This is a genomic window from Parabacteroides sp. APC149_11_2_Y6, from assembly GCF_054506995.1.
Map to the genome: position 1 here is coordinate 4,150,067 of NZ_CP173709.1, position 57,671 is coordinate 4,207,737.

General features: G+C 41.2%; 45 protein-coding genes (2 of these 45 running past the window's edge). 24 read left to right on the forward strand and 21 right to left on the reverse strand.

Features of this window, described 5'->3' with window-relative positions; genetic code table 11:
* The 3 genes from ACGE0T_RS17320 to ACGE0T_RS17330 form a co-directional block, all read left to right on the forward strand.
* Positions 1 to 1,986: the 3' portion of a SusC/RagA family TonB-linked outer membrane protein gene (locus ACGE0T_RS17320; RefSeq protein ID WP_459187830.1), read on the forward strand. It extends 1,014 nt beyond the left edge of the window; the window shows 1,986 of its 3,000 coding nt (coding positions 1,015–3,000); its start codon lies beyond the left edge, outside the window; its stop codon occupies positions 1,984 to 1,986.
* Between the two features lie 15 nt (positions 1,987 to 2,001).
* Entirely contained in the window at positions 2,002 to 3,699 is a 1,698-nt protein-coding gene (locus ACGE0T_RS17325) for a SusD/RagB family nutrient-binding outer membrane lipoprotein (RefSeq protein ID WP_459187831.1), read from the forward strand.
* A gap of 184 nt (positions 3,700 to 3,883) precedes the next feature.
* On the forward strand, positions 3,884 to 6,538 hold the full coding sequence (locus ACGE0T_RS17330; RefSeq protein ID WP_459187832.1) for a glycoside hydrolase family 2 protein: 2,655 nt from the start codon (positions 3,884 to 3,886) through the stop codon (positions 6,536 to 6,538).
* Here the strand turns inward: ACGE0T_RS17330 and ACGE0T_RS17335 are convergent, their stop codons facing one another.
* The 6 genes from ACGE0T_RS17335 to ACGE0T_RS17360 form a co-directional block, all read right to left on the reverse strand.
* Complete coding sequence (locus ACGE0T_RS17335) at positions 6,539 to 7,147, reverse strand: L-threonylcarbamoyladenylate synthase (RefSeq protein ID WP_459187833.1); 609 nt, start codon at positions 7,145 to 7,147, stop codon at positions 6,539 to 6,541.
* A gap of 3 nt (positions 7,148 to 7,150) precedes the next feature.
* Positions 7,151 to 8,008 (reverse strand): enoyl-ACP reductase FabI, encoded by an 858-nt coding sequence (locus tag ACGE0T_RS17340; RefSeq protein ID WP_459187834.1) that lies wholly within the window; start codon positions 8,006 to 8,008, stop codon positions 7,151 to 7,153.
* A 55-nt stretch (positions 8,009 to 8,063) separates the two neighbouring features.
* On the reverse strand, positions 8,064 to 10,529 hold the full coding sequence (locus tag ACGE0T_RS17345) for a bifunctional UDP-N-acetylmuramoyl-tripeptide:D-alanyl-D-alanine ligase/alanine racemase (RefSeq protein ID WP_459187835.1): 2,466 nt from the start codon (positions 10,527 to 10,529) through the stop codon (positions 8,064 to 8,066).
* Between the two features lie 12 nt (positions 10,530 to 10,541).
* A complete protein-coding gene (locus tag ACGE0T_RS17350; RefSeq protein ID WP_459187836.1) occupies positions 10,542 to 11,525 on the reverse strand; it encodes a GSCFA domain-containing protein in 984 nt (327 codons plus the stop codon).
* Between the two features lie 523 nt (positions 11,526 to 12,048).
* Positions 12,049 to 12,663: a fumarylacetoacetate hydrolase family protein gene (locus ACGE0T_RS17355; RefSeq protein ID WP_459187837.1), complete on the reverse strand. Its 615-nt coding sequence runs from the start codon at positions 12,661 to 12,663 to the stop codon at positions 12,049 to 12,051.
* A 1-nt stretch (position 12,664) separates the two neighbouring features.
* The gene (locus tag ACGE0T_RS17360; protein ID WP_459190503.1) at positions 12,665 to 13,315 is read right to left on the reverse strand and encodes a redox-sensing transcriptional repressor Rex; all 651 of its coding nucleotides are present in this window, start codon (positions 13,313 to 13,315) and stop codon (positions 12,665 to 12,667) included.
* 1,099 nt (positions 13,316 to 14,414) lie between these two features.
* Between ACGE0T_RS17360 and rsmH the strand changes: the two genes are divergently transcribed.
* From rsmH to ACGE0T_RS17430, 14 genes are all read left to right on the forward strand, one after another.
* Positions 14,415 to 15,344 (forward strand): 16S rRNA (cytosine(1402)-N(4))-methyltransferase RsmH, encoded by a 930-nt coding sequence (gene rsmH, locus ACGE0T_RS17365; RefSeq protein ID WP_459187838.1) that lies wholly within the window; start codon positions 14,415 to 14,417, stop codon positions 15,342 to 15,344.
* 36 nt (positions 15,345 to 15,380) lie between these two features.
* Entirely contained in the window at positions 15,381 to 15,722 is a 342-nt protein-coding gene (locus ACGE0T_RS17370; RefSeq protein ID WP_459187839.1) for an FtsL-like putative cell division protein, read from the forward strand.
* 2 nt (positions 15,723 to 15,724) lie between these two features.
* Complete coding sequence (locus tag ACGE0T_RS17375; RefSeq protein WP_459187840.1) at positions 15,725 to 17,902, forward strand: penicillin-binding protein; 2,178 nt, start codon at positions 15,725 to 15,727, stop codon at positions 17,900 to 17,902.
* Between the two features lie 3 nt (positions 17,903 to 17,905).
* On the forward strand, positions 17,906 to 19,378 hold the full coding sequence (locus ACGE0T_RS17380) for a UDP-N-acetylmuramoyl-L-alanyl-D-glutamate--2,6-diaminopimelate ligase (RefSeq protein WP_459187841.1): 1,473 nt from the start codon (positions 17,906 to 17,908) through the stop codon (positions 19,376 to 19,378).
* Positions 19,379 to 19,417: 39 nt separating this feature from the next.
* Positions 19,418 to 20,686 (forward strand): phospho-N-acetylmuramoyl-pentapeptide-transferase, encoded by a 1,269-nt coding sequence (mraY, locus tag ACGE0T_RS17385; protein WP_459187842.1) that lies wholly within the window; start codon positions 19,418 to 19,420, stop codon positions 20,684 to 20,686.
* Between the two features lie 4 nt (positions 20,687 to 20,690).
* A complete protein-coding gene (gene murD / locus ACGE0T_RS17390; RefSeq protein ID WP_459187843.1) occupies positions 20,691 to 22,025 on the forward strand; it encodes a UDP-N-acetylmuramoyl-L-alanine--D-glutamate ligase in 1,335 nt (444 codons plus the stop codon).
* Positions 22,026 to 22,034: 9 nt separating this feature from the next.
* Positions 22,035 to 23,345 (forward strand): FtsW/RodA/SpoVE family cell cycle protein, encoded by a 1,311-nt coding sequence (locus ACGE0T_RS17395; RefSeq protein WP_459187844.1) that lies wholly within the window; start codon positions 22,035 to 22,037, stop codon positions 23,343 to 23,345.
* A gap of 52 nt (positions 23,346 to 23,397) precedes the next feature.
* Complete coding sequence (gene murG, locus ACGE0T_RS17400; RefSeq protein WP_459187845.1) at positions 23,398 to 24,504, forward strand: undecaprenyldiphospho-muramoylpentapeptide beta-N-acetylglucosaminyltransferase; 1,107 nt, start codon at positions 23,398 to 23,400, stop codon at positions 24,502 to 24,504.
* 68 nt (positions 24,505 to 24,572) lie between these two features.
* Positions 24,573 to 25,958 carry a UDP-N-acetylmuramate--L-alanine ligase gene (murC, locus tag ACGE0T_RS17405; protein ID WP_459187846.1) on the forward strand — a complete coding sequence of 462 codons (1,386 nt, stop codon included), beginning with the start codon at positions 24,573 to 24,575 and terminating at the stop codon, positions 25,956 to 25,958.
* A gap of 3 nt (positions 25,959 to 25,961) precedes the next feature.
* A complete protein-coding gene (locus ACGE0T_RS17410) occupies positions 25,962 to 26,690 on the forward strand; it encodes a cell division protein FtsQ/DivIB (RefSeq protein WP_459187847.1) in 729 nt (242 codons plus the stop codon).
* 8 nt (positions 26,691 to 26,698) lie between these two features.
* Positions 26,699 to 28,051, forward strand: a complete 1,353-nt coding sequence (ftsA, locus tag ACGE0T_RS17415; RefSeq protein WP_459187848.1) for a cell division protein FtsA — start codon at positions 26,699 to 26,701, stop codon at positions 28,049 to 28,051.
* 25 nt (positions 28,052 to 28,076) lie between these two features.
* Positions 28,077 to 29,444, forward strand: coding sequence for a cell division protein FtsZ (ftsZ, locus tag ACGE0T_RS17420; protein ID WP_459187849.1), 1,368 nt, complete (start codon positions 28,077 to 28,079; stop codon positions 29,442 to 29,444).
* Positions 29,445 to 29,462: 18 nt separating this feature from the next.
* The gene (locus ACGE0T_RS17425; protein ID WP_459187850.1) at positions 29,463 to 29,912 is read left to right on the forward strand and encodes a GatB/YqeY domain-containing protein; all 450 of its coding nucleotides are present in this window, start codon (positions 29,463 to 29,465) and stop codon (positions 29,910 to 29,912) included.
* A gap of 103 nt (positions 29,913 to 30,015) precedes the next feature.
* The gene (locus ACGE0T_RS17430) at positions 30,016 to 31,446 is read left to right on the forward strand and encodes a carbon starvation CstA family protein (RefSeq protein ID WP_459187851.1); all 1,431 of its coding nucleotides are present in this window, start codon (positions 30,016 to 30,018) and stop codon (positions 31,444 to 31,446) included.
* Between the two features lie 62 nt (positions 31,447 to 31,508).
* Here the strand turns inward: ACGE0T_RS17430 and rprY are convergent, their stop codons facing one another.
* Complete coding sequence (gene rprY, locus ACGE0T_RS17435; RefSeq protein ID WP_304379361.1) at positions 31,509 to 32,240, reverse strand: response regulator transcription factor RprY; 732 nt, start codon at positions 32,238 to 32,240, stop codon at positions 31,509 to 31,511.
* Positions 32,241 to 32,242: 2 nt separating this feature from the next.
* Positions 32,243 to 33,787: a sensor histidine kinase gene (locus ACGE0T_RS17440; RefSeq protein WP_459187852.1), complete on the reverse strand. Its 1,545-nt coding sequence runs from the start codon at positions 33,785 to 33,787 to the stop codon at positions 32,243 to 32,245.
* A gap of 311 nt (positions 33,788 to 34,098) precedes the next feature.
* On the opposite strand from ACGE0T_RS17440, the gene ACGE0T_RS17445 reads away from it, so the two are divergent.
* Positions 34,099 to 34,923 carry a 1-acyl-sn-glycerol-3-phosphate acyltransferase gene (locus ACGE0T_RS17445; RefSeq protein WP_459187853.1) on the forward strand — a complete coding sequence of 275 codons (825 nt, stop codon included), beginning with the start codon at positions 34,099 to 34,101 and terminating at the stop codon, positions 34,921 to 34,923.
* 17 nt (positions 34,924 to 34,940) lie between these two features.
* Complete coding sequence (locus tag ACGE0T_RS17450) at positions 34,941 to 35,906, forward strand: GNAT family N-acetyltransferase (protein ID WP_459187854.1); 966 nt, start codon at positions 34,941 to 34,943, stop codon at positions 35,904 to 35,906.
* Between the two features lie 5 nt (positions 35,907 to 35,911).
* Here ACGE0T_RS17450 and ACGE0T_RS17455 read toward each other — a convergent pair whose 3' ends face one another.
* Together ACGE0T_RS17455 and gpmI are read right to left on the reverse strand one after the other, a co-directional pair.
* Positions 35,912 to 36,493 carry a DUF3109 family protein gene (locus ACGE0T_RS17455; protein ID WP_459187855.1) on the reverse strand — a complete coding sequence of 194 codons (582 nt, stop codon included), beginning with the start codon at positions 36,491 to 36,493 and terminating at the stop codon, positions 35,912 to 35,914.
* Between the two features lie 95 nt (positions 36,494 to 36,588).
* The gene (gene gpmI / locus ACGE0T_RS17460; RefSeq protein ID WP_459187856.1) at positions 36,589 to 38,112 is read right to left on the reverse strand and encodes a 2,3-bisphosphoglycerate-independent phosphoglycerate mutase; all 1,524 of its coding nucleotides are present in this window, start codon (positions 38,110 to 38,112) and stop codon (positions 36,589 to 36,591) included.
* A 98-nt stretch (positions 38,113 to 38,210) separates the two neighbouring features.
* On the opposite strand from gpmI, the gene ACGE0T_RS17465 reads away from it, so the two are divergent.
* Positions 38,211 to 38,909 (forward strand): M48 family metallopeptidase, encoded by a 699-nt coding sequence (locus ACGE0T_RS17465; RefSeq protein WP_459187857.1) that lies wholly within the window; start codon positions 38,211 to 38,213, stop codon positions 38,907 to 38,909.
* A 23-nt stretch (positions 38,910 to 38,932) separates the two neighbouring features.
* Here ACGE0T_RS17465 and ACGE0T_RS17470 read toward each other — a convergent pair whose 3' ends face one another.
* From ACGE0T_RS17470 to ACGE0T_RS17495, 6 genes are all read right to left on the reverse strand, one after another.
* The gene (locus tag ACGE0T_RS17470; protein WP_459187858.1) at positions 38,933 to 39,817 is read right to left on the reverse strand and encodes an SMP-30/gluconolactonase/LRE family protein; all 885 of its coding nucleotides are present in this window, start codon (positions 39,815 to 39,817) and stop codon (positions 38,933 to 38,935) included.
* Between the two features lie 13 nt (positions 39,818 to 39,830).
* The gene (locus tag ACGE0T_RS17475; protein ID WP_459187859.1) at positions 39,831 to 41,285 is read right to left on the reverse strand and encodes a TrkH family potassium uptake protein; all 1,455 of its coding nucleotides are present in this window, start codon (positions 41,283 to 41,285) and stop codon (positions 39,831 to 39,833) included.
* Positions 41,286 to 41,289: 4 nt separating this feature from the next.
* Positions 41,290 to 42,627: a Trk system potassium transporter TrkA gene (gene trkA / locus ACGE0T_RS17480; protein WP_459187860.1), complete on the reverse strand. Its 1,338-nt coding sequence runs from the start codon at positions 42,625 to 42,627 to the stop codon at positions 41,290 to 41,292.
* A 32-nt stretch (positions 42,628 to 42,659) separates the two neighbouring features.
* Positions 42,660 to 44,579: a 1-deoxy-D-xylulose-5-phosphate synthase gene (gene dxs, locus ACGE0T_RS17485; protein WP_459187861.1), complete on the reverse strand. Its 1,920-nt coding sequence runs from the start codon at positions 44,577 to 44,579 to the stop codon at positions 42,660 to 42,662.
* A gap of 152 nt (positions 44,580 to 44,731) precedes the next feature.
* Positions 44,732 to 46,186 (reverse strand): aminoacyl-histidine dipeptidase, encoded by a 1,455-nt coding sequence (locus ACGE0T_RS17490; protein ID WP_459187862.1) that lies wholly within the window; start codon positions 46,184 to 46,186, stop codon positions 44,732 to 44,734.
* Positions 46,187 to 46,303: 117 nt separating this feature from the next.
* Positions 46,304 to 47,317, reverse strand: a complete 1,014-nt coding sequence (locus tag ACGE0T_RS17495) for a lysylphosphatidylglycerol synthase transmembrane domain-containing protein (RefSeq protein WP_459187863.1) — start codon at positions 47,315 to 47,317, stop codon at positions 46,304 to 46,306.
* Between the two features lie 94 nt (positions 47,318 to 47,411).
* On the opposite strand from ACGE0T_RS17495, the gene rsmA reads away from it, so the two are divergent.
* Positions 47,412 to 48,203 carry a 16S rRNA (adenine(1518)-N(6)/adenine(1519)-N(6))-dimethyltransferase RsmA gene (rsmA, locus tag ACGE0T_RS17500; RefSeq protein WP_459187864.1) on the forward strand — a complete coding sequence of 264 codons (792 nt, stop codon included), beginning with the start codon at positions 47,412 to 47,414 and terminating at the stop codon, positions 48,201 to 48,203.
* Between the two features lies 1 nt (position 48,204).
* Here rsmA and ACGE0T_RS17505 read toward each other — a convergent pair whose 3' ends face one another.
* Complete coding sequence (locus ACGE0T_RS17505) at positions 48,205 to 48,912, reverse strand: acetolactate decarboxylase (RefSeq protein WP_459187865.1); 708 nt, start codon at positions 48,910 to 48,912, stop codon at positions 48,205 to 48,207.
* Between the two features lie 186 nt (positions 48,913 to 49,098).
* Here ACGE0T_RS17505 and mgtE point away from each other — a divergent pair, with 186 nt between their 5' ends.
* The gene (mgtE, locus tag ACGE0T_RS17510) at positions 49,099 to 50,445 is read left to right on the forward strand and encodes a magnesium transporter (RefSeq protein ID WP_459187866.1); all 1,347 of its coding nucleotides are present in this window, start codon (positions 49,099 to 49,101) and stop codon (positions 50,443 to 50,445) included.
* A gap of 319 nt (positions 50,446 to 50,764) precedes the next feature.
* On the opposite strand, the gene ACGE0T_RS17515 is transcribed toward mgtE, so the two are convergent.
* The 4 genes from ACGE0T_RS17515 to folP form a co-directional block, all read right to left on the reverse strand.
* Positions 50,765 to 51,964 (reverse strand): acetate kinase, encoded by a 1,200-nt coding sequence (locus ACGE0T_RS17515; RefSeq protein ID WP_459187867.1) that lies wholly within the window; start codon positions 51,962 to 51,964, stop codon positions 50,765 to 50,767.
* A 23-nt stretch (positions 51,965 to 51,987) separates the two neighbouring features.
* Entirely contained in the window at positions 51,988 to 53,001 is a 1,014-nt protein-coding gene (pta, locus tag ACGE0T_RS17520; protein WP_459187868.1) for a phosphate acetyltransferase, read from the reverse strand.
* 129 nt (positions 53,002 to 53,130) lie between these two features.
* Positions 53,131 to 53,916: a diadenylate cyclase CdaA gene (cdaA, locus tag ACGE0T_RS17525; RefSeq protein ID WP_459187869.1), complete on the reverse strand. Its 786-nt coding sequence runs from the start codon at positions 53,914 to 53,916 to the stop codon at positions 53,131 to 53,133.
* Complete coding sequence (folP, locus tag ACGE0T_RS17530) at positions 53,907 to 54,758, reverse strand: dihydropteroate synthase (RefSeq protein WP_459190504.1); 852 nt, start codon at positions 54,756 to 54,758, stop codon at positions 53,907 to 53,909. The genes cdaA and folP overlap by 10 nt, the downstream gene beginning before the upstream one ends.
* Before the next feature lie 95 nt (positions 54,759 to 54,853).
* Here folP and ACGE0T_RS17535 point away from each other — a divergent pair, with 95 nt between their 5' ends.
* Positions 54,854 to 56,137, forward strand: coding sequence for a UDP-N-acetylmuramoyl-tripeptide--D-alanyl-D-alanine ligase (locus tag ACGE0T_RS17535; protein ID WP_459187870.1), 1,284 nt, complete (start codon positions 54,854 to 54,856; stop codon positions 56,135 to 56,137).
* Positions 56,138 to 56,364: 227 nt separating this feature from the next.
* Positions 56,365 to 57,671, forward strand: partial view of a phosphatidylinositol-specific phospholipase C domain-containing protein gene (locus tag ACGE0T_RS17540; RefSeq protein WP_459187871.1) — the 5' portion only. Its footprint extends 208 nt past the window's final position; only the first 1,307 of its 1,515 coding nucleotides appear in the window; its start codon is at positions 56,365 to 56,367; the stop codon falls past the right edge of the window.

Consider the following 57,671-nt stretch of genomic DNA (forward strand, 5'->3'; position numbering starts at 1 on the left):
GCCGTAGGCATGATGCCAACGAATGATTTTCAACGCCATAACATGACAGCACGCGAATCATTCAAATTATTCAAAGAACGCCTGACTATCGATGCATCTTTGTCATATATCACTCAAAAAGCAAATAACCGCCCTCACGGTGGTACTTATATTAACCCGTTGACAGGAGCTTACACATTCCCTGTAAATGGCGACTGGAAATATTATAAAGATAATTACGAAGTCTACAATGCAGGTCGTAACTTAATGGCTCAAAACTGGTATACGACTCTGGATGACTTTACTGCAAACCCATACTGGGTACTGAACCGCATCAAAGCAACAGAAAAACGTAACCGTATCATGGCTTCTGCAACAGCCAAACTGAAAATAACAGATTATCTGAATATTCAGGGACGTTTAAGCATCGATAATACATTCGATAAATTCGAACGTAAATGGCATGCAACAACCGTTGAAACCTGGGCGCCTAATGGTAATGGCCGTTATCGCCAGGAACGTTTCGAAGCACAACAGTTCTATGGTGACGTAATGGTTAACTTCAACAAAACATGGAATGAAAAATGGGAATTAAATGCATCTTTAGGTTCCAGCTTTATGGATACCAAAGTCGAAAATCTGATTCTCGACAGCGATAAATTAGGTTTGGTACTACCGAACTTCTTCGTTCCCGAAAACATCGCCGGCAATGGGAACCAAAAAACCGACAATCCTAAAAAACGACTGAACTCAGTATTTGGGACCGTTCAGTTTGGTTTCAACAATATGATTTACCTGGATATTACCGGACGTAATGACTGGGCTTCCGCCTTAGCTTATACACATAACTTCTCTTATTTCTATCCTTCTTTCGGTTTGACGGCATTGTTGAACGAAATGATCCCTATGACAGAAAAGATTAACCTGTTAAAAATCCGTGGTTCTTATTCTATCGTAGGTAACGACGTTCCTGCTTATATCACTTATCCAATGGATGGATTTAACTTGGGTCAATTGGAACCGAATACAAAAGCTCCGTTTACCGAAATGAAACCGGAAAAGATGCATTCTATGGAATTCGGTTTGGATTTGGCAATGTTCAACAATCGTTTGAATTTTGACGTTACTTATTATAAGACAAACAATAAAAACCAATACTTTACAATCGATGCTCCGTTAGGTTCAGGTTATGAAAGCTATTATATCAATGCTGGTAATATTCAGAACCAAGGATTTGAGGCTTCAGCAAGTTACCGCTTTGATTTTGCTAAAGACTGGAGTTGGAAGACTGAATTCAATATCTCTTACAATGATAATAAGATCAAAGAACTGGATGCCCGTTTGAAAGATGGTGTACAGATTGGTAGTGGTGCCGGTTTCCGTTTTATGCTGAAAGAAGGCGGTTCATTTGGAGACATTTACGGTAAGGATGTAAAACGTAATACCGATGGTTCCTTAGCAATAGAAAAGGGTGCTCCAGTTTTAGGTGACGAAGAATATTTAGGTAATGTAAACTCAAACTGGCAGTTGGGCTGGGGCAATACATTCACTTATAAAGATTTCACTTTATACTTCTTATTTGATGGCAAGATTGGTGGTAATACAATCGGTATGACACAGAGCTATCTGGACAGCTATGGTGTAACAAAAGAAACAGCCGATGCACGTGATAACGGTGGTGTAGATGTAGGTAACGGTGTAATTGTTGACGCACAGAAATATTATGAAGCTGTAGCAGGCAAGGATAAGGCAGGTGGACAATATGTTTATTCAGCAACAAACTTCCGTCTGCGTGAACTGTCTGTCGGATATACATTCCGCAATCTGATCGGAGCTTCCAAAAACCTGAGTTTATCATTTATTGCACGTAACTTATTCTTCCTTTATAAGGATTCACCTCATGACCCGGATATGTCTGTATCTACCGACAACGCTTGGCAGGGTTTTGAAACCTTTGGTTTGCCCGCAACTCGCAGCTATGGTATCAATCTGAAAGTAACATTCTAACAACTTGTGTCAATTATGAAAAAGAATATATTTAATCAAATAAAAAGGACTTTGCCTCTTGGCGCTATAGCCATGTTAATGGGTACTGTTTCTTGTACCAGTGACTTTGAATCAATCAATACAAATCCTAACGGAATGAAACCGGAGGATGTATCACTGGAAGCACGCTTCTCCCAACCTATCACATCTGTTTATCTGAACTATCAGAACAGAAACTACGAATATCAGTTGCAACAGAACCTGAATGCAGACTTATATTCCGGTTATATGGCAAACCCTACTCCGTTTGGTGGCAACTTCAATAACTCGACCTATAATATGAATGAAGGCTGGAATGAGACTCCATTCAAGGCTGGCGAATTATATGTAATGAAACCAATCAGTGTTATTCTGGAATCCACAAAGGAACTTGACTTTACATCTATCGCCAAGATTATCCGGGTGGAGGCTATGCACCGTGTTGCAGATATTTATGGTCCGATACCTTACACCAAAGCAATGCAGGGTGGAACAAGCGTACCTTATGACGATTTGGCTACTGTATATAAAACATTCCTGAAAGAACTGGAAGAAAGCGTGAATGATTTGACCACATTCGTAGATGCTGGTTCTGCTGATCCGAAACGTCTATCCAAATTCGATATCGTATGTGGAGCCGACCATAAACAATGGATTCGCTTTGCCAACTCTCTACGTTTACGTTTAGCGATGCGTATTGTAAAAGTTGAACCTCAATTGGCAAAAGAAACAGCCGAAGCCGCCGTTAATCATAAATATGGTGTATTGCAAGATGGTAATAAAAATATTGAAGTAGTAGACCCGACTTTGCAGAATCCATTGAATGAAATCAATTATGCATATGGAGATATTCGTATCGGGGCATCTTTGGTTAGTTTGTTGGATGGATACAAAGACCCTCGTTTACAAGTTTATGTAAGACCTGTTGGCTGGTTCGTAGAAAAAAATACAACTCAAGACATTAAAGATAAAAATGGAAAAGCTACCAACAACATTGGTAATTATATAGGCATTCGTCAAGGTATCATCATTCCTGATAAAGCAAACTACCAAATGTATTCTACAATCAATATGCCGGACGGCAGCAAATTTACAGACCAGGTTGGAAACAAGAGTATCTCCAATGCACTGCCTTGGATGAAAGTTGCAGAAGTATACTTCCTACGTGCAGAAGGTGCTTTAAGAGGCTGGAATATGGATGGCACAGCACAGGAATTATATGAAGAAGGAATCCGGGTATCATTTAAAGAACACGGGATTACAGATACAAATGTTTATAACACATATATTAATGATGATACTAAAGTAGCCTCTGATTATAAAGACCCGTTCAATCCGGCAAATAATATTTCAGGCCTTGACAAAGCTACAGTAAAATGGGACGAAGGTGCTTCTAAAGAAGACAAGTTACATAAAATTATCAATCAAAAATGGATTGCAATGTTCCCAGAAGGACAGGAAGCATGGAGCGAATTCCGTCGTACAGGCTATCCTAAATTATTCCCGGTTCAAACAAACTATAGTGCAAATGTAAATGGAGGTATTGCCGACGGTGATTTCGTAAAACGTCTGCGTTTCCCACGTAACGACAGTAACTCCAATGGTGCCGAAGTTGAAAAAGCGAAAGCTTATTTGAACGGCCCGGACAATGAAGCCACACGTCTGTGGTGGGATGTTGCCGGAGGTAATTTCTAACGAATGTGTGTGTGCTATAACAAATAATGTTTAAACTGGCTTTTATGTAGCCAGTTTACGACATTCCTTCAGGCATAGATTACACGAATCCCGTGAAATCTATGCCTGAACTATATTATAAAAAATCAATTGTTTTACTCCTGTTATTTTTTATCGTAACTTAGGGGGACTAAATATTTATATTATGAAAAACAGATGTATTTATATACTTTGTTGGTTAACCATGCTTTATTGGGCAGCTCCGGTAATCGCTCAGGAAAAGAATATGTTGATAATTCCCGAACCGGGAGAAAAAACAGTAATCAACACAGACTGGTTTGCCCGTAGAGCAAATGAAGTGAATGTGGACGGAAATCAATTAAGCGCCACACCTCCGGAAACCACAGGATGGATATCAGCACGTGTACCCGGGACAGTATTGACCACCCTTTTGGAAAATCAGCAATATCCGGCACCGGAATTCGGACTGAACAATAACCTGATTCCAGATATATATGAAGTTGGAAATGATTTCTACACATTTTGGTTTATCCGCAAATTTGATATTCCGAAATTCCCGGAAGGGCGGAATGTTTGGCTTAACTTTCGCGGCATTAACTATAAAGCTGAAATATTCCTGAACGGCAAGCGGATTAATAATAGTACCCACGAAGGCATGTTCTTAAGAAAGAGTTTCAATATTACTCCCTGGCTAAGAACTGATGCTCCTAATACACTGGCAGTCTTAGTATATCCTCCCACACATGCAGGGAATCCAAACGGTGGACAAGGAGGAGACGGGCAGATTGCCCGCAACAATACAATGCAATATACACCCGGTTGGGACTGGATACAGCCTGTTCGCGACAGAAATACAGGGATATGGGATGAAGTTTCTATAACAACTACAGGTTCCATCAAATTAAACTCGCCTCATATTGTCACCAAAGTGCCGGGCATACGTACTCCTGATGCAAAAACACAAAAAGATGCTTTTATAAATACATCTGTCGAGATAGAAAATATCTCAGACAAGCCAGTAAAAGGTATGTTGGTTTGCGAAACAGACGGAAGTCGTTTAACCCAGCAAGTCTCTCTCTCCCCCAATGAGAAAAAAGAAATAGAGTTTACCTCTTTAGCTGTTAATAATCCCCGTTTATGGTGGCCAAATGGTATCGGCAAACAACCGCTATACGATATGTCCATTTCGTTCAAGGTCAATAATGAAATCAGTGACTGCAAACAAATCCGTTATGGCATCCGGGAAATAACAACGGATAAATGCCCGGATAATGGCGGGCGCCGCTTTTTTGTAAACGGGCAGAAAATATATATCACCGGAGGAAATTATATTAATTCAGACTGGTTGCTCCGTCTTTCACCTGAACGCTACCGGGATGAAGTACGTTTCCATGCAGAAATGAATTTACGGATGATTCGCGTTTGGGGAGGTGCACTGGTAGAACGTCCCGAATTTTATAAGGCTTGTGATGAATATGGCATTCTGGTATTTCAGGACCTATGGGGAAGCGGCGATTGTAACGGTGCCTGGGAAGATCCGACTAAACTGGACTCCCGGGAACGTCGTTGGGAATACCCAGACAATCACGACTTATTTATCGCCTCGGTGGAAGACCAGATAAAGATGATTCGTAATCACCCGAGCCTATGTTTCTGGTGCGGAGCAAATGAATGGCCTTTAGCAATAGATATTGACAAGAAATTAAAAGAAGAAGTTTTCCCGAAACTGGACCCTGAACGTCTTTTCGCCAGTTTCTCTACCGATACAGTATTTACCCGTAATCTTTTAGGTGATAACGGAGATGGTCCTTATGGCATCCAGGAACCTGAATGGTTTTTCACATTCCGTTCCCATCCGTTTAATCCGGAAGCCGGTTCTGTAGGCTCACCGGAAATAGAAAGTATGCGGGAAATGATGTCAGAACAAGACCTTGCCGGTTTTCCACAGAATGGTATCACCCGTAATGCCACATGGAAATACCATAAGGATTTAGGATATCGCGACCATCTGGAACGCTTCGGAGAAGTAAAAGATATTGAAACTTACTGCAAATATGCACAGATTGTAAACTACGACCAATACCGTAGTTTCATGGAAGGCTGGGCCTCGCATATGTGGGATTGGTATACAGGCATTTTAATCTGGAAAACCCAGAACCCATGGACTTCTTTACGAGGACAAATGTACGACTGGTATCTGGATGTAAACGCGTCCCTTTATGGAACCCGGAAAGGATGCGAACCTTTGCATGCGTTCTATAACCCTGTAACCCGGAAAGCCGGATTACTGAATACAACACTAAATAATTATGAAGGCTTGTCCGTTACTGCCCGTATTTACAATCTCGAAGGCAAAATTCTTTGGGAAAAAGAAATCAAGACAGACAGTAAAGGGAATACGGTACAGGAACTATTGGATATTCAGGTCCCGGAAGGAATAAAAGGAGTCTATTTTCTGCAATTATCTTTAAAAGACACCTCAAGTACACCTAATATTTATTGGCTGACCACGGAACCGAAGGACTATACCAGCCTCTCTCAGCTTCCATTGTCCAGTCCGATTCTAAAAACAACATTACATAAGGAAAATACGAATTATTCAGGAAAGGTTCTTATAAAAGCAGATTCACATATTTCTTTCTTCAATCGAATAAAAGTGTTGGATAAAGAGACCGGTAAACGCATTCTCCCCGTTCATTATTCGGATAATTATATTACTCTGATGCCGGGTGAACAGCGGGAAATAGATATACAATTTCCTTCCGCCCTGCCTAAAGAACGGATACAAATTATAGTCGACAGCTGGACTGCCGACCGAATCATTGCTATGGAAAATTAATTAAAGAGAAAGTTCACCTTTTCCCTGACGCAGGATTTCAAACTCATCCGTCGTACAATCTACGACGGTTGAGGCTTCTGTGCCACCATATCCGCCATCGATTACGAGATTTACCAATTCTTCATATTTTTCGTGAATCAGTTCAGGATCGGTAGTATATTCTATTACTTCATCCTCATCCCGTATGGACATCGTAAGGATCGGATTGCCTAAAGCCTGTACCAATGTACGGATGATATTGTTGTCCGGCACACGTATACCCACCTCTTTACGATTCTTATAGATTTTCGGAAGCTCACTGCTTGTAGGTAAAATAAAAGTAAAGGGACCGGGCAGGTGTTTCTTCATCAACTTAAAGGCTGCATTACTCACCTTTGCGTATTCACTTAGATTAGATAAGTCGTAACAAATAATAGAAAGGTTACTTTTTTGAGGATTCACGCCTTTCATCTGGCATATTTTCTCAACTGCACGCACATTCAAGGCATCACAACCGATTGCATACACCGTATCGGTCGGATAAATAACAAGGCCGCCATCCCGGAGGACATTGACGACCTTGTCTATTTCTTTTTGATTCGGATTTTCCGGATAAATCTTTACAAGCATATATTAACCGTAAATTATATGACCGTTTTCGTCAGTATATTCCTCCAAACCTTTACTGTACTGATTCATCGCACGGAGACTCATCCCCATGCTTGAAAAGCCTCCATCATGGAACAAGTTCTGCATTGTCACCTTGCGGGTGAAATCTGAGAACATCATCACACAATAGTCGGCACATTCATCTGCAGAGGCATTCCCCAGAGGGCTCATCTTTTCCGCAAAATCCATCAAATGATCCATACCCTTCACACCGCTACCGGCTGTTGTTAATGTAGGTGACTGGGATATCGTATTAATACGAACTCCCTTTTCACGTCCATAAATATAACCGAAACTGCGTGCAATAGATTCCAGCAGGCTCTTGGCATCTGCCATGTCATTATATCCGAAGAATGTACGCTGTGCGGCTACATAAGATAATGCAACAACAGAACCACCTTCGGAAATAGCATCCTGCCTTTTGGCAACCTGCAACATTTTATGGAAAGAAACTGCCGATATATCCAATGTTTTACTCAACATATCATAGTCCAAGTCATCATAAGTACGTTTTTTACGTACGTTCGGACTCATTCCTATAGAATGTAAAACAAAATCAATCTTACCACCCAATATTTCTACTGATTTAGAGAATACAGTTTCCAGATCTTCTACACTGGTAGCGTCCGCAGGAATAACTTGCGCATGCAACTTCTCCGCCAAAGCATCCACTTGCCCCATACGTACAGCAATAGGAGTATTACTCAGCGTGATTGTCGCACCTTCCTCAACGGCTTTTTCCGCTACCTTCCAGGCGATAGACATATCATTCAGCGCACCGAAAATAATGCCTCGCTTGCCTTTCAATAAATTGTGACTCATACCTTTTATTTTAACTTATCGGCACAAAGATACGGATTTTGTGCAACATGACCAATTATTCTCTGTAATACACCCTTTTTACACGTGGCGATACAGAAGTTAGAATTTCATATGGTATCGTTTTTAGCTTATCAGACAACTCACAGACAGGCAACTCATCGCCGAAAATGATAACCGGATCACCCTCCTGTGCATCGATATCCGTTACATCTATCATACAAGCATCCATACATATATTACCGATAATCGGACAACGATGACCATTTACAAGGACTTCACCTCCCCCATTGCTGAAATGACGGTCCAATCCGTCTGCATAACCGATTGGAATAATCGCTATGCGGGAATCCCGTTTCACATAACTCATACGGCTATATCCGATAGAATCCCCCTCCGGCACATTTTGAATCTGCAAAATCGTCGTTTTCAGTGTGCTTACATTCCGCAGACCTTTTTGTCCGGAAGCACTTACCCCATAAAGACCGATCCCCAAACGTACCATATCCATCTGGTAATCCGTAAAACGCTCGATACCTGCAGAGTTCAGGATATGTTTAATTACTTTATATTCCAATCCGGATTCCAGGACCGATGCAACCTCGGTAAACGTATCCAACTGCTTATGTGTAAACTCATCAAAGATATACGAATCGCTACCGACCAAATGGGAGAAGACAGAGCGTACCACAACACCGCTTTGTTCTTTCAGACGCTCGCAAACAGCCGGAACATCCGACGGCTGAAAACCTAAACGGTGCATACCTGTGTCAATCTTTATATGTATAGGATATGAAGTGATCCCCCTGCGCTCTGTTTCTTTTATCATAGCATCCAACAAACGGAAACTATACACCTCCGGTTCCAGTTGGTTTTCAAATAAAACATTAAAGCTGCTAAATTCCGGGTTCATCACAATCAGAGGAATAGAGATACCTTCCTTACGCAATTCCGCACCCTCATCGGCAACAGCAACAGCCAGATAATCGCAACGGTGTTCCTGTAACGTTTTTGCCAATTCATATGAACCGGCTCCATATCCGAAAGCTTTCACCATACAAACCATCTTAGTTTCCGGTTTGAGTTTGGAGCGATAATAATTGAAGTTGTGGACAATGGCATCCAGATTCACTTCCAATATCGTTTCATGCACTTTCTTTTCAAGCAGTTCTGATATCTGTTCAAAATGGAAACGGCGGGAACCCTTTATGAGAATTAATTCATTGTTAAATTTCTTAAATGAAGGCGACTGGATAAACTCCTTTGTTGTCAAATAAAATTCTTTTTCCATTTCAAAGACTCCACCATATTCTTTCAGGTCGCGTCCTATTCCGATAATCCGGTCTATTTTTTTACGCCGTACCAAATCCGCCACTTTCTTGTATAAAGATTTGGGCAATGTTCCGGACTGTAATATGTCAGACAGAATCAATGTACATTTCAGGTTATTTCCCATACGGCGGCTCTGTTGGAAATCCAGCGCTATATCCAATGAGTTTATATCTGAATTATAGGTATCATTTATTAACAGGCAATTATTAATGCCCTGCTTCACATCCAGACGCATAGCAACAGGTTCCAATTGTTTGAATTTCTCCACATCATTCACGCTGGTAGGTTTCAGATAGAGCATAACCGCCATGCAATGAATAACATTTTCAATAGAAGCATCGTCGGTAAAAGGAATAGAATAAACCCTGTCCAGACCGAGCAGAGTACAATGGATAATTGTTTCCTTTTCTTTCTTCTCTATCGATTCTATATAAAGTGGAGCATCCGAGTCCGTACGGCTCCATGTGATTGCTTTATGGGACAAACAAGCAGCTTCGATACAATTCGCAATAAAGGCATTGTCCCCATCATAAATAATGGCTTCACAATCATTAAACAAACCCAGCTTTTCCATGCATTTCTGGGTGGAAGAAATAAAATTCTCCTGATGGGCTTCTCCTATATTTGTAATAACGCCGATAGTCGGGACAATAATCGGTTGCAAACGTTCCATTTCGTCCGGTTGTGAAATACCAGCCTCAAAAATACCCAGTGTATTCTTTTCTGTCATCTGCCAGACAGAAAGAGGTACTCCCAATTGTGAATTATAACTACGTGGAGAACGTACAATATTAAATTCGTTATGCAACAATTGGTACAAAAATTCCTTTACAATCGTTTTGCCATTGCTACCGGTAATTCCGATCACAGGTATATTAAATTGTTTGCGATGGCAAACAGCCAGTTTCTGCAAAGCTTTCAACGTATCTTTCACTACCAGGAAACAAGCATCATCCAATGCTTCAAACTCCGGGCAGAACTCGCTCACCACAAAATTGCGGACCCTGAGTTTATATAATTCAGAAATATAACTATGTCCATCATTTGTTTTTGTTTTCAAAGCGAAAAAAAGGCTTTGTTCCGGAAATGAAAGACGACGACTATCAGTAAGTAAAATACTGATTTTATCATCGTGCATATTTTTAGCGTTCGCTCCGATAATTTCGGCTATATCTTTAACTGAATATTCCATTCTTTGTATTGTTTAAGACTTCTTTCGTATCGTTTCTATATCATTTGTAATATCAAAGTAAGGGAATTTATCGTTAAGTCGTTCCATCTTTAACAAAGTTTGCGAGATGAAGCGTTTATACCCCTCACTTTGAGGTTGAAAAGGCTTATGGTTAAGAGCCTTTTGTATTTCATTCCACTCTTTAAAAATCTCCAGGGCTTCTTTTGAGAACAAAGTTTCCCGAAAGCGCTCCCAAATATATTCCACCGCCTGAACCGAAGGATGCAACATATCGTCTGCATAAAAACGGTAGTCTCTCAATTCATCCATCATAATCTCATAAGCAGGGAAATAAGCAACTTGTTCCGGATATTCTTTTTGCAGGTAATCCACTGCCAATAGCAATGTTGCTTTACTCAGTTGGTTGGCATGTGCCCCGTCTTTCCAGTGACGAATAGGACTTACGGTAAAAATAATTTTCAAATCCGGATTCTGCTCCCACAATGCAAGCAAGGTATTTTTCCACTCATCCGTTATTTCCTGGACGGAAAGCATTTCCCTTTTAAACATCTTCTCCGGTAACTTATGACAATTGGATACAATTTGTCCGGTAGCTGTCAGCCTGTAAACATATGCTGTTCCCAATGTAACAATCAAATGTTCCGCTTCACGTATGATTTGAGAAGAAGAAAACAGCCGTTGATTAATAGAATTCAAACACTCCACGGCTTGCGGAGACGAAAAGCGGCTATGATGGTAAAAGCTGTGATATACTCCTTCATGTTGAAACAAATCGTGGTCTTCAAACCGTTCCGGATGCAACAACATTCGGATAGCCACTGCAATGGAAGCCGGATTATAAAGTGTTCCAAACGGATTTATATCTGTCCGGAACCTGCTTTCTTCTAATTTCCGTCCTATATTCTCTGCAAAGCAAGAACCCAAAAGCACTATTTGCTCCTTATATGACAAAGGATGTATTCCTTTGGGAATAGAAATCTGTGTATAAAACTCCATTAACGATAAACTATTAGTGGTTCGCGAAATGCAATATTATAGAAATCCCCGAAATAAAACAAATAAAGGTCTTCCCGGGATAAAACAAAACTCCGAAAGTTCAATACTCCCGGAGTCTGTTTCTCTGCGCCCATCCTTCACAAGATTACTGGCAGACGTACTTTTAATTTCATTATTTTAGTATTTAAATATAAATCGGATGCTTGTTCACCCTCCCGGGATACTTAGGTGGTAATTACCTAAGAAATCACCAAACCCACACAAACCGTAAAATTGTTTTTATCTTAATATCTTTAAAAGAACGAAATCACATATAGAACTCGTCCTTTGATTATACTCATTTAAGCGTAAAATGGAAAATATCCTCAGTTACTACTACAAAAATAGATAATCCTTCGGAACTCGCATGATTTTTTGGATAAATATCCTTATATTATAGGTTTTTTATAAAGTAGAGAGCAAAATTAAACATTCGAACTCAATTTTTAACTACCAAATAACCTAAATCTGCTTCTTTCTAAAATTACCGGACAAAAAAATCCAATAGCTTTTCATTGCCTATATAACCTTGTAACTGGTCACCGATCTTGACTGGTCCGACACCTACCGGAGTACCGGTATAAATCAAGTCGCCAATTTTCAAAGTGAAAAAGCGACTAACATAAGCGATTATCTTATCAATAGAAAAAAGCATATCCCTCGTATTACCTTCCTGCACTTTATTCCCGTTTATATCCAGATGGAAAGGAATCGCATCCACATCTTCCACTCTGCTTACCGGAATAAAATCGCCTATAGCCGCCGAATTATCGAACGCCTTGCTTATTTCCCAAGGCAAACCATTGGTACGAAGTTTACTTTGCAAATCTCTTGCAGTAAAATCTATCCCCACAGTTATCTCATTATAGTAACGATGGGCAAAACGTTCCGCTATATTCTTTCCCAAACGGTCTATTTTTACTACAATTTCCGTTTCGTAATGTATTTCAGAGGAAAAATCCGGAATAAAAAATGGCTTGCCATCCTTCAACAAAGAAGAGTCCGGCTTCATAAAGATGGTCGGCTCGGATAGTTCCAGTGTATGATGCAACTCTTTGTTGTGAGCTGCATAATTCATTCCTACTGCAATAATTTTCATATCAGTGACTTATTGAATTCAAGCGGTTGAACATAACCGCCAAATGAGCATACATAGACGTATTTTGCACAACTATATGTTCCGGCACACGTATACGGAAAGGGGTAAAATTCCAAAGTGCCTTGATACCACCTGCAATAATATGGTCTGTGACATCCTGGGCCTTCTCAACCGGAACGGTTATTACTCCGATAGTTGCCCCGTATTTCTTCTGCATAACAGGAAAATCATCCATATGATAAACAGGAATACCATTGATAACAGAACCCGCCAAATCCTTGCGGACATCAAAACCGGCTACAATCTCAAGACCATACTGGTTCAAACCTGAGTCCTGCAACAATGCAGCTCCCAGGCTTCCGACACCAAACAGAAAAGCTTTATGCTGGGAAGTGAAACCTAAGAAGTCTTCCAACACGTCTACTAACGTATCCACTTCATAGCCTACACGCGTTTTCCCTGTAATATTTACAAACGACAAATCTTTCGCCACTTGGCTGGAATCCACATTTATCTCCTTGGCAATCTGGGTAGATGACACAAAAGCCTCACCTCTCCCTTTCATTAATTTCAAAAAGGCAAGATACCACGGTAACCTTCTGAGAGTCGGTTCCGGAACTTTCCAGATTTGCTTCATTTCATCATTAGCCATCGTTCCATACATTACATGCAGGGCACAAAAGTAGTATTTTTTGTCGGAAATCATGCTTATTCACAGACGTTTTCCATTTTCTTCTACTTGTTTTTTCATTTATGCTACCCGTTATGGGAAATCATGCTACGTTTTGGCTAGCCTTTTATGGTCGTCATAACCGGATGGAAAAACATCGAAGACATAATGTCAGCATTTTATCTTATGTAGTTTCATTTTTACAGAATAAAGCCTTTCCCGGTGACACTACCTATTAACAAAAAGGTCTTTCCAGAGAATTTCAGGCTCTTTTTTCCGGTAAAAAGGAGGTTTTTGTGCACTATCCGGAACCTTTTTCCGTTTTCCCGGAGGATATTTCCAACTATCCCTGCAACTAATTCCAATTATTTCTGCAACTAAATACAACTATCCGCGCAGATAAACATATATGTTTCGACTTTAAAGCATATATGTTTTGAAATCAAAGCATATATATCTTGGTTTTTGATGCTATAGAACAGAGAGGCAATGCTATAATGGTTGTAAAATAAGACCTAACCTAAATATCAAATAGATTTATTATATACCATAGAACATAACAATATGCTTAGATACGGCCATACACAATGTTAATTAGTAAACATTCTAACAACTATACAAACAAAGCAACAAAGACAAACCTCGCAAGAAGAGCATATTCGCAATCCCTCCCGGATCTTTATCCATACAGGCCCACTGGGAAGAGGTTATTTTATCAAAGTGTCAAAATGAAAGAAACCCGGCTAAAGAACAGAAAAGTGAACTCGATAGAAAACATTGGGAAAAGTCAACTCGTTTCAGACAAAGTCAAATGTCAAATCATAGTTATGGTTTTCCGAAATCATAACTATGATTTTCAAAAAACATAACTATGAATCGAAAAGAAAGCATCTTATTCCATAACCAGCCAATAACAAAGCGATCCCCTTACCTGTTGAAAACTTTTTGTTACTTTTCTCTTATATTTCTTGGCGGTTAAAAAAGGAAATGCGTACTTTTACCCTCCAATAGAGCAATGCTTAGTAAATCAGACAACTATATTGCTTTATTTTAAGGAACAGTTTAACAGAATAGCGAATAAATGGAAGAAAAAGAGGTTTGCTATCATGTACCGGTAATGCTTCAGGAAAGTATAGAGGGATTAAGCATTCACCCTTCAGGAATATATGTAGATGTGACATTTGGAGGAGGAGGACATTCGCGCGAAATCCTGAGCCGGCTAGATAACAAGGGGAGACTTTATGGATTTGACCAAGATGCCGACGCCGAAAGTAATATACCGGAGGACGCTCGTTTTGTTTTTGTCCGCAGTAACTTCCGTTATTTATATAATTTTATGCGGTACCACAACGCCGCAGGCAATGTGGATGGCTTACTGGCCGACCTGGGCGTTTCTTCCCATCATTTCGATGACAAGGAACGAGGTTTCTCTTTCCGCTTTGAAGGAGCCTTGGATATGCGTATGAATACACGTGCCGGAAGAACTGCCGCCGATATTGTAAACACATACCCGGAAGAAGAACTGGCCAATTTATTTTATCTGTACGGTGAACTGAAAGTTTCCCGTAAACTGGCTTCATTGCTGGTTCGTAGCCGGGAAACAAAAAAAATAGAAACAATCGGAGATTTTCTGGAAGTTATCAAGCCTTTTACCGGGAAAGACAAGGAAAAGAAATTTCTTGCCCAGGTTTTTCAGGCACTTCGCATAGAAGTAAACGATGAAATGAAGGCACTGAGAGATATGCTTCAACAAACAATGGAGGTCTTAAAACCGGGAGGCAGACTGGTAGTTATCACCTATCATTCTCTGGAAGACCGTTTGGTGAAAAATTTCCTAAAAACAGGTAATTTCGAAGGGAAAATAGAACAGGACTTTTTTGGAAATATCAAATCGCCGTTCCGGTTGGTCAACAATAAAGTAATGGTCCCTTCCAACGAGGAAATAGAAAAGAATCCCCGTTCAAGAAGTGCCAAACTAAGAATAGCGGAGAAATTGGATCTTGAAAATTAAACAATCGGTTTTCAATACAAAAATGGAGTTTGTTATATGGAGCAACGAAAGAAAAAGAAAAAAGAAAGACGGCTTTCCTTTTTATACATCATAGGCGGTGGCATCTTAAAAGAAGATTTCATCGTGAAGCACACAAAGATGATAGTCCTTGTGGTTGTTTTGGTTTTCTTCTTCATCGGCAACCGGTATACCTGTATGCAAAAGCTACGGGAGATAGACCACCTCCAGCGGCAACTTCGGGATATTCGTTTCGAAGCTTTATCCATTTCCTCCGAGCTGACGGGAAACAGTCGTCAGTCGCAAATAGAATTATTAATTGAAGAACAAGGTATAGAACTTGAAGCGGCTCAAAACCCGCCTTATGAATTATACAAATAAATATGGCTGAAGAAATCGAACCAAATGAAGTAACCCCGAAAAGTAACCGGATTTTATTCTGTTACTTTATTGTCGTGCTATTCCTCGGATTAGTGGCAATCGGCGTCTTGGTACGGGCATTCGATACGGCTTTTATTGAAAAAGAAAAATGGGTAAAAGTTGCTGAAAGCCAAAAACGCCCGAATTTACTGGTAGCACCCGGACGTGGAAATATCTATTCTGTCGATGGTAAATTGATGGCAACCAGCGTTCCCCGGTATTATACATATATCGATTTCAAGGCAGAAGGGCTGAATGTAGATTCATTCCTCCATTCTAAACGGAACGGAGTAGATTCTCTGTCGTTCTATCTCTCCAAAAAATTTAAAAACCGGACGCCGGCAGGATACAAAGCACATTTGTTGCGGGGGCTGAACATGAAAAAAAATAACCGGCAATATCCTTTGATTGAAGGACGTATCTCCTACTCCGACCTGAAAGAAATAAAGAAATATCCGTTTCTCCGGTTAAATCGCAACAAAAGCGGATTCTACACTAAAGAAATGGTTCAACGCCAGAAGCCTTTCGGAACGCTAGCATCACGTACCATCGGGGATATTTACGGGGAAATAGACCCTACCACAGGACTGACAAAAGGTAAAAACGGTCTGGAGCTGCAATACGACAGTCTATTACGCGGAGAAGCAGGGTTAAGCTCTGTTCGCCGTGTTGGTGGTGCCTGGACAAACGTTACGGAAATAGAACCGGTAGATGGCATGGACATCCGTACAACCATTGACATCAACATTCAGGACATTACAGAAAAATCGCTGGTCGACATGTTGAAAAAGATCGACGCAGCTTCAGGTACGGCTGTGGTAATGGAAGTGGAAACCGGGGAAATAAAGGCAATTACCAATATGGGACGTATACGCGAAGGGGTATACGGTGAAGAAAAGAATCATGCAGTTGCCGATGAGACAGAACCGGGTTCTACCTTTAAAGTGGCATCCATTATGGTAGCTCTTGAAGACGGAATCTGTCACCCCAGTGATACGGTGGACGTAGGCAACGGTATATATATGTATAAGGGAGCACGTATGACCGACCATAATAATAATAAAGGAGGTTACGGACGTATCTCTGTAGAACAAGCGATCTGGTACTCTTCCAATATCGGGGTGGCAAAAACAATCCTGAAAGGATATGAGAAAAATCCGACAAGATTTGTTGAAGGCTTATATAAAATCGGTTTGAATAAAGACCTGAAACTGGAAATACCGGGAGCCGGACGTGCTAAAATCAGGATGCCGAATGATACGGCACATTATTGGTCGAAAACCGCATTACCCTGGATGTCTTTCGGTTACGAAACCCAGATACCGCCTATTTATACGCTGGCATTTTTCAATGCCATAGCTAACAATGGGAAAATGGTTCGCCCTATATTCACCAGGGAAATCTCCCACAACGGAAAAACCATTCAGAGTTTTTCTACAGAAGTTGTCAATTCATCTATCTGTTCAAGCAAAACACTGGATATTATTAAGGATATGTTGCTTGGCGTTGTTGAAAAGGGAACAGGCAAGGCTGTTCATTCCAATATTGTCCGGATAGCAGGTAAAACAGGTACGGCACAAATCGCATCCGGCGGTGTATACCGGAGAAGCGGACACCAAGTCGCTTTCTGCGGATATTTCCCTGCAGATGCACCGAAATATTCCTGTATCGTAGTTATCCGCCAACCCCGTATCGGTTATCCTTCGGGAGGAACCATGTCCGGAGGTGTGGTTAAATCAATTGCCGAGAAAATATATGCCGCCTATATGCCTATCGACATAAAGAAGATGGATACCGATTCGACTGCTGTTCTTATGCCTCAACCTAAAGCCGGAGAATTAGACCCGCTAAAATATGTACTGAATAAACTGGATATAGATGCAAATACAGACAGTATCGAAACCAAATGGGTAACAGCCAAAAAGGATGATGATGAAAAAGAAATTATCTTGAAGGATGTTCCTATTCGCGAAAACCTCGTACCGAATGTAGTCGGAATGGGGGCTAAAGATGCAGTCTATCTATTGGAAAGTAAAGGTCTGCAAGTAACGTTGAGCGGAATGGGAAAAGTGGTATCACAATCCATATCCCCCGGTTCACGTGCATCCAAAGGTCAAACCGTTTCATTAACATTAAGATAAAGCATGGAACTAAAAAAACTTATTCAATCATTGAATGTACTTGAAATTAAAGGTGATATTCATAAAGAAATTTCAGGTATCCAGTCTGATTCCCGCAAAGTGGAAGATAATTATCTTTTTGTCGCAGTACGGGGAACGGTTGTAGATGGTCATACATATATAAATGGAGCAATAGAAAAAGGAGCGACAGCAATTATATGCGAAGAAATACCGTCTGTCCCCGAAGCACTTATAGTTGAAAAAAATCCGGTTTTTATCCTTGTCAAAGATTCGGCCGAAGCCTTGGGATTGGCACTCTCCACATGGTATGACAATCCTTCGGAAAAACTGATATTAGTTGGCGTAACAGGAACAAACGGAAAAACAACTATCGCAACCTTGCTTTATGAAATGTTCCGAAAAATGGGACATAAGGCAGGATTATTATCTACCGTTTGCAACTATATCGATGGAGAAGCTATTCCGACAGAGCATACGACACCCGACCCTATTACCCTGCACAACCTGATATACAAGATGGTTCAGGCTGGTTGTGAATATGCATTCATGGAAGTAAGTTCACACTCCATCGACCAGAAACGTATCAGCGGACTGTTTTTTGACGGTGGTATCTTCACTAATCTGACACGGGATCATATGGATTACCATAAGACAGTGGAGAACTATCTGAAAGCAAAAAAGAAATTCTTCGATGACCTGCCCTCCACTGCATTCGCCATTACGAATGCAGACGATAAAGCCGGGCTTGTCATGTTACAAAATACGGCAGCACAGAAGCTGACCTATTCGCTTCGTACACTGGCTGATTTTAAAGGTAAAATACTGGAATCCCATTTTGAAGGGACCGAACTTTTAATAAACAACCGAGAAGTTACCGTACAGTTTGTAGGACGTTTCAACGCTTACAACCTGTTAGCCGTATATGGTGCGGCTGTTTCCTTAGGGAAAGATCCGGAAGAAACACTGATTGTACTGAGTACCTTGCATTCGGTATCAGGACGGTTCCAGACCATCCAGTCCACGGAAGGATATACTGCGATTGTAGACTATGCCCACACACCGGATGCTTTGGTTAATGTGCTGAATAGTATTCATGAAGTATTGGATGGCAACGGACATGTAATCACAGTTGTTGGCTGTGGAGGAAACAGGGACAAAGGCAAACGCCCTATTATGGCAAAAGAAGCTGCCAAATCGAGCGACCAATTGATTATCACTTCCGACAATCCTCGTTTCGAAGAGCCTCAGGATATTATCAACGATATGCTGGCAGGATTGGACAATACGGATAAAAAGAAAACATTGAGCATTGCCGACCGCAAAGAAGCAATCCGTACGGCTTGCATGTTAGCAAAAAAAGGCGATGTGATTCTGGTTGCCGGGAAAGGACACGAGAATTACCAGGAAATCAAAGGAATAAAACATCATTTCGATGATACGGAAATTTTAAAAGATATTTTTTCATTGACTGTTTGACGGTTTTGCCGGGTAAAATAGTCCAACGTAGATACAACTATGCTATATTATCTGTTTGAATGGCTGCATAAGCTCAATTTTCCCGGTGCGGGAATGTTCGGATACACCTCTTTCCGCGCATTGATGGCTGTTATCCTGGCATTGCTGATTTCAAGTATGTGGGGAGACAAATTCATTAATTTACTGAAACGGAAACAAATTACCGAAACACAACGCGACGCTAAAATCGACCCATTCGGAGTTGATAAAGTAGGTGTGCCCAGTATGGGAGGTGTCATTATCATTGTTGCGATTCTGATTCCTTGCTTATTATTGGGCAAACTGCACAATATTTATATGATATTGATGCTTATCACTACAATATGGTTAGGCTCACTGGGGTTTGCTGACGATTATATCAAAATTTTCAAAAAAGATAAAGAAGGGCTACACGGCAAATTTAAAATTATCGGGCAGGTCGGCCTCGGGTTAATCGTAGGATTAACCTTATATCTAAGTCCGGATGTAGTAATCCGTGAGAATTTCGAGGTTCAAAAGTCAGAACATGAAATCGAAGTGATACATGGCACGCATGACTTGAAATCCACTCAGACAACGATTCCTTTCTTCAAAAGTAATAACCTTGATTATGCCGATTTAGTGGGATTTATGGGTGAATACGCCCAGACTGCCGGCTGGATATTGTTTGTTATCGTTACCATATTTGTAGTAACCGCCGTATCCAATGGTGCCAACCTCAATGATGGAATGGATGGCATGGCGGCTGGTAATTCCGCCATTATCGGACTTACATTGGGAATACTTGCCTATGTGTCGAGCCATATCGAATTTGCCAGCTACTTGAATATCATGTATATTCCCGGAAGTGAGGAACTGGTTATATTTATCTGTGCTTTTATAGGTGCGCTTATCGGATTCCTCTGGTACAATGCTTATCCGGCACAGGTTTTTATGGGAGATACGGGAAGTCTTACTATCGGCGGTATCATTGCTGTTTTCGCTATTATTATCCACAAAGAATTGCTGATACCCATTCTTTGCGGGGTATTTCTGGTAGAAAACCTGTCGGTGATTTTACAACGGTTTTATTATAAAGCAGGAAAGAAGAAAGGAGTGAAACAACGGCTTTTTAAGCGAGCGCCGATACATGACCACTTCCGTACTTCAATGAACCTGATTGAACCCGGATGCAGCGTAATGTTCACAAAACCGGATAAACTATTCCATGAATCAAAGATAACGGTTCGTTTTTGGATTGTAACCATTGTGTTGGCAGCTATCACGATTATCACACTTAAGATAAGATAAAGAGATGAAAAGAATTGTAGTATTAGGGGCTGGTGAAAGCGGGACAGGAGCCGCCATACTGGCAAAGGCGAAAGGTTTCGATGTTTTCGTATCCGATTTTTCGTCTATCAAACCTAAGTATAAGGATATGCTGGATGCTCATTCCATTCATTGGGAAGAGAAACTGCATACCGAAGCCGACATTCTTAATGCCGACGAAATAATCAAAAGTCCGGGTATTCCCGACAAGGCCCCGATTATTCAAAAACTGAAAGAAAAAGGTACGCATATCATCTCCGAAATAGAATTCGCCGGACGATATACAAACTCTAAAATGATCTGTATCACAGGCAGCAACGGAAAGACTACCACTACCATGTTGACCTACCATATCCTGAAACAAGCAGGTATGGATGTTGGACTGGCAGGTAATGTAGGAAACAGCCTTGCTTTACAGGTGGCAGAAGATCCTCATGCTGTTTATGTTATCGAACTGAGTAGTTTTCAGCTTGATAATATGTATGACTTCAAAGCTGATATTGCTATTCTCCTGAATATAACCCCCGACCATCTGGATCGTTATAATTATGAAATGCAGAATTATATTGATGCAAAATTTCGTATCTTGCAGAACCAAACAGCAAAAGATGCTTTTATATATTGGAACGATGACCCGGTCATTGCCCGTGAGATAGCCAAGCGCCATCCGGAGGCAACTCTTTACCCTTTTGCGGGAACACACGAAACAGGAACAAAGGGATATACGGAAAACAATAAGATAATAATTGAAACTCCAAACGGAACGTTTACAATGGATCAAGATTTATTGGCATTAACAGGGACACACAATCTGTACAATTCGCTTGCCTCAGGTATTGCCTCCAAGGTGGTAGATATCCAGGATGAGAAAATACGTGCCTCATTAAGCGACTTTACCGGTGTAGAGCACCGTCTTGAAAAAGTGGCTCGCGTACGCGGTGTTGATTACATCAATGACTCAAAAGCAACAAACGTCAATTCATGCTGGTATGCGTTACAGAGCATGACCACGAAGCTGGTTCTCATTTTAGGAGGGACAGATAAAGGAAACGACTACACAGAAATAGAAGAGTTAGTAAAACAAAAAGTCCGATCCTTAATTTTCCTGGGAGTGGATAATAGTAAATTACATAAATTCTTCGATGGCAAAGTTGCAACAATTGAAGATGCCCGTTCGATGGAAGAAGCTGTTTCCAAGGCTTATAAGCTGGCAGAAAAAGGAGATACTGTACTTTTATCACCTTGCTGTGCAAGTTTCGACCTTTTCAAAAGCTATGAAGATCGTGGCGAACAATTTAAAGCATGCGTACGTAATTTGTAATTAAATAGTATGGATCTGGCGAGTAAACTCTTTAAAGGTGACCGTGTAATATGGGTTATATTCATGTTCCTCTGCCTTATTTCGGCAGTGGAAGTCTTTAGTGCGACCAGTACAATCGCCTATAAGAATGTGAATCAATGGGCACCCATCATGCGTCATGCAACTTTCCTGCTCGGCGGCTTTGTGGTGGTATTATTGTTACACAATGTTCCATGCAAATTCTTTTCGGTATTCATTCTTTTACTGCCGGTATCGGTTTTGATGCTGATTGTCACGCCGTTTATAGGGGTAAATGCGAATGATGCACATCGCTGGCTGGATTTATTCGGTATACAGTTTCAACCATCGGAGTTTGCAAAACTTGCCTCTGTCGTCTATATAGCTTTTTTGCTTAGCAAACGAAGTAAATATTCTGAAAATCAAATATTCAAGTACATTCTGATAGGCGTCGGAACCGCTTGTGTTTTAATTTTACCTGAGAACTTCTCCACAGCATTTATGTTGTTCGGGGTAACCTTCCTGATGATGTTTATCGGGCAACTTCCTTTTTCAAAGTTGGCTAAACTCGGAGGAATATTACTTATCGCCTTGCTCCTGTTCCTGTCTTTGTTAAAATTCATGCCTGCCGGTATAAGCCAATACCTGCCAGACCGTTTTGCCACTTGGCAAGCTCGTGTGGAACGCTTCTCCGAGCCTAAAGACACTGAATTTGACGAGAATGGAATTTATAAAATTACAGACGATAATTATCAGGTATCCCATGCTAAAATAGCAATTGCACAAGGAGGTATCTTCGGACAGATGCCGGGGCACGGACAACAACGAGATTTCCTGCCACAGGCTTATTCCGACTTTATTTATGCGATTATTATAGAGGAACTCGGAATTGTAGGGGGAGTGTTTGTACTGCTCCTTTACATTATGTTATTAGTCCGCGTAGGAATGATTGCCCGAAGATGTGACAAACTATTCCCTAAATTCCTGGTATTGGGATGTGGTTTGCTGGTTGTGGTACAAGCTCTTGCCAATATGGCTGTTGCAGTAAACCTGATACCGGTTACCGGACAACCGATGCCTCTCGTAAGCCGTGGAGGTACATCAACCGTTATTTCCTGCATTTATTTCGGAATCATTCTTAGCGTAAGCCGTTTCGGAGCGGGCATGGGAAATGAGGAAGAAACAGAGAACTCCGAGGAAGACATTGAGGATACAACAACTGAAAATATACAGGCTCCGGATGTCGAAAGTCCGGTAGGTAACTCCAGCCCATTATCGGCTGTCGCATCTTTAGAAGAGATAGACAAAGAAACAAAAATATAATACCCGCCTGAGGATAGATATAATTATCCTACAGACGTAATGATATGAAACTATGAAGCAATACCGGATTATCATAAGCGGCGGAGGAACCGGAGGACATATCTTTCCGGCTATCTCAATAGCTAATACCTTCCGAAATCGTTTTCCGGAAGCAGAAATATTATTTGTCGGAGCAGAAGACCGTATGGAAATGGAAAAAGTTCCGGCTGCCGGTTACCGGATTATCGGTTTACCGGTAAGTGGTTTCGACCGTGCACATGTATTCAACAACATAAAAGTTCTTCGCCGCTTGGTAAAATCTCTCAAACTGGCCAAAAGGACTATCAGGGAATTTAAACCGGATATTGCGGTAGGAGTCGGCGGATATGCCAGCGGTCCCACATTATGGATGGCGGCATCGGAAGGTATCCCGACTTTAATCCAGGAACAGAACTCGTATGCCGGAGTAACCAATAAATTATTGGCAAAAAAGGCAGAAAAGATATGCGTGGCATATGAAGGTATGGAGAAATTCTTTCCGGCAGAGCGGGTTGTCATAACAGGCAATCCTGTTCGCAAGGATTTGGAAGAAGCTTTGGAAAAACGTGAAGAAGCTTTATCTTTCTTCGGACTTTCTCCCGAAAAGAAAACAATTCTGGTTGTCGGAGGAAGCTTGGGAGCACGCACCATCAACCGGAGTATCCAGGGAGACTTGGATAAATTATTTGCTTCCGGTGTACAAGTCATCTGGCAAACCGGACGCTACTATCAGGAAGACGCAATAAAGCATCTGAAAGCCTACCGGGGGATGCCTGTCTGGTGTTCCGACTTTATCACCCGTATGGATTACGCTTATTCTGCAGCTGACATTGTTATTTCGCGCGCAGGAGCTAGTTCTATTTCAGAACTTTGCCTGTTGAAAAAACCTGTTATCCTGGTACCTTCACCGAATGTTGCAGAAGACCATCAGACAAAAAATGCCATGGCTTTGGTAAACAAGGAAGCTGCAATCATGGTTCCAGATAAGGATGCAGGGCAACTATTAGTGCCCAAAGCGCTGGAAATTATTCAAAATGACAAACTCCTGCGACAATTGGCACAAAATATAGGGACATTGGCTCAACATCAAAGTGCAGAACGTATCGTGGATGAAATAGTAAAAATTATAGATGGGAAGTAAATAGTTTGAAGTAGTAAAATAGCACTTTATAATATTATCTTTGTAGTGCTATAAGAATAAAGACAATCATGGATATTAACAATATAACATCTGTATATTTTGTAGGGGCCGGAGGCATTGGAATGAGTGCCTTAATCCGCTACTTTTTGTCAAAAGGGAAAAAAGTAGCCGGTTATGATAAAACACCTTCCGGTCTGACAGAACAATTAAATTATGAAGGTGCAGCCATTCATTATGAGGATAATGTAATGCTGATACCGGATGATTTTACAGATCCGGCAAAGACTCTGGTTGTATATACACCAGCCGTACCGGATTCCCATACGGAATTATCTTATTTCCGGGATAATGAATTTGAAATTATGAAACGGGCACGTGTGCTGGGAGAAATAACCAACTGTACACGAGGTTTATGTATAGCCGGCACACACGGAAAAACAACGACCTCATCAATGGTTGCCCACCTGTTGAAACAGTCTCATGTGGATTGCAATGCCTTTCTTGGAGGAATCCTGAAAAATTATGACAGTAACCTGATGCTTTCCGAACATAGTGACCTGACCGTCATTGAAGCAGACGAATTCGACCGTTCTTTCCACTGGCTGAAACCTTATATGGCAGTTATTACAGCCGCCGACCCGGACCATTTGGATATTTATGGAACTCCGGAAGCTTACCGTGAAAGTTTTGAACATTTTACATCGCTCATTCGACCGGGGGGGTGCCTGATTATGAAGAAAGGGATAAATGTGACCCCAATCCTTCAACAGGATGTCTCACTTTTTTCCTATTCAGCTACAGAAGAAGCAGATTTTTATGCAACTAATATCCGGATAGGAAATGGCGAGATTGTTTTTGATTTTGTCGGCCCCACTATCACTATTTCCGATATACAATTAGGAGTTCCGGTAAAAGTGAATGTCGAAAACGGAGTTGCAGCTATTGCCCTGGCATGGTTAAACGGAGTAACTCCCGATGAAATACGGAAAGGCATGGCAAGTTTCGCTGGTCCGAAACGCCGTTTTGATTTCCATTTAAAGAAAGAAAATATTGTATTGATAGATGATTATGCACATCATCCGGCTGAATTAAAAGCCAGCATACAGTCTGTAAAGGAATTGTATGCCGGTCGTAAAATCACAGGGGTTTTCCAACCTCATTTATATACCCGTACACGTGATTTTGCTACTGATTTTGCTGAAAGTTTATCTTTACTTGACGAGTTAATCCTGTTGGATATTTATCCGGCACGCGAGGAACCGATACCGGGTGTTACTTCTCAAATTATTTTTGATGCGGTAACTATCCCCAATAAGAAAATGGTTCGCAAAGAAGATTTACTGAACCGGATTGCTGCCGAAGTTAATAACCTTGAGGTTGTACTAATGGTTGGAGCCGGTAATATTGAGCAACTGGTAGAACCGGTTAAACACATATTGGATAAAAAAGAATAGCTTGTGATCCGTATCGTATCCATAATAGCTGCGACGTTGTTATTTTGTTACATCGTGTTTGTCTCTTTCTTTTTTCGGGAAATGAGACAGGATAGTCAATGCCGTGCCCTCCAGGTTATCGTTGTAGACAGCCTGGATAAACACTTTATTAGCGATAAGGATTTGACTTATATCTTGAGAAATGCCAACCTGGACCCGCTCAAGAAACCGATGAATGAAATTAACACAGACAAGATAGAAGCAGAACTGCTGAAAAATGAGATGATAGCCAATGTGGAAGCTTATAAAACACCTTCCGGCATCGTAAAACTCGAAGTTGAGCAAAAAATTCCTATCTTGCGGATAATAAGTCCGCGTGGAAATTATTACGTGGATAACCGGGGAACAAAAATGCCGGTAAGCCGCCGTTATGTAGCCCACGTTCCTGTTGCAAGCGGATACGTGGAAAAAGAGCTGGCAGTAACCGACTTATACAAATTTGCATTATTTTTGCAGGAGAATGATTTCTGGAATAATCAAATCGAACAAATTTATGTTCATCCGGATAACGAAGTGGAACTGATCCCCCGGGTAGGTAACCACAGAATTGTACTTGGAACTTTTGCCGATTTTGAAGAGAAGCTCGATAACTTGCGCCTCTTCTATGAGAAGGCAATCCCTAAAGTAGGATGGGAAAAGTACAGTATCATTAATTTAAAATACAAAGATCAGATTGTTTGCACTAAAAGATAGAATGTAATATGGCATACACAGACTTTATAGCAGCCATCGACCTCGGCTCTTCCCGCATGGTCGGTATGGTAGGGACGAAAGGGCCTTCGGGAGCACTTTCTATTTTGGCCTACGAAGTTGAAAACTCCGAAACCTGTATACGAAGAGGATGTGTATATAATGTGGAAGGGACTGCTTTTAAAATCAAACGTCTTATCCAGAAGCTGGAAACCAAATTGCATGGTTCCAAAATCGGGAAAGTATACGTTGGAATCGGAGGACAATCACTTCGTACTATAGACCATACAGTTCCTAAAATATTAGGAACAGAGGGAGTAGTTACAGAAGAAATCATCCAGACCCTTTACCGTGAATGCCAGGATTACCATCCGGATATGCTGGATGTATTGTCTATCGTATCCCCGGTCTATTATCTGGACGACAAAGTGGAACCGGATCCGGTAGGTATTCCCTGTAGCCGGATTGAGGCACGCTACAAGCTGGTAGTAGGACGTCCTTCTCTTCGTCGTTATGTGAGCAACAGTATTGCAGACCGGGCGAAAGTTGAAATCGCTGATATTGTCGTATCTCCATTGGCTTTGGCTGATGTCATACTGACCGACAACGAAAAAGATTTAGGTTGTGCATTAATCGGTTTCGGTGCCGGAGTTACTACACTTACAGTCTATAAAGGTGGCAAACTGGTAAATCTGTCCGTTATTCCTTTCGGAGGAAACCTGATAACAAGGGATATTACCAGCTTACATCTGGTAGAAGCAGAAGCTGAACGGGTAAAATTGACTTATGGTAGTGCCATCATGGACCGTGACAACGAATTTACCATCCAGGTAAGTTCTGCCGATGGTATGGGATTACGTGAAATCAAACTGGAAGATCTCAACAATATTATAGAAGCACGTATCAAAGAGATACTCGAAAACGTATATGCCCGCCTGGAAGCAACAGGCTTGATAAACTCACTGGGAGCCGGTATTATTATTACAGGAGGCGGAGCGGCATTGAAGCATCTTCCGGACCTTATCCGGGATCGGTTAAAGATGGATGTTCGGTACTCTTCCGTGCGTAAAGGCATTGTCGAGAACGGAGAAATGATTGCCAATAATCCTGAATATGCAGTTGCAGTAGGTCTCCTGATGAAGGGGGATACAAACTGTGCCGCCTATATTCCTCCGAAAGCTCCTGAACCTCAAGTAACGGAACAGAAAGTTGAAGAGAAAAAAGAAGAACCGGTAGCTCCTCCTAAACCGTCCAAAGCAAAAACGAATAAAGGAGGAGGTTTCAATCTGTTCAAAGGATGGAAAGAAAAAGCGGAGAATTTAGGCAAAGGCCTCTTCGACGATGAAGAAGATACGAGTAACTAATCAGCAAATGTAAAAACGGAAGGCAATGGACGATACAATATTAAACTTCAACTATCCAACAGATACTCCGAAAATCATTAAAGTCATCGGTGTCGGAGGTGGTGGCGGAAATGCCGTAACACATATGTACAAAGAAGGTATACATGATGTTACTTTTGTGCTGTGTAATACCGACAACCAGGCTTTAAACCGCTCCGACGTACCATGCAAAGTTCCTCTGGGACGCAATATTACCCAGGGATTAGGAGCAGGTAACAAACCTGAACGTGCAATGATGGCTGCCGAAGAAAGCCTTGAAGACATCCGTAAGATGTTGGGAGACGGTACCAAAATGGTATTTATCACTGCCGGAATGGGAGGTGGAACGGGAACAGGAGCTGCTCCTGTAATTGCCCGCATTGCAAAAGATATGGGTATACTTACAGTAGGGATTGTTACTATTCCTTTCGTATTCGAAGGCGAACGTAAAATTATCCAGGCACTGAACGGTGTGGAAGAAATCAGTAAGAATGTGGATGCATTGCTGGTTATCAACAACGAACGGTTGCGCGAAATATACGCAGACCTCACCATGACCAATGCTTTTGGTAAAGCAGATGACACGTTGACTATTGCAGCAAAAAGTATTGCTGAAATTATTACCCTGCCGGGTATTATCAACCTTGACTTCGCCGATGTCAATACCACGATGAAGGATGGAGGTGTTGCCCTGATGAGCAATGGTTTCGGCCAAGGGGAAGGACGTGTTCGCCAAGCGATTGAAGATGCACTGAACTCTCCGCTTTTGAACAACAATGATGTGTTTAATGCGAAAAAGATATTGTTCAATGTTTCATTCGGTGAAGATGCGGAGCTTCGAATGGAAGAAATGAACGATGTACATGACTTCATGTCCCGTTTCGGTCGAGATATCGAGGTTATCTGGGGAACAGCTGTCGACAATTCATTGGGTGATAAAGTCAAGATGACAATTCTTGCGACCGGTTTTGGCATGGAAGATATTCCTCAGATAGCAGACAAGCGTCACGCTGAATCTGCACGTATGACAGAAGAAGAATTACGTGTCGAAGAGGAACGTATTAAGAAAGAACAAGGCGAAAAAGAGCTTATCGATAAATATTACGGAGCTTCCGGTCAGCGTATGCGCCGTGTAGCCGCTCGTGCAAAAGCTGTTGTTTTGAATCAGGAAGAACTGGATGACGATGCTCTTATTGCCCTGATAGAAGATAATCCTACTTACAATCGCGATCCGAAGCTTATAGCCCGGGCACGGTCGAAAGTTTCGGTAGAAGATACTCCAACATCATCGGTCTCTTCATCAGCAGCCTCACGTTCTGATAATAATAACAATAAGCCGAATACTGGAGGCAAACCGACAATCAGTTTCAGATAATTATTAATATACATCAATATGGATTTATTTGAAAGAGTCAGCGAAGACATTAAAAACGCAATGAAGGCAAAAGACAAAGTAGCCCTCGAAACTCTAAGAAATGTAAAGAAATTTTTCCTCGAAGCTAAAACAGCCCCGGGAGCCAACGATACCCTGACGGATGCAGATGCGCTTAAAATTATGCAGAAGCTGGTTAAACAAGGTAAAGACTCTGCCGGCATCTTCGCAGAACAGGGACGCCAGGAATTGGCAGAAGCAGAACTGGCACAAGTTGCCGTTATCGAAACCTACCTCCCCAAACAAATGAGCGCAGAAGAACTGGAAACAGAACTGAAAGCAATCATAGCCCAAGTAGGAGCAACCGGTCCTAAAGACATGGGCAAAGTGATGGGAGCCGCGACAAAAGCATTAGCAGGAAAAGCCGAAGGACGGATGATATCCGAAACCGTAAAGCGATTGCTCAACTAAAAAAGAAAAATAATACATAAAGAGAATTGATTCAGCCGACTAAACAAAAGCTAATCAATTCTCTTTTTTATTTTATACTGATAGAATCTAATATTTTTATAACATGATTACATTTGTTTGTTGCCTTATTACCCTTATCGCAGGTTATTTTATATATGGGAAATTTATAGAACGTATTTTTGGCATAGACCCGGCAAGAAAAACACCGGCATATACACTACAGGATGGGGTTGATTATCTTCCGATGCCATCCTGGAAAGCTTTCATGATACAATTTTTGAATATTGCAGGTTTAGGGCCCATATTTGGAGCTATCATGGGGGCAAAATTTGGAACAGCGTCATTTCTATGGATCGTACTTGGAAGTATCTTCGCTGGAGCAGTACACGATTATCTGGCAGGAATGCTTTCTTTACGCCACAATGGAGAGAGTCTGCCTGAAATCATCGGTCGTTACCTCGGACATAATTTCAAGCAGTTCATGCGTGGCTTCACTGTAATCCTGATGGTTTTGGTGGGTGCAGTATTCGTTGCCGGCCCTGCAGGATTATTAGCAAAGTTGACCCCGGAACATTTGAATACGACTTTCTGGATTATTGTAGTATTCATCTATTACATTTTGGCTGCATTGTTGCCAATAGATAAAATCATAGGAAAAATCTATCCAATATTTGCCATAGCCCTGTTATTCATGGCGGTAGGGATATTGGTTATGTTATTCATAAACCATCCCCCATTACCGGAAATAACAGATGGTATGCCTAACACCAACCCGGATGGACTACCGATATTCCCGATTATGTTTGTAAGTATCGCTTGTGGGGCTATTTCCGGATTTCATGCAACCCAAAGCCCTTTGATGGCACGTTGTATCGTAAACGAAAAATACGGTCGTCCTATTTTCTTCGGATCCATGATTACAGAAGGAATTGTGGCCTTAATCTGGGCCGCTGCAGCCACTTATTTCTATCATAACAATGGAATGGGAGAAAACAATGCAGCCGTAGTTGTGGACAGTATCACAAAAGAATGGCTGGGAACAGTAGGTAGTGTACTTGCTATATTAGGAGTTATTGCAGCGCCTATCACCTCAGGAGATACGGCATTTCGCTCTGCCCGTCTGATTGTTGCAGACTTCCTGCATATGGAACAACGCAGTATTCCAAAACGTCTGCTCATTTGTATCCCTTTATTTCTGGTAGCCATTGCCCTGCTACTCTACAGCTTGAATGACAAAGAAGGATTCGAAATGATATGGAGATATTTTGCTTGGTGTAACCAGACATTGGCTGTATTCACTCTTTGGGCACTTACCGTATATCTGGCTCGTTCAAAGAAAATATACATCATCACTCTCATTCCGGCATTATTTATGACAGCAGTTTGTTCCACTTACATATTTATTGCACCCGAAGGTTTGAACATGGATGCAACTCTCTCGCAAATAATCGGATGTTGTATTACGGCATTCACCTTTATCCTCTTTATTATCTGGAAAAGAAAAGTTTCAAAACTCACCGAGGTTAAAGAATAGAAAGGCAAAGCGGGTATGCCCCAAGGACACACCCGCTTTCTTTTTCTAACAGATTCTATATTTTAAAGAACCTGTATACCTTCTTCACGAGCTGCTTCTTCTCCGGAAGGAGTAATCAGTTTGTAACCCTTACCGTGGATGTTGATGATTTCAATTCCCGGATCATCTTTCAACAGTTTACGCAGTTTCGTGATATATACGTCCATACTACGTGCATTGAAATAGTTGTCGTCTACCCAGATAGTCTTCAACGCATAATTACGTTCCAGTATCTCATTTGCATGAGCACACAACAAGCTCAGAAGTTCACATTCTTTTGTTGTCAGCTTAGTTACCTTATCACCGATAGCCAAAGTCTGTTTCTGAGTATCGAACAAGAAGTTTCCAAGTTTATAGAATGGTATATCTTTCATTTTCTTGCCTTTCACACGGCGAAGGATTGCTTCGATACGGAGCAACAATTCTTCCATGCTGAATGGTTTTGTCAGATAGTCGTCTGCACCAATCTTGAATCCTTCCAGAATATCTTCCTTCATAGTCTTAGCTGTAAGGAAGATGATAGGAATATCAGGATTGATTGAGCGGATTTCCTGTGCCAACGTAAAACCGTCTTTTTTCGGCATCATTACGTCTAATACACAAAGATCATATTTGCCTTTGGTGAAACCTTTATAACCGGCTTCTCCATCAGAAAAGAGGTCTGTTACATAACCTTTAGCCTGAAGGTATTCTCTCAACAACATACCCAGGTTTTCGTCGTCTTCACAAAAGAAGATTTTCAATTTTTCTTCCATAACTAACTTTTTATAAGAGGTAAAGTAATAATAAATTTTGTTCCTACATTTCCGGCACCACTTTCAGCACGTATCGTGCCTTTATGGTCCTCTACTATTTTACGGACATAAGCAAGTCCGAGGCCGAACCCTTTTACATCGTGTACATTTCCCGTCGGTACGCGGAAGAAACGATCGAATACTTTCTTCTGATATTCCTTCTTGATACCGATACCATTATCTTCGATTGATATCAATAATTTGCCACTTTCATTCCATGTGCGACACATCAGTGTGAGCGGTACTTCCGGACGGCGGTACTTGACTGCATTATCCAGCAGGTTGAACAATACGTTCGTGAGGTGCATTTCGTCGACATAAATGTCTGAGTTTTCAGCCAGCAGGTCTATATCGATTGTTCCGTCATACTTCTCTACTTTTAACGCAAAAGTATTGGCTACACTTGCCAGCAAATCGTTTGCATCCACTTCTTTTAGTTTCAGCGCAGCTTTCTGACGTTCAAACAATGACATCTGCAAAACCTTTTCCACCAGGAACCCCAATCGCTTGGTTTCATCATTTATCACCCCAGAGATATGCTTGAACACTTGTGGACTCTTGGTAATGTCGGAGTCTTTCAGCATCTGTGCAGCCAAGGAGATGGTTGAAACCGGTGTTTTCAGTTCATGTGTCATATTATTGATAAAATCATTTTTCATTTCTGATAATTTCTTCTGGCGGAATACGATGAATATGGTAAATACAAATGTTACCAACAGTATCAGCGAGAAGAGTATAGACGGTACGATAAATGTTACAGAACTTGAAATATAATCACCCTTCGTCGGGAAATACACCTTCAGTATATTTTGCTTGGAAGGAGGATCATTTGGAAACAGTACCTGTGCAGTCACATCTGATACAGGAGGAATATCTCCACTCTGATATACTACCTTGCCGTCTTTGTTAATAACAGAAAAAATAAACGGCAAGTTCAATGCGTTGTTAATAAATTCTGATTTTAAGTAATTATTCAGCTTTTTAAAATCTATACGTTCCTCTATTGGCCGGAGGTTTCCCGTATATAGAATGCTCAGGATAACTTCGTCAATTAATCCTTTCTGGTATTGATAGCGCCGCCGCAACGTTTTCTGTAAATCTTTGGAAGTACTTATAATACTATTAGCCGCGCCTTTCTTATTCAATGATGATAACGGCTCGATCCGCTGGGATGAAATATTCCCATGAAGTTCTATATGCTGGACGTTTCCATTGGAATCCCTGAACTGATATTTACTATATTGTTCCCGGGTTATGATTTGGCTGATATTGTTCTGGTATAAATAATCATTTGCCTCATCCCTGCTCAAATCCTCTTCCAGATATTTTTTTGTTTCATCCAGTTCCAGGTTTTTAGATACCTGGTGAACGCATCGTTTGACGGTTTCGTTAAACTGTTCGCTACTTTTTTTGAGTATGATACTTACATATTTTACTTGTAAAAAGAGTAAACCGGCGAAGGCAAAGGCCATCACCACTGCAAGCAACCAAATTGTAGACTTCCTCATATATTTAAATCTCTCTTTTTAACAGAACAAATAACGCGTGTTTTAGTTTAATATTTACACAAAAAAGGTAAAAACAAGAACCCGTTTGTGTTAAAAGAGGTTTAGATAAAATTAACCTACACCACTTATCTATTTTTAAATTAGCCAATTAAATACTATTTTAAGGCATACACGCCATAATACAACCGCTCTACAACTATAAAAAACATATTCCAGTAATAATTTGTTCTGCCGGATATTTAAAAACCATTCCAGAAAGTATTTACTTTTAATTATTAACTATATCTTTGCCGGATATAAGAGTTAAATGAATGAAGGAAGATGGTATAACACGGATCGACATCAAACAGGTTTTGGAACAGAAGGCTCCTTCAGCGTCTAAAAAGATTCCAAAATTCATTGTTGATTATCTGATTCGCATTGTCCACCAGGATGAATTAAATGATATTCTTACACGTTACCATGACAAAGACGGGGTAGCATTCATGCAAGAGCTGATCAACTATTTTGATCTTACCCTTGAGCTTGTAAACGAAGAAAATATTCCTGTAGATGGACGATTCATATTTGCATCCAACCATCCACTGGGCGGTTTGGACGGAATATGCCTGTCTGCCGTGATCGGAAAACGTTTCGGAGGAAATATCCGTTACCTCGTAAATGATTTACTCCTGTATATCACCAATCTGAAATCCATATTCGTTCCTATCAACAAGCATGGCTCACAGGGAAAGCGAAACGCCCAGTTAATTGATGACGCTTATGCTTCCGACAATCAAATCATCACTTTTCCGGCAGGACTTTGTTCCCGCAAAATAAAAGGAAAGATACAAGATACGGAATGGAAAAAATCGTTTATACAAAAAGCTGTTGAATACAAACGGGACATTGTACCTGTTTATTTCGACGGACATAATTCCAATTTCTTTTACCGGCTCGCCAATATACGCAAAGCTTTAGGTATAAAGATGAATTATGAAATGATTTACCTTCCGGATGAAATGTTCCGTTGCAAACACCAAACATTCCATATCTACTTCGGAAAACCCATATCCTGGGAAACATTCGACAGCAGCAAGAAACCGGCGGAATGGGCGGAATGGATGAAAGAGATCGTTTATAACCTAAAGAAGTAAAGATTTTATTATATTATATGCAAGACATTATCAAACCGATTGACCGTGCAATACTGAAAGCTGAACTGACAAAAGAGAAAAGGCTCAGGAGTACCAACAAATCAAATAATGAAATTTATATCACAACAGCAGATGATTCACCTAATGTTATGCAGGAAATCGGACGCCTACGTGAGATTGCCTTCCGCTATTACGGAGGTGGTACTGGCAAAGCCGTCGATATTGATGAGTTCGATACCATGGAAGGTGCTTATCGCCAACTGATAGTATGGAGTCCTGAAGAAGAACAGATATTGGGCGGATACCGTTTCCTTTGTGGTTCGGACGTAAAGTTTGACGAGAACGGGAAGCCAGTACTTGCCACTTCCCACCTGTTTAACTTTTCAGAGAAATTTAATAAAGAATATCTTCCATATACGGTTGAATTAGGCCGTTCCTTCGTTACACTCGAATACCAGTCTACCCGTGGTGGTTCCAAAGGTTTGTTCGTACTGGATAATTTATGGGACGGACTCGGAGCTTTGTCGGTAGTAGACCCTACTTTGAAATATTATTTCGGCAAGGTAACCATGTACAACACCTACAATCCCGAAGCCCGCAATATGATTCTATATTTTCTCGGACTGCATTTCCCGGACCCGGAAAAGTTAATTACTCCGATTCATCCGCTCAAAACAGATACGAACATAGAAAAAATGGAAAAATTGTTCAAATACGATAATTTTAAAGACAACTATAAAGTATTGAACCAGGAAGTCCGGAAATTCGGTTTCAACGTTCCTCCATTGGTAAATGCTTATATGAGCCTGTCACCGAAAATGCGTGTATTCGGGACTGCCATTAATCATGAGTTCGGCGAAGTGGAAGAAACCGGTATCTTGATTAATATCGACGATATACTGGAAGAAAAGAAAAAAAGGCATATTGAAACCTACCTGAAAGAGGAAGGACAATCTGCCGAACTTATACGAAAAACAGAATAACTTTTTTATTTGTTATTCTGTTTTTCCCATTCTATGGCAACCTCTTCGAGGCTGTCATACCAATCTGCACCAAATCGCCTGATTAACGGTTCTTTCAAATACTTATAAACAGGCATTCCTACTTTTTTACCTAACACTTCCGCAGCTTTGCATATCTCCCAGCGGTGGTAATTTACAGCACTAAATGTATCATATTCAGTCACACGGATCGGATAAAGATGGCAGGATACAGGCTTATAAAAAGACAGTTTGCCAGCACGGTAAGCTTTCTCTACCGCACATTTACAAGTTCCGTCCGCATCATAGCAAGTAAAGACGCAATCTTTGTTATTAACGATAGAAGTCACCAAATCTCCCTCTACATCGATATAAGAAACGCCTTGTTTATCGATAATATCCTGCGCTTCCGGAGAAAGATCATCCCAAATAACAGGCAATGCTTTTTCCAGTTCTGCAACCTCTTCTTCCAATAAAGGAGCGCCGGAATCACCTTCTACGCAACAAATCCCCTTGCAATGGGACAGATCACATATGAATTTACTTTCCAACACATCGAGGCTGACTAACGTATCATCTATTTGTATCATCTATAGAACTATGAACTTATTTTGGATATAAGAAAATCCCCTCCTGAAAAACGTATAAAAACGAATTTCAAGAGGGGAATATATTTTCAAAAGAATTATTTAATCAAATTGCGTCCGGTCATTTCTTTCGGTTGTTCCAGCCCCATGATATGAAGGATAGAAGGAGCAACGTCTGCAAGAATACCGTTTTCAACTTTTGCATCCTTGTTTTCTGTTACATATACAAAAGGAACAGGATTCAAAGAGTGAGCTGTATTCGGAGTTCCGTCTTCATTCAAAGCATGGTCGGCATTACCGTGGTCGGCAATGATAATTACCTCATAACCGTTTGCTTTTGCAGCTTCCACTGTATCGTGCAGGCAAGCGTCAACAGCAACAACCGCTTTTTCTATGGCTTCATAGATACCGGTATGACCTACCATATCACCATTTGCATAGTTACAAACGATAAAGTCATATTTCTGTGTATTGATAGCCTCAACCAGTTTATCTTTTACTTCGTAAGCACTCATTTCCGGCTTCAGGTCATAAGTAGCGACTTTAGGAGAAGGAACCAGGATACGTTCTTCTTCGGCATACGGAGCTTCACGTCCGCCGTTAAAGAAGAATGTCACATGTGCATACTTTTCTGTTTCAGCAATATGCAACTGTGTTTTGCCTTTTGAAGCAACATATTCACCTAATGTATTTTCTACATTTTCCTTGTCAAACAGGATGTATACACCTTTAAAATTAGCATCATACGGAGTCATACAGAAATACTGCAAACCTGGAATTGTTACCATTTCTACTTCCGGCATATCCTGCTGTGTCAGAACAACCGTAAGTTCTTTTGCACGGTCGTTACGATAGTTGAAGAAAATAACAACATCACCTTCTTCGATAGTTGCAACCGGCTTGCCGTTTTCCACATGTACAATCGGTTTGATGAATTCGTCGGTTATACCTTCAGCATAAGATTCTTCCATGGCTTTTACCATGCATTCAGCTTCTTTACCTTTACCATTTACCAGCAGGTCGTAAGCTTCTTTTACGCGTTCCCAACGTTTGTCACGGTCCATAGCATAATAACGCCCGATGATAGAAGCAATCTTTCCGCCTGTAGTCTTCAGGTGTTCGGAGAGTTGCTCTATAAAACCTTTACCGCTCTTTGGGTCGGTATCACGACCATCCATAAAGCAGTGAACGTATGCTTTGTCTATTCCGTATTCTTTCGCGATATCTGTCAGTTTGAACAGGTGTTCTAACGAGCTATGTACACCACCATCAGAAACAAGTCCCATGAAATGAATCTGCTTGCCATTTTCTTTCGCATAGCTATAAGCACGTTTGATTTCCGGGTTTTCCATAATAGAGTTATTACGACAAGCGAGGTTGATCTTTACCAAATCCTGGTAAACCACGCGTCCGGCACCAATATTCAAGTGACCTACTTCCGAATTACCCATCTGTCCGTCAGGCAAACCAACATTTTCACCTGAAGCCTGAAGTTGAGAGTTCGGATAGTTTTTCAATAATTCATCCCAATAAGGAGTAGGAGTGTTATAAATTACATCGTCTTTTCCGCGGTCGCCAATTCCCCAGCCGTCGCAAATCAGTAATAGCGCTTTCTTGCTCATGATTCTATTGTTTAATAATTAATTCCCTAAATCGGGTGCAAAGATAAGTAATTCTACTGTATATTCTTTGTTCATAAAGTATTACTTTTGCAAACGATATGGAAAAGAAGATACACGATAATGATTTAGGAACCATCCTCCTCCGTATTAGCCCACGGGCAACCCGCTATACGCTGAAAATATCCAAAGGGGTCATTACTGCGACAATGCCTGTTAATGGAGACGAGACGCGTATGCTTGCCTTTATCCGGGAAAATAAGAATAAATTGAAAGTTGCGTTAGCCAAACATCCGGCACATCCTTTGCTGACAGATAAGACAGAAATGCAGACTGCAAGTTTCAGCATCCACATATTCTGCTCCGACCGGACGAATTTTTACATGACATTGGATAAAGAAATTTTGCATATAGCCTGTCCTGCACAAACAGATTTTACAGATGAAAGAGTTCAGAATTTATTGAAAAGTTTTTTAGAGAAAGCACTCCGCCACGAGGCTGTCAGATTATTGCCTCAGCGATTGATGCAACTTGCTTCCCTGCATAAATTTACCTGCACAGGAATAAAAATATTCAACAGTAAAACTCATTGGGGCAGTTGTACTCCGCGGAAAAGTATCAACCTGTCCCTTTCGCTGATGCTTCTTCCCTGGCATCTGATCGATTACGTTCTTTTACATGAACTTTGCCATACGGTAGAAATGAATCATAGCGACCGTTTCTGGAAACTAATGGATGAGGTTACAAATAATAAATCCAAAGCTTTGCGGAAAGAGTTGAAAGGTTATCATATGTTTTAATAACCATCCGCTATACTAACAGCTTATTTCCTTCCCGGATATTCCGAACGGAAGGTTTCAAAACATCCCCGGTCTTGCAAGGTAATATAACAAGTCTTATTATCCGGACCTCCAAAAGTAATATTTGAAGGTTGTTTACCTTTCAGTTGAATTTCACGTAGTAGCTTGCCTTTGGGATTCAGCAGAACGACGGTTCCTTTATCATAACGGCAGAGGTAGATATTTCCTTTTATATCACAACACATACCGTCCATGCCATACCCCTCAAAAGTATGTATCAGCCGCTTATTTTTTAATGTTCCATTCGGCTGAATATCATATGCCCAAACTTTCAACTGGGCGGATTCATTCACATAAAGCATTTTGCCATCAGGACTTACCTCTATCCCATTTGTTGTTCCCATATTACCTTCCAGCAAGGAGACTTTACCATTGGGGTTAACCAACCAAAGCTGACCTTTTTTATTCTTCCAGTCCGGGTCACTGGCATACAAATTTCCATTGGGAGCAAGAACCATATCATTTGGCTGGTTCATTTTCGGTTCATGGGCATAGATGGATATTGCTTTAGTTTTCATATCTATTTTCAGGATATTATGTCCGGTATAATCAGCTACCAGCATATTTCCTTCTTTATTAAAACAGATACTATTTCCCGTAGAGCCTTCCGGAAGTACCACAAAACAAGCATGTGTTCCATCCGGATGGACAATGCCGATTGTCCCTTCCTTCTCATAATTTACGGCATATAAGTTCCCGGCTTCATCCGTTGCAGGCCCTTCTATTCCAGAAGTAAATGTATGTTCCGGCAATAAATCCGTAGTCTCCGGTTTTGCTATATTCTGAGCAAATCCTGGCAATAAGAAGATACTACCAATAAAGGTTAATAACATCATTTGTGTTTTCATATATGTTTTTGTTTTATTGTTTCCAGAAACCAGGTAAAAGGATGGTAACTACCGTAAATATTTCCAAACGTCCTACCATCATCAACATAGCCAATACCCATTTGGAAAAATCAGGTAATCCGGAGAAATTCCCGACAGGTCCAACACTGCCAAGCCCCGGACCGGTATTACTCACAGCCGACACAGCCGAGCCCACAGCTTCCTCAAAACCCAACCCATCTACCAACAATAATAAACATCCTAATACAATCAGGCTTATATAAATAAAAGCAAAAGACAATACACGGAACACAATCTCTGAAGATAATACATGTTCGTTCACTCTGACGGGCAATACGGCATGCGGATGCGTCCGCTTTTTAAATTCATTCAGCAGATTCTTTGTAAGAATCATAACACGCCCCGTTTTCAATCCCCCACTGGTTGAGCCGGCACAGCCGCAAACGATCATCAAAATAATCGCGATTAACCAAAAGAATGGTCCCCAAGGTATAAAATCGGCTGTAGCAAAACCACATGTAGAAACCAAAGTGGCAACCTGAAAAGAAGCAAAACGAAATGCCGTAAGGAAATCAGGATATATACCTTTCAAAAGCAGATAAACAGTAACTATCAACATCGTGACAACTACAAAAATATAAAACCAACGAGCTTCTTCATCCTTAAACAACTTGCTGAATTTTCCATTGAAAAAGAAATAAAAAAGAGTCATATTGGTAGCCCCGATGCACATAAACACAGTAATCACATAATCTATATAGGCAGAATCCCAATAAGCCACACTCGCATTTTTAGTAGAGTATCCCCCTGTTGCCATAGTGGTCATCGCATGATTCACAGCATCAAAGAAATCCATTGGTCCTACCCAAAGTAAACCAATCAATATTGCAGTAAAAAATAAATAGATACCCCAAAGCCGTTTAGCAACCTGAGCAACACGCGGACGAAAACGCTCATGTGTAATGCCTGGAGTCTCCGCATCAAACATTTGTGCCGCCCCGCCGCCTAAAATAGGTAATAGCGCTACAGTAAAGACGATAATACCAATACCTCCCTGCCACTGAGTCAGACTTCGCCAAAATAATACACCGTGTGGCAGAGCCTCCACATCTGTAAGAATGGTAGAACCGGTTGTCGTAAAACCGGACATTGTTTCAAAAAAAGCATCAGTTATTGTAGGTATATATCCTCCTAAATAGAATGGAAGCATTCCCAATAAGGAACAAAATATCCAAGTAAGAGTGACTACCAACATCCCTTCACGTCTCCCAGCATTATATTCATTTGCACGGAAACCTATTGCATAAAACAAAAGTCCTGTTCCAAACATAATCCCGCAGGATTTCAGTAAAGGAATCAGGTCTTCCCCATTGCTAAGAAACGAAACCACCGTAGCCGCCAACATGAAGAATGTTTCGAGGATAAATATTCCTCCCAGCATTTTCAATATAAAACGAAAATTCAGCATAACTTTAATTAAAGAAGTCTTCTAATTTGCGCATAGCCGTATCCAGGCAGAATACAACTACATGGTCGTATGCCTGTATCTGGGTATCACCTTTAATCATCATTGGAATCCCATCACGGATTAACCCTCCTAATGTCATGTCTTTCGGCAAATGTAAATCTTTCACTTGCTTCCGGGTTATCTTGGAATTCGGACGCGCAACCAACTCAGCCACGTCTGCATTTGCAAAAGTAAGGCATTTCACATTCGAAACATCCGCATCCAACAGAAACTGGTAGATATAACTTGCAGCAATCAGTTTCTTATTAATTACAGAACCGATATCCATACTTTCTCCCAAAGGGATATAATCAATATTTTCTATCTTTGCGATTGTTTTGAATACTCCATAACGTTTTGCAGCCAAGCAAGCCAGTATGTTCGTACTGGAATTTTCCGTCAATGCAATAAAAGCCTGTGCATCCTGAATGCCTTCCTGCATCAACAAATCCGTATCTCGACCGTCACCGTTTATAATCAAAACATTGCTGGGAACTACTTCAGCAATGCGATGACTCTTTTCCTTATTGGTTTCAATAACTTTTACGCGGATATTATTAGGGAGGTACTGACAGGCACGTATGGCAATACGGCTTCCTCCCATAATTATCACTTTTTTTACTTCCGGGTCTTTTTTCCCGGCGTGCATCCGTACATCTTCCACATAATCTTTCGTTGTTGTGAAGAAAACGATATCTCCCGACAAAATCTTATCTGTACCACGCGGTATAACAGTTTCATTTTGTCGCTTGATAGCCACTATATGATATAATTTCTGCTCATTCAACAATTCGGAAAGAAGTTTATCTACCAATCTTGAGTTGTCTCTGACTTTCACACCAATCAGGATAAGAGCACCTCCGAACAATTCCCAATACTGGCGTGCCCACGGACGACGTACTGCCGTCACTATTTCTTTCGCGGCCAGCATTTCCGGGTAAATCATCGAATTAATCCCCATTTTTTCAAACAACTCCTTATTCTTTGGCAGCAAATACTCATAATTATTGATACGGGTAAGCGTCTTGCGGGCCCCTAATTTGGATGCCAGGATACTGGCTGTAACATTTGTAGTCTCTTCTGGTGTCACACTGATAAACAAGTCCGCTTTCCGGATTCCTGCTTCTTCCAAATCACGTATAGATGTAGGGTTACCTACCATTGGTAATACTTCCATACTTGAATTTGTAAAATTCAAACGCTCTTCATTCGGGTCCATCAGGATAATATCCTGTTTCTCTTGTGACAACATTTTTGCTAAATGAGTCCCGACTTCACCTGCTCCGGCTATAATAATTTTCATACTTCAATAACTGACATATACCAAGCGGTTTGTCAATTTTTCTTATTCAATTTTTCATACTCAATTCTCAACAGGCCTGCGATGCTAGAAGCATCGATACCACACAACTTATATTGTTCGTTTACAGAACCGTGTTCAATAAACGAATCCGGAACACCTATCCGTTTTACATGCGTCGTATAATCATTGTCTGCCATAAATTCAAGGACTGCACTTCCCAGGCCTCCTTGTATAACACCATTTTCCACCGTTATGATACGGGAGAACTTCTTAGCGATCTCATGCAAAAGTTCTTCATCTATCGGTTTCAAATAAATCATATCATAATGTGCGACCGAGATACTTTCTCCTTCCAACTCTTTTATCGCTTTTATTACTTCATTTCCAATCGGTCCCAACGAGAGTATTGCCAAGTCATTCCCTTCACGCAGCTTCTTGCCTTTTCCTATCGGTAAAATCTGCATCGGATTACGCCAATCTTTCTTCTCTCCTTTTCCACGCGGATAGCGAATCACAAACGGACCGTCGCACGCTTTATACCCGGTATACATTAAGTTACGCAAGTCCCATTCATTCAATGGGGATGAAATAACCAGATTAGGCACCGGGCGCAAACAAGCTAAATCAAATACGCCATGATGGGTAGCTCCATCCTCCCCTACCAATCCGGCACGGTCGAGACACATCACCATATGAAGTTTCTGAATTGCCACGTCATGAATCACCATATCATAAGCCCGCTGCATAAAAGAGGAATAAATATTACAGAACGGTATCATTCCTTCCTTTGCCAATCCGGCAGAGAATGTCACAGCATGTCCTTCTGCAATACCCACATCAAATGCACGCTGCGGAAAAGCTTTCATCATATAAGTCATGGAACAACCGGTAGGCATAGCAGGAGTAATACCCACAATACGTTCATCCTGTTCTGCCAATTCCACTAAGGTATGTCCGAAAACATCTTGGTAAAGTTGTGGTTCATCCAGTTTATGAACGATGATACGCTCTCCTGTCTCCTTGTTAAACAGTCCTGGAGCATGCCACTCCGTAGCAGATTCTTCCGCAGGTTTAAAGCCTTTTCCTTTTTTCGTTTTAATATGCAACAACTTGGGACCCTGCATATCTTTTATATCATTCAGGACTTTCAGCAAATAATGGATATCATGCCCGTCTATCGGACCGAAATAACGGATACTGAAACCTTCAAACAAATTATGCTGCTGTGTAAGCAATGCTTTCAAGCTATTGTTAAAACGGAGGATATTCTCACGACGGTCATCATTTATCAATTTCATCTTACGCAAACCGCGATACACATCATAACGCATCTTATTGTAAGTCTGACTGGTCGTTATATCCACCAGATACTGGCTCAAACCACCAACCGAATGGTCTATCGCCATATCATTATCATTCAATATGATCAACAGATTATTAGGATTGGCAGAAGCATTGTTCAAACCTTCAAATGCCAGACCTCCTGTCATAGCCCCATCTCCTATAACTGCAATCACATGCCTGTCTTGCTCATTCTTTAGAGCCGAAGCGACCGACATACCCATAGCTGCCGAAATAGAAGTTGATGCATGCCCTGCAATAAAAGCATCAAAAGGGCTTTCGTCCGGATTCGGAAAACCGCTTATTCCTCCATGTTTACGGAGTGTATGAAAAGAGTCTCTTCGCCCGGTCAATATTTTATGTCCGTAGGCCTGATGACCTACATCCCATACAATACGGTCATAAGGAGTATTAAAAACATAATGTAATGCAACTGTTAACTCTACTGTACCCAGGCTCGCACCCAGATGTCCCGGATTTTCGGAAAGTATATCTATTATATATTGACGCAACTCTGCACATACTTCCTCCAACCGTTTAGGATCTAATTTTCTCAGATCCTCCGGATAGTTGATTGAATTTAAGATGTGGTCATCCTTGCATTCCGCCATAATCGCTCTATTTTTTTTGTGGCAAATGTAAAGAAATAACGGGAGATAATATAGTTTTCCGGAGGCATTCTTCAATGGAAGTAGCCCTGCTAACAAAAAACCTCCTGCTTTTTGTTAGCAGGAGGTATGAAATATATATCAACCGTTAATTGTTAAATTCGAGATAAGGCAGCAACGATAAAATCCCAGATATGTTGAACAGACGCGATTCCAACCCGTTCGTCCGGAGAATGCGGATGCTCCAAATCCGGACCGATAGAAATCATATCCATATTCGGATACGTCTCCTGGATAATTCCGCATTCCAAACCGGCATGCATAACTTTTACATCCGGCTTCTTACCATACAGATCCTGCCAGGTTTGTTCCATCACTTTCAGAACCGGAGAATTGATATTGGGCTGCCAGCCGCCATAAGCGCTGCCATATTCGACTTTCGCACCTGCCATCGAGAACACACTCTCCAAGCTTGAGCAAACAGCCTCTTTCCGGCTATCGGAAGAACTTCTCACCAATATCTGGATTTCAATCAATTCATTAGACGATTTTACAATTGCCAGATTAGTAGAAGACTCTACCGTCCCCGGGAAATCAACCAGCATGCTGATGACTCCATTCTGACAGCCTTCTACGGCATTAATCAAATCATCCTGAATTTCTTCAGGAATTAAGGTTGCCGGCATATCCGTCATTTCAGCGACAAAACTGATATTTTCTTCTATGCCTTTGTATTCTTCACGGAATATTTCCTGATAATCAGAAACAAATTCCCACAAAGCCTCCACATTATCACCAGGAATTGTCAATATAGCAAACGCTTCACGCGGAATAGCATTTCGCAACGAACCACCCTCAATAACGGATAAACGTGCACCATAATCACGTACTGCATCTTTCAGGAAACGGAAAATTAATTTATTAGCATTGGCACGTCCCAAATGAATATCTACACCGGAGTGACCGCCCTTCAAACCAGTCAAGCTGATTTTTACCGCTACATCTCCTTCTGGAATATAAGTATCTTCTTTAAATTGCATGGATATATTCAGGTCTGCACCGCCAGCACATCCCACAAATAATTCACCTTCCTTTTCTGAATCACAATTCAATAATATATCACCTTTCAGGAAACCGGCTTTTAAACCAAAAGCGCCATCCATGCCTACTTCTTCATTTATTGTAAATAAAGCTTCCAGTGGTCCGTGTTTCAAATTCTTATCAGCAAGTGCAGCCATAGCAAAAGCGGCACCCATGCCATTATCCGCACCCAAAGTAGTTTCGCGTGCTCTTACCCAGTCGCCATCTATATAAGCATCTATCGGATCTACCAGGAAATCATGTTTAACTGATGAATTTTTCTGAGGTACCATATCCAGATGGGATTGCAAAGTTACAGTCTTACGACCTTCCATCCCTGAAAAAGCCGGCTTACGAATCAAAACGTTTCCCACTTCGTCCTGTAAAGTTTCCAGACCTAAACTTTTTCCAAAATCTACCATAAAACGGGTTACCGCTTCCATATGTCCGGTCGGACGAGGAATTTGTGTCAGGGCATAAAAATATTCCCAAACAGGTTGCGGAGAAAGACTTTTGATTTCTGCTGACATAAATACAATTGTTTTTTACTGATAAGAACAAACTAAAAGCACTAAAAGATGCAAATAATCTGCTTTTACCAATTTGAGTTTGTAATTAGCTATTTATCATTTACGAGGAGAACAAGCTTAATTATTCACTTGTACAGCCTCGCTTTTAGCTCTGTTTTTTAATGATAATGCAACAACCCCGAACAAACCAGTTATTCCCAACCAGATAGTCTGAACAGTATGTACAACCAGAGCAAAAGCCGCCGCATCAACTTCTTTCACTCCAAAATTCACCAATGTCGCTATTACCATGAAATGCCAAGGACCAATACCTGCCTGAACAGGAACTGCCACAGCAATACTACTCATCGTAAAAGTAATCAGCCCTATCGTAATACCCAAGTCACGGGTAAAACCAAATGCATAGAATGTTATATAAAAATAGCAGAAATAACCACACCAAAGTAGCAATGTCTGCAGGATGAACAGTTTCTTCTGCTTTAGCAGCCAGATGCTCTTCATTCCTTCCCACACATTGGTCAATATCGAGCGAGCTTTTTTGACCAACGTAAAGTTACTCATAAATGTGAAAACAAACCAAATTCCAAGGATAAAAATTACAGCAACGACATAAATCCACATAGAATTGAACATCGAATGGAATCCTTCTATCAAAGACGGGTTCTTCGCAAAGAATCCACGAAAGAAATCAAAATTAAAAAGGACGATTGAAACAGTAATCAAACCGACCATAATCGTATCACTCAAACGGTCGACAAATAAGGTTCCCAACAGACGTGTAAAAGATATTTTATCATACCGATGGATCACTCCACACCGCCAAACCTCACCAACACGGGGAAATACCAAGTTTACCGCATAATTACCTAAAACAGCATAAACAGCATCACTTGTTTTTATCTTGTCCCCCAATGAGTTTATCAATAACTTCCAACGTAATCCACGCACAATATTGGCACCCAAACCGAACAATAAAGAAAACAGGATCACATCATAACGCACACCTTTACGAACGACATCCCATATCTCACTAAAGTTCATATTACTGTATAAATACCAGAGAAGAGCACAACCGAAACCAAGAGGAAGGACTATTTTAAGAAACGTACGGAATATTGTATTTAAACTCATTGTGCATGGATTCTTTAAATTATTTGTCGTATTTTTGTACGTCTGCAAAGATAAACATTATATTTAAATACAAACGTATCATACCAAAAAGTGGATGAGATTAGTTAAGCCCAAAAAAGCATTAGGACAGCATTTCCTGAAAGATCTGCAAATAGCAAAACGCATTGCGGATACATTATCCGACTATAAAAACCTTCCCATATTGGAAATAGGTCCGGGAATGGGTGTCCTCACCCAATTCTTACTGGAAGCAAACCATGACTTGACTGTTGTTGAACTCGATCTGGAATCTGTCGCATATCTGGAACAGAACTTTCCTGCATTGGATGGTAAGATTCTTGCCGAAGATTTTCTACGGTTAGACCTCAGCAAATTATTTGCAGGGCAATTTTGCGTTATTGGAAACTATCCTTACAATATTTCCAGCCAAATATTTTTTAAAGTGCTTGATTATAAAGAACATATTCCTTGTTGTTCAGGCATGATACAAAAAGAGGTTGCCGAACGCTTAGCTGCAGGTCCGGGAAGTAAAACATATGGAATCTTAAGTGTACTGCTTCAGGCATGGTACGACATCGAATATCTTTTTACTGTTAGTGAAACGGTATTCAATCCCCCTCCAAAAGTAAAAAGTGCCGTTATACGCATGACACGGAACAACCGGACAGAACTGGGTTGTGACCAGTCTTTATTCAAAACTGTAGTTAAAACATCCTTTAACCAACGTAGAAAAACGCTTCGTAATTCCATGAAACCGATATTGGGAAAAGACTGTCCTGATTACGCTCTGCCTGTCTTTGACAAACGCCCGGAGCAATTATCCGTAGAACAATTTATCGAACTGACTCTCATAACAGAGCGACACCTGAAAACGGCAGATAACTAAATTAATTATTCCATACAAGTTCTATATCATCAAGTACTTGTATGGAAACCATCACACTGTCGGTAGAAAAGGCCAATACATGTCCTCCTTCTTTTCCATTTTCCGATACATAATGGATATGATATCCAGTAGGATTTACAGCTATACAACGAGCTGGAATCCGGTATCCGACCGCTGTACCTTTTAAGTTTTCAGGATGAAAAACAACCTGATCATGCGCAATAATATCATACAGATTCTTATACGGTTTTTCTTGTTTGGGCACGGAACGGGTTGTTAGTGAAGCATATACTCCTTTTATTTCTATGGCCAACAGTTTCGTAGAATCATTTACCAACTCATCTATCTTTTTATAAACAGGCATCTTACCTGTATAAAGAAACATGGTATCCGGTTTAAATTTGCACATCATGGCAAAAGGCAACATTGCAGATGACGGTACTTCTACAACTTCCCCAGAAGAGATAATCCGGTATGCTTTGCCATCTCTTACATACATTTCTCCATCCAGACCATCTACCGTACCTATACCAAAGTCTGCTTTTTCAAACAAATTATTAAGCGGATAGACTCCTTCATATTTTCCGGATGCAAAATAATCAAAACTGGCAACCTGGTACATTTGGCGACTCTGAACATCATTTTCTTCCTTATTTCCGCAAGCCTGCAATAAGAACAGCAGACATAATACAAATACAACATTTCTCATTTGGTCAATTATTAATTTTGCTAGTGTAATCCTTTAAGCCAGTGCTTTATCTTTAGGCAAGGATACGACAAATATAATTAAAAAACAAAATTCATGTAATTATAAAGTGTTTTTTCTGCGTTAGAATTATCTTTGCAATGCAATAATCAGGCAAAAAAATCTAAAATAAACTTATAGGCAGTAAAGATGATTGAACTAACTAAAGAGTATATAGACAACCTGCAAAAATTCATTGCAGAAAAAGATGATGCTCAAATCAAGAGTATTCTCAAAGAACTTTATCCCGCAGATATAGCAGAAGCCTATAAGGAACTCGACTTGCAGGAAGCTATTTACCTTTATCTTCTAATGGACGGGGAAAAAGCGGCAGACGTATTGATGGAACTGGATGAAGAAGACCGTCATAAACTGCTGAAAGAACTTCCCAACGAATTAATTGCCAAACGCTTCGTCGACAATATGGAAACCGACGATGCCGTTGATTTGATGCGCGAGCTGGATGAAGACACCCAAGAAGAAATTCTCTCACATATCGAAGATGTCGAGCAAGCCGGAGACATCGTCGATTTGTTAAAATACGATGAAGACACCGCCGGTGGTTTGATGGGTACTGAGATGATCGTTGTCAACGAGAACTGGAGTATGCCCAAATGTATCGATGAGATGCGTAAACAAGCCGAAGACATGGACGAAATCTATTACGTATATGTCGTAGATGACGATGAACGTCTTCGCGGTGTACTTCCTCTTCAAAAACTGATAACGAATCCTTCCGTTTCAAAAATAAAACATGTAATGAAGAAGGAACCGATTTCAGTCCGCGATAGCGACAGTATTGAAGAGGTTACCCAAACAATCGAGAAATACGACTTGGTTGCACTACCTGTTGTCGATAGCATCGGACGATTGGTTGGTCGGATTACCATCGACGACGTAATGGACGAAGTACGTGAACAACATGAACGCGACTACCAGTTAGCTTCCGGTATCTCACAAGACGTCGAGACTTCCGACAATGTATTCACCCAGACTGCCGCCCGTTTGCCCTGGTTATTAATCGGAATGATTGGAGGACTTGGAAATTCGGTCATACTTGGAAATTTTGAAAGCAGTTTTGCCATGAACCCCAAAATGGCATTATTCATTCCACTTATTGGGGGAACCGGAGGAAATGTCGGAATACAATCTTCCGCTATCATTGTACAAGGCCTTGCCAACAACACACTGAAAGGTGGCAATATAATTCCGCAGATATTAAAGGAATCCGTTGTCTCATTAATTAATGCCAGCATCATCAGTATTGTAGTATTTATCTATAATTTCTTTTTCCTGGGAGACCCCGGCATTACAGCATCTGTATCTTTAAGCCTCTTCGCGGTTGTTATGTTTGCCAGTATATTCGGCACATTAGTACCGATGACACTCGACCGTTTCAAAATAGATCCGGCACTGGCTACCGGTCCGTTTATCACGATCACAAATGATATTATAGGGATGATGATCTACATGTACATAGCCTCTGTACTTGCCTGAAATCATTACTTATTCTGTTTGCTTCTTCCTCGAACAAGTCCCATTTCAAAACAATAAGTCCCATTTGCTCCAAAATGGGACAGGGATACTTGTCTCCTTTTACTGCATCTTTTACATTTGCTCTCACTAACCCTTTTTCACTATATTTTATCAGTTCGACAGATGTCAAAAGTGACCGGTTTTTTCACCATTACCTGTGTCACTTTTGGCATTCTTTTTTTACAACGTTTATAGATAGACAAAAAAAGGCAGTTCCAACCGGTGTCGGAACTGCCTAAACACTAATCCTGTGTTTTGTAAGCTGTGAGGATTAGAATATTTATTTGCTTAATATATCCATCGTATCGGAAGCAATCATATACTCTTCGTCTGTAGGAACGACAATGACAGTAACTTTACTGTCAGGAGTACTGATTACCATTTCTTCACCCCGCATGCCTTCATTCTTTTCCACATCCAGTTTCATGCCCATATATTCCATATTCTGGCAAACTTCGCGACGGGTAGCCCATTGGTTTTCACCTACTCCACCTGTCCATACCAAAATATCGCAACCGCCCATGGCGGCAGCATAAGCACCGATATATTTCTTAATACGGTAATTATATACGTTAAGAGCCAAAATCGCTTTCTTATCACCATCAGCGACTGCAGCTTCTATTTCACGCATATCGGAAGACAGACCGGACAATCCCAGTACACCACTCTGCTTATTAATCAGGTCAGACAATCCTTTTGCATCCAAGCCTTCCTTATCCATGATAAAAGATAAAGCGCCGGCATCCACATCACCGCAACGTGTACCCATCAGCAAACCTTCAACCGGAGTCAATCCCATAGAAGTATCGATACATTTTCCATCTTTAATTGCAGCAATAGAACCACCGTTTCCTACATGGGCTGTAATAATACGCTGTTTTTCATAAGGAACACCAAGAATATCACAAGCACGTTTGGATACATAGCGATGGCTTGTCCCATGGAAGCCATAACGGCGGATACCATATTTCTTATACAAAGAATAAGGCAAACCGTACATATAAGCATAATCCGGCATTGTCTGATGGAAAGCCGTATCAAACACGCCTACCTGGCGAATACCAGGAATCAACGCGCTCATAGCACGGATACCTTTCAGATTCGGTGGATTATGCAGAGGAGCAAGATCTATACATTCTACTACCTTGCCAATAACTTCACTTGTAATTTCAACACTACTGCTAAACTGTTCACCTCCGTGTACTACACGATGACCTACAGCATCTATCTCATCATACGATTTAATACAGCCATATTTTTCGTCAGTCAGCACACTCAAAATAAACTGAATTGCAGCATTATGTTCCGGCAGGTCTTTTTCCAGAATCACTTTTTCACCATCAGGCAAAGTAAATTTCAAAAAAGAACCGGGTAATCCTAACTTTTCCACGCCACCCTGTGCCAGTACTTCATGGGTGTCCATATTGAACAGTTTGTACTTAACAGAAGAGCTTCCGCAGTTTAATACTAATATCTTCATCTCTTTATTTTTTGTATCCTTTATTATTTTGACGCTTTTAAACCGATAGCCTGATTACTTGCAATAGCTACCATTTTATAGATATCATCTACTGAACAACCACGTGACAAGTCGTTAACAGGAGCAGCCATACCCTGCAAGATAGGACCAACAGCTTCCGCACCGCCTAAACGCTGTACCAGTTTATAAGCAATATTACCGACCTCCAACGTAGGGAATACCAATACATTTGCCTGTCCGGCGATCTCACTGCCCGGAGCCTTCTGTGCACCTACTTTTTCTACCAAAGCGGCATCGGCCTGCAATTCTCCGTCAATCTTCAAATCGGGTGCCATTTCTTTTGCAAGACGGGTAGCTTCCACTACTTTATCTACCATTTCATGTGACGCACTGCCTTTAGTTGAGAAACTCAACATAGCTACACGCGGTTCCATTCCTACAATGTCACGGGCAGTTGTAGCAGTTGCAAGAGCAATACTTGCCAATTCCTGTGCATTCGGGTTCGGCATTACAGCACAATCGGCAAATACCAGGATACCCTCTTTTCCATACTGGGGAGTTTTCGTAAACATTATAAATGCACCTGACACACAACTCATACCCGGAGCAGTCTTTACAATCTGCAAAGCAGGACGAAGCACATCGCCTGTAGTATTTTGTGCACCGGCTATCTCACCATCTGCATCACCTGATTTAATCATCAGGCAAGCCAGATACAAAGGATCTTCCACCAATACGGCAGCTTTTTCCGGCGTCATACCTTTTTTCTGGCGTAGTTGGAAAAGCAGGTCGGCATATGCTGCCTTCTTTTCATGATTCTTCGGATCGACAATTGTAGCCTGGTCAATATGGCTCAAACCATATCCGGCTGCCAATTCTTTGATTTTAGCAGGAGCACCAATCAAAATAATGTCTGCAACTCCGTCGGCCATTAAACGGTCGGCAGCTTTCAATGTTCTTTCTTCTGTACCTTCAGGAAGAACGATACGCTGTTTGTTTGCCTGAGCACGCGCAATAATTTCTTGCATTAAATCCATAGCGGAAGATCTATTTTTATATTTTTAGTAAATGTCACTGTCTTTCGGGTACAAAATTAGGCATAATGCAACATAGAGTTTACAAAAACAGCAAAAGATTTACATGTAGACCTACCAGATTCAGAACATTTAACAATAATTTATAACTTCCCGCTCTCCGGACAGTATTCGCTGCAATTCTTCTGCCGAAACATTCACTTCCAGTTTCCCATTATGTGCCACCGATATCTTCCCTCGCTCCTCCGAAACAATGATAATCAAGGCATCAGTCTCCAAAGACATGCCTAATCCCGAGCGATGCCGAAGTCCCATATCTTTTGGTAAATTGGCATTTTGGGCTACCGGCAAAATACACCCGGCAGCCTTGATACGGTTGTCCGCTATAATCATAGCCCCATCATGCAAAGGGCTATTCTTAAAAAATATATTTTCTATCAGACGAGCGTTTACGTCTGCATTAAACATTTCTCCCGTATGCTCATAAATGGTCAGGTCCACATCTTGCTGAATACAAATCAGGGCACCGGTTTTCTTCTTAGCCATATTCATACATGCCAAAACAACCGGCGCAACAAACTTTCCTTCGTTCTCGTTTGCATCGGAACGTTTTGAAAACAGGTTCCCTAAGAACTTCCATCCGCGGTGGGAGCCTAAAGCCATCAAAAAACGGCGGATTTCATCCTGAAACAAAATAACCAGAACGACAAAACCTACACTGATAAATTTATCGAGGATCGCTCCCATCAAGCGCATTTCCAACACCTGGGACACTAATATCCAAACAACGATAAACGAGACGACCCCACTAAAAATAGCCAGCGTGCCCGAACTCTTCATCAACTTATAGGTCTGATAAAGGAAAAAAGCGACCAATAAGACATCTATAAGGTCTTTTATTCCGAAATTCATCCACATATAGCTTCCCTTTTCAATTTGTCTACAATTTTCACTGCTTCAACAGCTGCTCGCACATCATGAACACGCAGAATATCCGCACCATTTAAAAGGGCAACCGTATTTAACACCGTTGTCCCGTTCAAACTTTCGGACGGAGTTCCTCCCAAAAACTTATAAATCATACTCTTTCGCGACACACCGACCAACAAAGGCAGCCCGAATTGATCGAACTCGTGTAAGTGCCCCATCAGAAGATAATTTTGATCCAGAGTTTTACTAAAACCAAAACCCGGGTCGAGTACAATATCATTTACCCCCATCAAATTAAGTTCACGCACTTTTGCAGCAAAATATAAAAGAATATCTTCCATCATATCCTTGTAATCCGTATGCTGCTGCATGGTCTGGGGAGTTCCTCGCATATGCATCATAATATAAGGAACATTTAATGAGGCAACAGCCGGAAACATTTCCTTATCCAGCTCACCACCGGATATATCGTTTATAATGGCCGCTCCATATTTTTCCACGGAACAGCAGGCTACATCCGCCCGGAAAGTATCTACGGAGACAGCAACCTCCGAATAATGCCGCTGCAATATGCCAAGAGCTACAGCTACACGTTTCATTTCCTCTTCCGAAGAGACTTCTACGGCATCCGGACGGGAAGAATACCCACCGACATCAATAATCGTTCCACCCTCCGATAAAATAGCTTGAATGCGTTCTTCTATGGCTGCTTCGGTTTGCTTACGGCTGTCCGCATAAAAAGAATCAGGAGTCACATTCAGGATTCCCATCACTAAAGGAGTATCGAGTGAGGTTAGTTTTCCCTTTATATTGAGCGTTTTATGTAACATCATTATATCTTCTTTTCGACAAAGATACTGGAAAAACATTTAATTACTACATTTGCGGCAAATAACTGTAACTGAATTTACGGAGGATAAAGGATATGACCATATCAGAACTATACGAATTATTTTTGCATCACCCTAAAGTGACAACCGATAGCCGCAACTGCCCGCGCGGTTCCATCTTTTTCGCCCTGAAAGGTGAAAAGTTCGATGGTAACAAATTTGCATCCAAGGCATTGGACACCGGCTGCCAATATGCAGTAATCGATAATCCGGACTACTACATCAGCGAACGTACCATCCTGGTGGACGATGTGTTGAAGACCATGCAACAATTGGCACACCGCCATCGTAAAACTGTCGGCATACCTATTATTGGTATCACAGGAACTAACGGGAAAACAACAACAAAAGAACTTTTAGCTGCAGTTCTCTCTTCCAAATACAATCTGTTATATACAGAAGGCAACCTGAACAACCAGATAGGAGTTCCACTCACACTGCTCCGTTTGACCCACGACCATGAAATGGCTGTCATCGAAATGGGAGCCAGCCACCCGGGGGACATCAAAGAGCTGGCAGATATTGTAAACCCGAACTACGGTATCATCACAAATGTGGGTCGCGCCCATCTGGAAGGATTCGGTTCTTTCGAGAATGTAGTGAAAACCAAAGGGGAACTGTACAACTACATCCGGCATTCAAAAGGGAAAATATTTATCAATGCCGATAACAAATATTTGACGGAAATAGCCCAGGGTATCGAACAAATCACCTATGGCTCAAATGAAGCCTTTTTTGCTTCGGGACACGTTATCAGTTGTAGTCCTTTCCTTACTTTCGACTGGAAACAACAAGGAAAACTACACACCGTGGAAACCCATTTGATAGGGGCCTACAACCTGGATAATGTACTGGCAGCCGTTGCCGTAGGGCGTTACTTCAAAATACCAGCTGAACGAATCAGCCGTGCCATAACCGCCTATGAGCCGACCAACAACCGCTCGCAACTCAAAAAGACAGAGGCTAACGAATTGATTATCGACGCTTACAATGCCAACCCCAGCAGTATGAAAGCGGCTTTGGAAAACTTTTCCGCCATGCAAGTTACCCCTAAAGCAATTATCCTCGGAGATATGCGCGAATTAGGACCTGCCAGCGACGAACTGCATGAGGAAGTAATCGAACAAATCAAAAAAGCCAATTTCGATAAGGTACTTCTTTGCGGCGAACAGTTTACTAAAGCAGGAAAAGATTTTTCCACTTTTGCCACAACAGAAGAACTGATTGCTGCACTAAAAGCCAATCCATTGAAAGGCTACCATATCCTGATAAAAGGTTCTCACAGCATGGCTTTGGAAAAGACTATCGATGTTTTATAATATATAAAAGACATTAAACATTCCCAGACAGAAGCCCAAGGCCGGTCCATACCAACGAACCGGCCTTGGAATTTCATCTTCAATATAGTACCACACTTCCTCGACTCATCCGATAACCACCTCTTTATTAAAGAATTATTAACCCTAATATCCATTCTCATTTCGTCAAATCTCTTTAAATTGCCACCATAATCCTATTAAGTATTTTCCGAATAAACAGAATAACCATGAAGAACATCAGATTTTCATCTTTTGCAACCACCTTGCTGGTTACTTTAGCTACAGGATTCCTTGCCACATCCTGCCAGAACAGCAATGAACCGAAAGAACTACAAAAGGCAAATGCAGACGAAACAGCCTCGATTTCATTCGACGAAGGCGAATATATCACGGCAATCAACAACACATCACGTTCCTGGATAGTAGAGTTCGGGAAAGCCGAACATAGCGACCAATGGGACATGGACGGCAAAGGGACTAAGCGCTCCGGTATTATCGAACCCGGCGGAAGAGTAGCACTCAACTGGCAGGCTTCCAATGTCAATCCGTGGCTCCAGGAAATTAATTTCTATGATACGGATGGCACCACCCTTATCTACAGCATTACCGCTTACGGCAGAGGAAAAAAAGTGGATGTCGAAAACTTTCTGGATGAAACTGCCAACATCTTTATTAAAATGGGCGTAAACAAATCCGCTACCCAAACAAACTGGGCGCTTGCCGGCGCATTCCACTATATGGAACCCTACGCGCAACCGGGATGGGGGCATATGGGCTTTCTGGACATCCGGGATGCCTGGAAACCTGACGGATTTTCTTACTCCAAATGGATGACATACGTAGACGACAACAAAAAGTTTATCGACCTCGGTATGCCGGGCACGCATGATGCCGGAACCTGGAACACGCTTATCATCCCTGCCAAATGCCAAAGCCAGGATTGGTTCGAACAAATGAACTGGGGAGTAAGGACATTCGACCTGCGCCTCAGCGACCAGATGAAGATTTACCACGGTATCATTTATTGCCATAACTCGCTGAAAGACTTCTTGCAGGATGCCGTGCGTTTCCTGAACGAGAACCCCGGCGAATTTATTATTGCCATGGTAAAAGATGAAAACTGTGACGAACAAGACAAATATTATTTCAATAACAAGTTCAATAAATTCGTCCAGGATTACGGGCAAGGCAAAGTAGTATGCGATAAGACGTTCGCCGAAAAAAATATCGGCGACCTTCGTGGAAAAATATATGTTGTGACACGCGACCGTTCGGAAGGCTCGATGGGTTGGATTAAAGACGCCCCACAAATTAACTGGCACGACGACACGACAGTGATTACCGATAGCGACTTCCCGTTTGAAATTTATCTGAGTGACGAATATACGAAGACACCCGAAAACAAAGTAGACGGAGTTGCCAAAGTGATGGCCTCGGCTACAGCCTCCGGAGCAAACCGTTGGAATATCATCTTTACTTCAGGGTACAATACATGGCAGAAAATCCCTAATCCCTGGTTGTATGCTGCAAGTTT

Bases quoted from the DNA above. Each gene is read 5' to 3' on its own strand.
- murG (WP_459187845.1), top strand. From the start codon at position 23,398: ATGAAGCAATACCGGATTATCATAAGCGGCGGAGGAACCGGAGGACAT.
- ACGE0T_RS17440 (WP_459187852.1), bottom strand. From the start codon at position 33,787: ATGAGGAAGTCTACAATTTGGTTGCTTGCAGTGGTGATGGCCTTTGCC.
- ACGE0T_RS17430 (WP_459187851.1), top strand. From the start codon at position 30,016: ATGATTACATTTGTTTGTTGCCTTATTACCCTTATCGCAGGTTATTTT.
- ACGE0T_RS17375 (WP_459187840.1), top strand. From the start codon at position 15,725: ATGGCTGAAGAAATCGAACCAAATGAAGTAACCCCGAAAAGTAACCGG.
- rprY (WP_304379361.1), bottom strand. From the start codon at position 32,240: ATGGAAGAAAAATTGAAAATCTTCTTTTGTGAAGACGACGAAAACCTG.
- ACGE0T_RS17360 (WP_459190503.1), bottom strand. From the start codon at position 13,315: ATGGCTAATGATGAAATGAAGCAAATCTGGAAAGTTCCGGAACCGACT.
- ACGE0T_RS17350 (WP_459187836.1), bottom strand. From the start codon at position 11,525: ATGGAGTTTTATACACAGATTTCTATTCCCAAAGGAATACATCCTTTG.
- ACGE0T_RS17455 (WP_459187855.1), bottom strand. From the start codon at position 36,493: ATGATACAAATAGATGATACGTTAGTCAGCCTCGATGTGTTGGAAAGT.
- ACGE0T_RS17395 (WP_459187844.1), top strand. From the start codon at position 22,035: ATGGATCTGGCGAGTAAACTCTTTAAAGGTGACCGTGTAATATGGGTT.
- pta (WP_459187868.1), bottom strand. From the start codon at position 53,001: ATGGATTTAATGCAAGAAATTATTGCGCGTGCTCAGGCAAACAAACAG.
- dxs (WP_459187861.1), bottom strand. From the start codon at position 44,579: ATGGCGGAATGCAAGGATGACCACATCTTAAATTCAATCAACTATCCG.
- ACGE0T_RS17380 (WP_459187841.1), top strand. From the start codon at position 17,906: ATGGAACTAAAAAAACTTATTCAATCATTGAATGTACTTGAAATTAAA.
- ftsA (WP_459187848.1), top strand. From the start codon at position 26,699: ATGGCATACACAGACTTTATAGCAGCCATCGACCTCGGCTCTTCCCGC.
- ACGE0T_RS17340 (WP_459187834.1), bottom strand. From the start codon at position 8,008: ATGAGTCACAATTTATTGAAAGGCAAGCGAGGCATTATTTTCGGTGCG.
- gpmI (WP_459187856.1), bottom strand. From the start codon at position 38,112: ATGAGCAAGAAAGCGCTATTACTGATTTGCGACGGCTGGGGAATTGGC.
- ACGE0T_RS17470 (WP_459187858.1), bottom strand. From the start codon at position 39,817: ATGAAAACACAAATGATGTTATTAACCTTTATTGGTAGTATCTTCTTA.
- rsmA (WP_459187864.1), top strand. From the start codon at position 47,412: ATGAGATTAGTTAAGCCCAAAAAAGCATTAGGACAGCATTTCCTGAAA.
- ACGE0T_RS17425 (WP_459187850.1), top strand. From the start codon at position 29,463: ATGGATTTATTTGAAAGAGTCAGCGAAGACATTAAAAACGCAATGAAG.
- ACGE0T_RS17345 (WP_459187835.1), bottom strand. From the start codon at position 10,529: ATGGAATATTCAGTTAAAGATATAGCCGAAATTATCGGAGCGAACGCT.
- trkA (WP_459187860.1), bottom strand. From the start codon at position 42,627: ATGAAAATTATTATAGCCGGAGCAGGTGAAGTCGGGACTCATTTAGCA.
- ACGE0T_RS17495 (WP_459187863.1), bottom strand. From the start codon at position 47,317: ATGAGTTTAAATACAATATTCCGTACGTTTCTTAAAATAGTCCTTCCT.
- ACGE0T_RS17505 (WP_459187865.1), bottom strand. From the start codon at position 48,912: ATGAGAAATGTTGTATTTGTATTATGTCTGCTGTTCTTATTGCAGGCT.
- mraY (WP_459187842.1), top strand. From the start codon at position 19,418: ATGCTATATTATCTGTTTGAATGGCTGCATAAGCTCAATTTTCCCGGT.
- mgtE (WP_459187866.1), top strand. From the start codon at position 49,099: ATGATTGAACTAACTAAAGAGTATATAGACAACCTGCAAAAATTCATT.
- folP (WP_459190504.1), bottom strand. From the start codon at position 54,758: ATGTTACATAAAACGCTCAATATAAAGGGAAAACTAACCTCACTCGAT.
- ACGE0T_RS17355 (WP_459187837.1), bottom strand. From the start codon at position 12,663: ATGAAAATTATTGCAGTAGGAATGAATTATGCAGCTCACAACAAAGAG.
- murC (WP_459187846.1), top strand. From the start codon at position 24,573: ATGGATATTAACAATATAACATCTGTATATTTTGTAGGGGCCGGAGGC.
- ACGE0T_RS17335 (WP_459187833.1), bottom strand. From the start codon at position 7,147: ATGCTTGTAAAGATTTATCCGGAAAATCCGAATCAAAAAGAAATAGAC.
- ftsZ (WP_459187849.1), top strand. From the start codon at position 28,077: ATGGACGATACAATATTAAACTTCAACTATCCAACAGATACTCCGAAA.
- ACGE0T_RS17490 (WP_459187862.1), bottom strand. From the start codon at position 46,186: ATGTCAGCAGAAATCAAAAGTCTTTCTCCGCAACCTGTTTGGGAATAT.
- ACGE0T_RS17370 (WP_459187839.1), top strand. From the start codon at position 15,381: ATGGAGCAACGAAAGAAAAAGAAAAAAGAAAGACGGCTTTCCTTTTTA.
- ACGE0T_RS17330 (WP_459187832.1), top strand. From the start codon at position 3,884: ATGAAAAACAGATGTATTTATATACTTTGTTGGTTAACCATGCTTTAT.
- ACGE0T_RS17325 (WP_459187831.1), top strand. From the start codon at position 2,002: ATGAAAAAGAATATATTTAATCAAATAAAAAGGACTTTGCCTCTTGGC.
- ACGE0T_RS17535 (WP_459187870.1), top strand. From the start codon at position 54,854: ATGACCATATCAGAACTATACGAATTATTTTTGCATCACCCTAAAGTG.
- ACGE0T_RS17465 (WP_459187857.1), top strand. From the start codon at position 38,211: ATGGAAAAGAAGATACACGATAATGATTTAGGAACCATCCTCCTCCGT.
- cdaA (WP_459187869.1), bottom strand. From the start codon at position 53,916: ATGTGGATGAATTTCGGAATAAAAGACCTTATAGATGTCTTATTGGTC.
- murD (WP_459187843.1), top strand. From the start codon at position 20,691: ATGAAAAGAATTGTAGTATTAGGGGCTGGTGAAAGCGGGACAGGAGCC.
- rsmH (WP_459187838.1), top strand. From the start codon at position 14,415: ATGGAAGAAAAAGAGGTTTGCTATCATGTACCGGTAATGCTTCAGGAA.
- ACGE0T_RS17475 (WP_459187859.1), bottom strand. From the start codon at position 41,285: ATGCTGAATTTTCGTTTTATATTGAAAATGCTGGGAGGAATATTTATC.
- ACGE0T_RS17515 (WP_459187867.1), bottom strand. From the start codon at position 51,964: ATGAAGATATTAGTATTAAACTGCGGAAGCTCTTCTGTTAAGTACAAA.
- ACGE0T_RS17445 (WP_459187853.1), top strand. From the start codon at position 34,099: ATGAAGGAAGATGGTATAACACGGATCGACATCAAACAGGTTTTGGAA.
- ACGE0T_RS17450 (WP_459187854.1), top strand. From the start codon at position 34,941: ATGCAAGACATTATCAAACCGATTGACCGTGCAATACTGAAAGCTGAA.